Origin of the sequence: Fervidobacterium pennivorans (genome assembly GCF_001644665.1) — a bacterium.
In the GTDB taxonomy this organism is placed as follows: domain Bacteria; phylum Thermotogota; class Thermotogae; order Thermotogales; family Fervidobacteriaceae; genus Fervidobacterium; species Fervidobacterium ngatamarikiense.
The window spans coordinates 1452229-1509899 of record NZ_CP011393.1 but is presented as its reverse complement, the minus strand read 5'-3'; the positions used below and the strand labels follow the sequence as shown (position 1 = coordinate 1509899).

51 protein-coding genes (2 of these 51 only partly in view) are annotated in these 57671 nt (G+C 38.8%); 27 read left to right on the top strand and 24 right to left on the bottom strand.

What is annotated here, in order from left to right; translation table 11 throughout:
• A protein-coding gene (locus tag JM64_RS07010; protein WP_156487921.1) for an alpha-amylase family glycosyl hydrolase crosses the window boundary here: on the bottom strand, nucleotides 1–1377 show its 5' portion. 1173 nt of this gene lie to the left of the window's left edge; the window shows 1377 of its 2550 coding nt (coding positions 1–1377); the start codon lies at nucleotides 1375–1377; its stop codon lies beyond the left edge, outside the window.
• A 128-nt stretch (nucleotides 1378–1505) separates the two neighbouring features.
• Here JM64_RS07010 and JM64_RS07005 point away from each other — a divergent pair, with 128 nt between their 5' ends.
• The 14 genes from JM64_RS07005 (at nucleotide 1506) to JM64_RS06940 (ending at nucleotide 14910) form a co-directional block, all read left to right on the top strand.
• Nucleotides 1506–2138: a response regulator gene (locus JM64_RS07005; RefSeq protein WP_014452431.1), complete on the top strand. Its 633-nt coding sequence runs from the start codon at nucleotides 1506–1508 to the stop codon at nucleotides 2136–2138.
• Nucleotides 2119–2592, top strand: coding sequence for a potassium channel family protein (locus JM64_RS07000; protein ID WP_014452430.1), 474 nt, complete (start codon nucleotides 2119–2121; stop codon nucleotides 2590–2592). Before JM64_RS07005 ends, JM64_RS07000 begins: the two co-directional genes overlap by 20 nt.
• On the top strand, nucleotides 2589–3248 hold the full coding sequence (locus JM64_RS06995) for a potassium channel family protein (RefSeq protein WP_014452429.1): 660 nt from the start codon (nucleotides 2589–2591) through the stop codon (nucleotides 3246–3248). The genes JM64_RS07000 and JM64_RS06995 overlap by 4 nt, the downstream gene beginning before the upstream one ends.
• Nucleotides 3249–3334: 86 nt before the next feature.
• Nucleotides 3335–4846 carry a TrkH family potassium uptake protein gene (locus JM64_RS06990; protein WP_064012032.1) on the top strand — a complete coding sequence of 504 codons (1512 nt, stop codon included), beginning with the start codon at nucleotides 3335–3337 and terminating at the stop codon, nucleotides 4844–4846.
• 25 nt (nucleotides 4847–4871) lie between these two features.
• Nucleotides 4872–5474, top strand: a complete 603-nt coding sequence (locus JM64_RS06985; protein WP_064012031.1) for a DUF4897 domain-containing protein — start codon at nucleotides 4872–4874, stop codon at nucleotides 5472–5474.
• Between the two features lie 2 nt (nucleotides 5475–5476).
• Nucleotides 5477–6148, top strand: a complete 672-nt coding sequence (locus tag JM64_RS06980; RefSeq protein ID WP_064012030.1) for a DUF6115 domain-containing protein — start codon at nucleotides 5477–5479, stop codon at nucleotides 6146–6148.
• A gap of 42 nt (nucleotides 6149–6190) precedes the next feature.
• A complete protein-coding gene (gene amrA / locus JM64_RS06975; RefSeq protein WP_064012029.1) occupies nucleotides 6191–6709 on the top strand; it encodes an AmmeMemoRadiSam system protein A in 519 nt (172 codons plus the stop codon).
• Between the two features lie 61 nt (nucleotides 6710–6770).
• Nucleotides 6771–8075 (top strand): hypothetical protein, encoded by a 1305-nt coding sequence (locus JM64_RS06970; RefSeq protein ID WP_064012028.1) that lies wholly within the window; start codon nucleotides 6771–6773, stop codon nucleotides 8073–8075.
• Between the two features lie 28 nt (nucleotides 8076–8103).
• On the top strand, nucleotides 8104–8964 hold the full coding sequence (locus JM64_RS06965) for a tRNA (adenine-N1)-methyltransferase (protein ID WP_064012570.1): 861 nt from the start codon (nucleotides 8104–8106) through the stop codon (nucleotides 8962–8964).
• A gap of 31 nt (nucleotides 8965–8995) precedes the next feature.
• Nucleotides 8996–10219: a S41 family peptidase gene (locus JM64_RS06960; protein ID WP_064012027.1), complete on the top strand. Its 1224-nt coding sequence runs from the start codon at nucleotides 8996–8998 to the stop codon at nucleotides 10217–10219.
• An 81-nt stretch (nucleotides 10220–10300) separates the two neighbouring features.
• On the top strand, nucleotides 10301–10852 hold the full coding sequence (locus JM64_RS06955) for a hypothetical protein (RefSeq protein WP_064012026.1): 552 nt from the start codon (nucleotides 10301–10303) through the stop codon (nucleotides 10850–10852).
• A gap of 44 nt (nucleotides 10853–10896) precedes the next feature.
• Nucleotides 10897–11307, top strand: coding sequence for a hypothetical protein (locus JM64_RS06950; RefSeq protein ID WP_064012025.1), 411 nt, complete (start codon nucleotides 10897–10899; stop codon nucleotides 11305–11307).
• Between the two features lies 1 nt (nucleotide 11308).
• Nucleotides 11309–13693, top strand: a complete 2385-nt coding sequence (locus JM64_RS06945; RefSeq protein ID WP_064012024.1) for an efflux RND transporter permease subunit — start codon at nucleotides 11309–11311, stop codon at nucleotides 13691–13693.
• The gene (locus JM64_RS06940; RefSeq protein WP_064012023.1) at nucleotides 13693–14910 is read left to right on the top strand and encodes a glycosyltransferase family 4 protein; all 1218 of its coding nucleotides are present in this window, start codon (nucleotides 13693–13695) and stop codon (nucleotides 14908–14910) included. Before JM64_RS06945 ends, JM64_RS06940 begins: the two co-directional genes overlap by 1 nt.
• 68 nt (nucleotides 14911–14978) lie before the next feature.
• Here JM64_RS06940 and rsgA read toward each other — a convergent pair whose 3' ends face one another.
• From rsgA to JM64_RS06915, 5 genes are read right to left on the bottom strand one after another with little or no spacing between them, the layout of a single operon-like run.
• Nucleotides 14979–15872, bottom strand: coding sequence for a ribosome small subunit-dependent GTPase A (gene rsgA, locus JM64_RS06935; protein ID WP_064012022.1), 894 nt, complete (start codon nucleotides 15870–15872; stop codon nucleotides 14979–14981).
• A gap of 3 nt (nucleotides 15873–15875) precedes the next feature.
• Complete coding sequence (locus JM64_RS06930; protein WP_064012021.1) at nucleotides 15876–16667, bottom strand: PASTA domain-containing protein; 792 nt, start codon at nucleotides 16665–16667, stop codon at nucleotides 15876–15878.
• A 13-nt stretch (nucleotides 16668–16680) separates the two neighbouring features.
• Nucleotides 16681–17742 (bottom strand): 23S rRNA (adenine(2503)-C(2))-methyltransferase RlmN, encoded by a 1062-nt coding sequence (gene rlmN, locus JM64_RS06925; protein WP_064012020.1) that lies wholly within the window; start codon nucleotides 17740–17742, stop codon nucleotides 16681–16683.
• A gap of 48 nt (nucleotides 17743–17790) precedes the next feature.
• On the bottom strand, nucleotides 17791–18543 hold the full coding sequence (locus JM64_RS06920; RefSeq protein WP_064012019.1) for a radical SAM protein: 753 nt from the start codon (nucleotides 18541–18543) through the stop codon (nucleotides 17791–17793).
• Between the two features lie 48 nt (nucleotides 18544–18591).
• Nucleotides 18592–19479, bottom strand: coding sequence for a radical SAM protein (locus JM64_RS06915; RefSeq protein ID WP_064012018.1), 888 nt, complete (start codon nucleotides 19477–19479; stop codon nucleotides 18592–18594).
• 206 nt (nucleotides 19480–19685) lie between these two features.
• On the opposite strand from JM64_RS06915, the gene JM64_RS06910 reads away from it, so the two are divergent.
• The 3 genes from JM64_RS06910 to JM64_RS06900 are packed head-to-tail and all read left to right on the top strand — an operon-like array spanning nucleotide 19686 to nucleotide 22545.
• Nucleotides 19686–20690 (top strand): M42 family metallopeptidase, encoded by a 1005-nt coding sequence (locus tag JM64_RS06910; RefSeq protein ID WP_064012569.1) that lies wholly within the window; start codon nucleotides 19686–19688, stop codon nucleotides 20688–20690.
• A gap of 6 nt (nucleotides 20691–20696) precedes the next feature.
• A complete protein-coding gene (locus JM64_RS06905; RefSeq protein WP_064012017.1) occupies nucleotides 20697–21689 on the top strand; it encodes a hypothetical protein in 993 nt (330 codons plus the stop codon).
• Nucleotides 21690–21732: 43 nt separating this feature from the next.
• Nucleotides 21733–22545 (top strand): ComEA family DNA-binding protein, encoded by an 813-nt coding sequence (locus JM64_RS06900; RefSeq protein ID WP_156487919.1) that lies wholly within the window; start codon nucleotides 21733–21735, stop codon nucleotides 22543–22545.
• Nucleotides 22546–22560: 15 nt separating this feature from the next.
• Here JM64_RS06900 and JM64_RS06895 read toward each other — a convergent pair whose 3' ends face one another.
• From JM64_RS06895 to JM64_RS06870, 7 genes are all read right to left on the bottom strand, one after another.
• Nucleotides 22561–23982, bottom strand: a complete 1422-nt coding sequence (locus tag JM64_RS06895) for an HD domain-containing phosphohydrolase (protein WP_064012016.1) — start codon at nucleotides 23980–23982, stop codon at nucleotides 22561–22563.
• A gap of 84 nt (nucleotides 23983–24066) precedes the next feature.
• The gene (locus tag JM64_RS09790) at nucleotides 24067–24546 is read right to left on the bottom strand and encodes a sensor histidine kinase (RefSeq protein WP_082868340.1); all 480 of its coding nucleotides are present in this window, start codon (nucleotides 24544–24546) and stop codon (nucleotides 24067–24069) included.
• Nucleotides 24528–25418 (bottom strand): sensor histidine kinase, encoded by an 891-nt coding sequence (locus tag JM64_RS06890; protein ID WP_082868339.1) that lies wholly within the window; start codon nucleotides 25416–25418, stop codon nucleotides 24528–24530. The genes JM64_RS09790 and JM64_RS06890 overlap by 19 nt, the downstream gene beginning before the upstream one ends.
• A 98-nt stretch (nucleotides 25419–25516) precedes the next feature.
• Nucleotides 25517–26977: a substrate-binding periplasmic protein gene (locus JM64_RS06885; RefSeq protein ID WP_231882313.1), complete on the bottom strand. Its 1461-nt coding sequence runs from the start codon at nucleotides 26975–26977 to the stop codon at nucleotides 25517–25519.
• 63 nt (nucleotides 26978–27040) lie between these two features.
• Nucleotides 27041–27595 carry a VanZ family protein gene (locus JM64_RS06880; protein WP_064012014.1) on the bottom strand — a complete coding sequence of 185 codons (555 nt, stop codon included), beginning with the start codon at nucleotides 27593–27595 and terminating at the stop codon, nucleotides 27041–27043.
• A gap of 32 nt (nucleotides 27596–27627) precedes the next feature.
• On the bottom strand, nucleotides 27628–28575 hold the full coding sequence (locus tag JM64_RS06875; protein ID WP_064012013.1) for an MBL fold metallo-hydrolase: 948 nt from the start codon (nucleotides 28573–28575) through the stop codon (nucleotides 27628–27630).
• 85 nt (nucleotides 28576–28660) lie between these two features.
• Entirely contained in the window at nucleotides 28661–29788 is a 1128-nt protein-coding gene (locus tag JM64_RS06870; protein WP_064012012.1) for a Y-family DNA polymerase, read from the bottom strand.
• Between the two features lie 289 nt (nucleotides 29789–30077).
• On the opposite strand from JM64_RS06870, the gene murD reads away from it, so the two are divergent.
• The 3 genes from murD (at nucleotide 30078) to eno (ending at nucleotide 34161) form a co-directional block, all read left to right on the top strand.
• Nucleotides 30078–31340: a UDP-N-acetylmuramoyl-L-alanine--D-glutamate ligase gene (gene murD / locus JM64_RS06865; protein WP_064012011.1), complete on the top strand. Its 1263-nt coding sequence runs from the start codon at nucleotides 30078–30080 to the stop codon at nucleotides 31338–31340.
• A 41-nt stretch (nucleotides 31341–31381) separates the two neighbouring features.
• Nucleotides 31382–32746 carry an alpha-amylase family glycosyl hydrolase gene (locus JM64_RS06860; RefSeq protein WP_064012010.1) on the top strand — a complete coding sequence of 455 codons (1365 nt, stop codon included), beginning with the start codon at nucleotides 31382–31384 and terminating at the stop codon, nucleotides 32744–32746.
• A gap of 119 nt (nucleotides 32747–32865) precedes the next feature.
• Nucleotides 32866–34161 (top strand): phosphopyruvate hydratase, encoded by a 1296-nt coding sequence (eno, locus tag JM64_RS06855; RefSeq protein WP_064012009.1) that lies wholly within the window; start codon nucleotides 32866–32868, stop codon nucleotides 34159–34161.
• A gap of 152 nt (nucleotides 34162–34313) precedes the next feature.
• Here eno and JM64_RS06850 read toward each other — a convergent pair whose 3' ends face one another.
• From JM64_RS06850 to queA, 7 genes are all read right to left on the bottom strand, one after another.
• Complete coding sequence (locus tag JM64_RS06850) at nucleotides 34314–35651, bottom strand: hypothetical protein (RefSeq protein ID WP_064012008.1); 1338 nt, start codon at nucleotides 35649–35651, stop codon at nucleotides 34314–34316.
• A 158-nt stretch (nucleotides 35652–35809) separates the two neighbouring features.
• Complete coding sequence (locus tag JM64_RS06845; protein ID WP_064012007.1) at nucleotides 35810–37132, bottom strand: S-layer homology domain-containing protein; 1323 nt, start codon at nucleotides 37130–37132, stop codon at nucleotides 35810–35812.
• Between the two features lie 157 nt (nucleotides 37133–37289).
• Nucleotides 37290–38504: a tyrosine--tRNA ligase gene (tyrS, locus tag JM64_RS06840; RefSeq protein WP_064012006.1), complete on the bottom strand. Its 1215-nt coding sequence runs from the start codon at nucleotides 38502–38504 to the stop codon at nucleotides 37290–37292.
• Between the two features lie 57 nt (nucleotides 38505–38561).
• Nucleotides 38562–38795, bottom strand: a complete 234-nt coding sequence (secG, locus tag JM64_RS06835; protein WP_064012005.1) for a preprotein translocase subunit SecG — start codon at nucleotides 38793–38795, stop codon at nucleotides 38562–38564.
• A gap of 195 nt (nucleotides 38796–38990) precedes the next feature.
• Nucleotides 38991–43178: a PolC-type DNA polymerase III gene (locus tag JM64_RS06830; protein WP_082868338.1), complete on the bottom strand. Its 4188-nt coding sequence runs from the start codon at nucleotides 43176–43178 to the stop codon at nucleotides 38991–38993.
• Nucleotides 43179–43229: 51 nt separating this feature from the next.
• Entirely contained in the window at nucleotides 43230–43742 is a 513-nt protein-coding gene (gene ruvC, locus JM64_RS06825) for a crossover junction endodeoxyribonuclease RuvC (RefSeq protein WP_064012004.1), read from the bottom strand.
• Between the two features lie 208 nt (nucleotides 43743–43950).
• Nucleotides 43951–44994 (bottom strand): tRNA preQ1(34) S-adenosylmethionine ribosyltransferase-isomerase QueA, encoded by a 1044-nt coding sequence (gene queA / locus JM64_RS06820; protein ID WP_064012003.1) that lies wholly within the window; start codon nucleotides 44992–44994, stop codon nucleotides 43951–43953.
• A gap of 125 nt (nucleotides 44995–45119) precedes the next feature.
• Between queA and JM64_RS10055 the strand changes: the two genes are divergently transcribed.
• Nucleotides 45120–46070: a DDE-type integrase/transposase/recombinase gene (locus tag JM64_RS10055; RefSeq protein WP_064012002.1), complete on the top strand. Its 951-nt coding sequence runs from the start codon at nucleotides 45120–45122 to the stop codon at nucleotides 46068–46070.
• 69 nt (nucleotides 46071–46139) lie between these two features.
• On the opposite strand, the gene rpsO is transcribed toward JM64_RS10055, so the two are convergent.
• Nucleotides 46140–46394, bottom strand: a complete 255-nt coding sequence (rpsO, locus tag JM64_RS06810) for a 30S ribosomal protein S15 (protein WP_064012001.1) — start codon at nucleotides 46392–46394, stop codon at nucleotides 46140–46142.
• Nucleotides 46395–46789: 395 nt separating this feature from the next.
• Here rpsO and JM64_RS06805 point away from each other — a divergent pair, with 395 nt between their 5' ends.
• Nucleotides 46790–47758 carry a hypothetical protein gene (locus JM64_RS06805; RefSeq protein WP_064012000.1) on the top strand — a complete coding sequence of 323 codons (969 nt, stop codon included), beginning with the start codon at nucleotides 46790–46792 and terminating at the stop codon, nucleotides 47756–47758.
• Between the two features lie 160 nt (nucleotides 47759–47918).
• Here JM64_RS06805 and fliE read toward each other — a convergent pair whose 3' ends face one another.
• The 3 genes from fliE to flgB are packed head-to-tail and all read right to left on the bottom strand — an operon-like array spanning nucleotide 47919 to nucleotide 49053.
• On the bottom strand, nucleotides 47919–48215 hold the full coding sequence (gene fliE, locus JM64_RS06800; protein ID WP_064011999.1) for a flagellar hook-basal body complex protein FliE: 297 nt from the start codon (nucleotides 48213–48215) through the stop codon (nucleotides 47919–47921).
• 5 nt (nucleotides 48216–48220) lie between these two features.
• Entirely contained in the window at nucleotides 48221–48637 is a 417-nt protein-coding gene (gene flgC, locus JM64_RS06795; protein WP_064011998.1) for a flagellar basal body rod protein FlgC, read from the bottom strand.
• Between the two features lie 32 nt (nucleotides 48638–48669).
• Complete coding sequence (gene flgB, locus JM64_RS06790) at nucleotides 48670–49053, bottom strand: flagellar basal body rod protein FlgB (protein ID WP_064012566.1); 384 nt, start codon at nucleotides 49051–49053, stop codon at nucleotides 48670–48672.
• Between the two features lie 202 nt (nucleotides 49054–49255).
• Here flgB and JM64_RS06785 point away from each other — a divergent pair, with 202 nt between their 5' ends.
• The 5 genes from JM64_RS06785 to JM64_RS06765 form a co-directional block, all read left to right on the top strand.
• Nucleotides 49256–51757: a hypothetical protein gene (locus JM64_RS06785; protein ID WP_064011997.1), complete on the top strand. Its 2502-nt coding sequence runs from the start codon at nucleotides 49256–49258 to the stop codon at nucleotides 51755–51757.
• Between the two features lie 15 nt (nucleotides 51758–51772).
• Nucleotides 51773–52996, top strand: a complete 1224-nt coding sequence (locus JM64_RS06780; protein WP_064011996.1) for a hypothetical protein — start codon at nucleotides 51773–51775, stop codon at nucleotides 52994–52996.
• A 152-nt stretch (nucleotides 52997–53148) separates the two neighbouring features.
• Entirely contained in the window at nucleotides 53149–55002 is a 1854-nt protein-coding gene (gene mutL, locus JM64_RS06775; protein WP_064011995.1) for a DNA mismatch repair endonuclease MutL, read from the top strand.
• Between the two features lie 181 nt (nucleotides 55003–55183).
• Nucleotides 55184–56530: a TldD/PmbA family protein gene (locus JM64_RS06770; protein WP_064012565.1), complete on the top strand. Its 1347-nt coding sequence runs from the start codon at nucleotides 55184–55186 to the stop codon at nucleotides 56528–56530.
• Nucleotides 56527–57671, top strand: the 5' portion of a protein-coding gene (locus JM64_RS06765) for a TldD/PmbA family protein (RefSeq protein ID WP_064011994.1). It continues 163 nt past the right edge of the window; only the first 1145 of its 1308 coding nucleotides appear in the window; it begins with the start codon at nucleotides 56527–56529; its stop codon lies beyond the right edge, outside the window. Before JM64_RS06770 ends, JM64_RS06765 begins: the two co-directional genes overlap by 4 nt.

Sequence of the window (57671 nt, the reverse complement as noted above, 5' to 3'; positions counted from 1 at the left end):
TAAAACATTAACTTCTCCGTATCTTGTTGCCGGGTGTGATTTTCTGAATTCGATACCGTTCTTGATAAACTTGTACATATCACTCTCGGTGTTGAAGTGATCTTGACCGAACGACCCCCATCCACCTTTGAACATACTCGCACGCGTTTCTTCAAAGTACTGCTCTGTACCATAATATATAACTGGCATTCCAGGTAGTGTCAACAACAATCCAAGAGCTTGCATGGTGATATTCGGTGTTGCACCTTTTCCAAACCTTTCCATATCGTGGTTATCAATAAATGTCACAAGTAGACCTTTTTTTAGTGTCTCGTTTCGCACCTTGAGTCTGTAAGCAAGAAAATCGGTTGGTTGACCACCTTTTATTACGCGTCTAATTTCTTCCATCAAGGTGAAATCAAGCATAGAATTAAAACCGTGGTCAAAGTAGGAAGCTATCTCAAAGTCAGATACATTCTCGTATGGTTTTGAAGAAAGCCATGTTTCCCCAAAGGCTATAAAGTCTTCTTTCAAGGAGAACATCCCTCCGTTGCCTTTGAAAAACTCGTCGAAAAAGGATTTGGGAACGTACATTGCTGTATCCACACGAAAGCCATCAACCCCAACTTCTTTTATCCAGTATGCATAAGAATCCTTTAATGCTTCAACAACTTCTGGGTTTTCAGTGTTAAGGTCATCTAAACCACTCATTTGGTAGTTGAGTTTTTGCTCAGGGTCTGAGTAGTTGTTGATATCAGGTGTCCAGTGGTATATAGCTCTCTGCCTCTGTTCAGGGTCGTTGTAATTGTTCAAACTGAACGGGTATTGAGTTGGTGCTGACGTTGGTATACTTCCAGTGTTCAGTTCGAATTTCCCGTTTCTGAATCTAAAGTAGTTTCCAACATGGTTAACAACAATGTCCTGGATTAACTTCATTCCATTCTTGTGTAGTGCATCTGCAAGCGCTTTGTAATCTTCAAGTGTTCCAAAGTGCTCGTCAACCTTTTTAAAATCTCTTGCCCAGTAGCCATGGTATCCACCGTAATTTACCCATGGATCCCACCACTGATTAGCCACAGGTGGTGTTATCCAAATTCCATCGACACCAAGACCTTTTATATAGTCGATTTTATCGATGATACCCTTCAAATCTCCTCCGCTGTATTTCGCTCCGTCACGAGGGTTGTATTCACCTTTTCCCTGGTTATTGTTGGAAGGTTCTCCATCGTTAAAACGGTCAATCATTATCATGTACAAAACCTTATCAGCCCATCCACCCTTGTACTGAGTTAACACATCAGAGAAGCCTACAGCATCTAAAACGTAACTGAACATAAATCCAAAAAGTAGCAAACCTACTACAGATTTCAAGAAATTTGCAAAAGCTTTCCCTTTCATACCTTCCACCTCCAATGAATTGCTATCCCAAAGCTTTCCTTATTCTACCACGGGGAGTGCATAAAAAACGAAGGTGTGGTACAATTTCCAAAGAAGTGGTATAATTTCCAAAGAAGGGGGCGAGTAAGATGATAGATGTCCTGGTAGTTGATGATGAAAAGCACGTTAGGAACTTGTTGGTTCGAATGATTTCCACTGCCTACGAGTGCAATCCAGTCGAAGCAGAAAACGTTGAAACCGCTCTGAAACTTTGTGATAGATACAAGTTCGATCTGATTACAACCGACATCAAGTTTGAGAATGACGAGAACCTTGATGGGATTGAATTCATAAAAAGATTAAGATTAAGAGGAATATTTACACCTGTTTTGATTATTTCGGCTTTTGCAACACCCGAAAACATTGCAGAAGTTTGCAAATATGCGCCTGTAGATTATTTAGCTAAGCCTTTCACTCAGGATGAATTGCGGAGAAAAATCAAAGATTTGCTTGACTACAAGAAAGAGTCATTTGAAAGATACTTAAGAGAAGCTGAAGGATTAATACATTCTAATTTTCCAGGTGATTTGGACAAAGCAGAACAAATTGTCAGAACAATGTTTTCTCTCATGCCATCTTCACCGATACCACACTATCTAATGGCAGAAATTCTCGAAAAGCGTGGAAATTCTGAACTGGCTGAGCGTCATAGGAACGCAGCAAAAGCATTAGATATAAACATGAAGGGATACCGAAAGGGTGATGAACTTGAGTCCGATTAACATAAATATACCTGTTGGGCTTAGGTTTTATGTTGTCGTAGTCGGTTGTGGCAAAGTCGGTCTTGAAGTTGCAACCAGGCTCTCAAGAATAGGGTTTAACGTCACTGTGGTCGATAAAAATCCCAACACGTTAGACCTACTGCCCGAAGATTACGGTGGTTTTATAGTTATAGGTGATGCTACCGAACGTGAAACAATGGAAAGGGCAAAAGCTATAAAGGCGGACTTACTAGTGACAACAACAGAGGACGATTCAACTAATTACTTTGTATCGTTGGTTGGAGCAAAGATATTTGGAATTCCAAGGGTTATCTCCCTTGTAAATGACAGAGAAAATGTGCCACTTTTCATAAAGAGTGGTATTGATGTAATCTCACCAATCGATTTAACGGTAGATACCTTTGAACACAATATCCTTGAACACGTTGAACCAAAGGTTGGTGAAAAACAGTGAAGATAATAATTATTGGTGGTGAACGAGTCCCTTACTTTCTTGCTAAAAGATTAATAGCACAAGGTTACGACGTTTATTTTGTTAACAAAGACCAAGATTTATGTGAAGAATACTCAAAGACACTTAATGCTACAATTGTCAACGGGGACGGCACATCAAAAAAAGTCCTCGACCAGCTTGGGATTGAGCCAAACGATATTGTTGTCCTACTTATGGAAAGAGACAGAAAAAATTTCTTTATCGCTCGTTTGGTTCAAGAATATTACGGAGTAAAGAACGTAGTTACTTTATTAAACAACTCTGAAAATCTCGACTTATTTGAACGCTTTGGTATCAGAACGCTTGGTGTAACAGATTTGATTATGAGAAATTTGGAACCATTGCTTTTCGGAAGCCAGATAACACGTGACCTTGAAGAGAAAACATTTTCTAAAGGTGTAGCTATATTGGAAATCACTCTAACATGGGATTCAAATATCGTCCATAAAAAGATTAAGGAACTTAGCGTGCCAGAAGATGTGGTCATAGTAGGGATAAAAAGAGGCGATAATTTCTTGATACCTCGTGGTGAAACTACACTCGAACCTGGTGACGAGATTGTCCTTGTGTGCCGAGAAGAAAAGCGTATGGAGGTTCTATCATTTTTTAGCTCGTAAACAGCTTGTTTCGCTCTTCAATTTTGCAGTAATCGGTAATAGAATACATATGTAGAAGCGACCGAATTTTCTGGAGGTTGTTATAAATGCTGAAAAGCTATCTAAGAATATATAAAGCGTTTACACTTGTTATGCTTCAATACGCGTTCATTGTTTTAGTTCCTACGGTATTTTGCATCTTCTATCCGGAAGAAATCAAAAACGCTTATCCATTTTTAATTACTGCTGTGCTTTCTTTTGCCATATACTTCTCTGGTTTCGCAGTAAAAGTTGAAGACATAGAAACCATAGGGTATAGAGAAGGAGCCGTACTTACCGTCTTCACGTGGGTTATAATATCGTTGCTTTCCGCCATTCCGCATATTTTGTTAGGAAACCTTTCATTTTCTCAAGCTGTCTTTGAATCAGCGAGTGGACTAAGTGGCACAGGATTAACGATGTTCACAGACGTGACCAAATTGTCTAAACTTCTTTTATTTTGGAGGTCATTTACACAATACGTAGGTGGTGCAGGTTTCGCGGTCTTGATGCTGGGCATGGTCTTGGGTCCAAGAGCTCTGGGATTTTATAAATCAGAAGGTAGGTCCGACAACCTTGTGCCAAATATAAGAAGGTCCGCTCAGTTAATATTGGAGATTTACCTTGCTTACACAGTTGCTGGAACAATCGCTTTGAGATTATCCGGGATGAATTGGTTTGAGGCACTTAATCATACGATGACCGCATTAGGAACTGGCGGATTTTCAACTCGCAACGGTAGTATAGGAGAGTTCAATAACCTGGCGATAGAAATTGTCACAATAGTTCTCATGATTATCGGGGCAACGGGGTTTGGAATACACTACGCTCTCTGGAAAGGAAATATTAAGGCGGTTTTGAAGAATGGCGAGCCTTGGTTATTGATAGGTTCTTCATTTGGTTCAGCAATTGTTTTATCTGTTTACGCTACAGGAAAGTACTACAAAAACTTTGGAGAAGCTTTAAGGTATATACTTTTCCAAACGGTCTCGGCTATAAGTGGAACAGGTTTCCAAACGTTGCCGTTAAATGAAGAGAAATGGATATCTTTTTCGCCATTTATGTTTATTCTAATAGTACTTATGCTATCTGGTGGTATGATGGACTCAACATCGAGTGGTATCAAACAGTTCCGTATTTGGGTCATACTGAACACTCTGCACGATAGCGTAAAAGGGTTCCTTATGCCAAGAGGCACGGTGAGGAAGAAAGTAATATTTAAAGGTGAACAACAAATTATCTTTGGTGATGACAACATTCGTGAAGCTTTGCTTGTCGTATCACTTTATCTGATAACATTTGTCATTGGTTCATTTATACTCATGCTACACGGATACGGCGCTTTGAATTCGATGTTTGAATTCGCCTCGGCAATGGATGGTGTTGGGCTTAGCTGTGGTGTTACATCTCCAAATATGCCATTAACAGCAATGTGGACGTTGATAATAGGAATGTTCACAGGAAGGTTCGAATTTTTGATAGTGATATATGCTATAACGAAAGTGATAAACGATTTAAACAAAAAAATTGATGAAACACGTCTATCAAAAAGGATAAACTCAGGTGTTTCGATTAAATGAAACGATTGGTGAAAGGATGTGTGACATGGGAAATAAAACAATGATTTATTTACTTGTGTTCATAGTTCTTTTCTTCCTTATTACCGATGTTATAACTCTGATGTTCAGAGGTTCTAACTTCACCGTTGAATACTACAACTCTGATGTTTTGGTTGGCTACACTGATGTTGCTACGATAACAACCGTAAGTGGTTTAAAGTTCAAGAGTGAGAAAAAGAAAGAAGAGTATCTAACAACATATGAACAAACATCTCTTGAAACGTTCAAAAAATACTTCAGCGAAATCTCAAAAGACATAGGTAAGAAAATCGAAGTACTGGATTTTAAGTCAAACATAAAGAACAATGCGAGTATCTTAGAGATTACCGAAACAGTCGTTCTAAAAGGCATTGTGCAACCAAAAAACGATACCTACATCTTTGACATGGGACAGATTCGCATGAACTCTGTTGCAAACTCCACGTTTAAAGTGCATTTGCCGGAAGATGTTCGAATTGAAAGTGTGGAACCCACGCCAACAAAAAATCTTAGGACCCTAATTCTTTGGAGTGGAGAAGACATTAAGACCTTCCCGAGAATCGTATATAAAAGATTATCCCTCCAGGACCACCAAAAGGAGGGTGAATAAAAATGTCAGCCTTCCACTGGTTTGTAGTTTTAGCATCGATAAGTTCCCTAGTGTTTGCATGGGCTACCTATATATTGGAAAGCTTCAAGAAAAGAACAGAAAAAACTGCAATAGACGAGGAAGAAGAAAAACTTGTAGAACTTATCGGAAAGGTGAGAATCTTCGTTGACTCAAAACTTGAACAACTTGATAGGAAAATGGAAGAAGCTAAAGCTTTGATTAAAGACTTAAACGAGCAGTATGTGTCATTGGCTGCCTTAGCAGTCCAATTGCAAAACCAATTGCAAAAAACAGGAAGTCCAAGTGAAATGGAAGCTAACCAAAAACTCAAAAACGAAAGCTTTAAAGAAAATGGTAAAACGGAGACCATAGGAAAATTCTCCAACATTGATACAGAGCTCTCCGCTGACGAAAAGGCATTAATCCAAGGATATGTTCTCAAAAACAAACCAACCTACTCAACGCGCGTGCCTGAAAAAAGAGAAGAAATAGTCGATGAATATGAGAAGTATGAAAAAAACGAGTATACCGATGATGCAAAGAACAAGAAAGAAGAATTAATATTCGACATGTATCTCAGCGGTTTCGAACCAGTTGAAATCGCCAAGAAAATGAAGATGGGTGTTGGAGAGGTTCAGTTGATAATCGACCTTATGAAAAGACAGAAGCCCTGATTATCATCAAATGAGAGATTAGTGTGGTGAGGGGGGATTAATATGGTGGGTGAGCACCCTTATGTAAAATGGGCTATAGAAGTGATAGAAAATTACGTCAAGTACAGAAGGATTATAGAACCATACGAAGGTTTACCCAAAGAGCTTTTCGAAAGAAAGGCTGGATGTTTTGTAACTTTGCACAACTTGGATGGCTCATTAAGAGGATGTATTGGAACATTTATGCCTGTTCATGAAAACCTCGCGTATGAGATTCGTGATAACGCGATAGCAGCTGCAACTCGTGACCCAAGGTTTCCTCCTGTCGAGCCTTACGAGCTTGATAACATCATCGTTAATGTTGACGTTCTTAGCCCATATGAACCGGTGAGAAGCATCGCTGAACTTGACCCGAAAAAGTATGGAATAATCGTCCAAAAAGGATGGAGAAGAGGATTACTATTGCCAGATATAGAGGGTGTGGATACGATTGAAGAACAAATGCGTATAGCTAAACTCAAAGCAGGAATATTTGACGATGATTTTGAGATATACAAATTCACGGTTGAAAGATACAAATGAAACTTCGAAAAGAATAAAGACAGCTGTGCCGTGAGTTTAACGGCACGGAGGTGAGTGGTTGATGACAACAAAAGATAGTGAAAGGTATAACCTAAGGAAACTGAGGTCCGAAGATGTTAAGGACACTGTTGTACTGTCATTTGGCTTTTTTGGGCTTGGTTTTTTCATACCTACCTACATTTACATAATGCTCAGCTTCTTGTTGAAATCTTCTATTCCCAAATGGATTTTGCTTGGAAGCTTTTATTCGGAACTTATAATAATTGCTTTCCTAAAAGACAAAATACTGTTTCTTTTTGAAATGACAAGAACAGCTATAGGTCGGAGAACACCATATATACTTGTGTTTGGAACAATCTCCTCCTTTTTGCTTTCAACAATCTCAAACTTGTTAACAGTTGACAAGAATTTATTTAGTCTCGTTTTTCTTGTAATAACCTTCAACTTTTCGTTGTTTATCTACGCACTATCCTTACTTGGAATGCTGGAGGATAGGAAAAACTATTTTAACCAAAGGTTACTAAGCATTCAACCCATGCTCTGGAGTGTTCTAGGTGCTCTTTGGTCATACGGTTACTCCGTCAGACTTTTGACAACAGATTCAAATAGCAAAATAGTCTCACACGTCAGTCTTTTGTTCTTCTTTTCCGTCTTTGCTGTAGCATTTTTAATAGTTGAGGATAAGAAATACAAAGTAAAGCTAAGCATTAGTGAAAAAACGGAAATATACGATAAACTCCAGGCAAAGAAGACTCCTTGGAAGGTGCTAAACAAAAGTCCGCAACAAATCTTATCAGACGAACTTGCGAAGGTGCTCCTCTACCAAATAGAATTCCTATTACCTTTCCATGCATGGTATTTGCTAAACATCCGCAAAGGTATATCTGCCGAATTTGAAGCTGCCAAAACTTTATATTTCTTTGTTTTGGGCTACGTTTTAAATACAGTCTTAGTCTCTTTTTTCAAAAGTTATTCTAAAAAGCTTGAGCTATTTGGTCCTGTGAATATTGCGCTTGCGCTCTTAATTTATGCAACGACTTTCACATTTTCAAAAATAGGTTGGATATCTACGTCTGCTTTCTTGCTTGGTTTCCTCGTTTGTCACCAAATCCAAAAGCGCTTTGGTTATACAACGCCAGGAATAGTGAGATTTCTATCAGAATACAATTCGAATAATGAAATAAATAGACCTAAATTCCACCCAGTGAATCTTCTTGGAATATATGTAGCAGTCATCTTAACAGGAATTCTTATAGATGTCATAGGTGTACAATCATCAGGTTACATTCTTGGTCTATTAATCGCTGGACTAGTAGTTATTGAACTTTTGAACTCCCGTGCTAAAATTAAAAATAAACAACAGTGATTGAAAAAAGAAGGCAGGTGTGAATGAGTTGATAAAGGGTGGAGACAGAGTCTTGCTATATGGCGAAGATGGAACGAAGTTCCTTGTTAGAGTTGAAGCGGGAAAAAAGAAAGGAACCCACCTTGGTGTCGTCGAATTTGATAAAATAATTGGAAAAAACTACGGGGACGCAATTACTATAGGAAAAACAAACAAGTCCTACTACCTTTTACAACCCACTTACATTGATGACATATTCTCGATGAAAAGAAAAACACAAATTGTCTATCCAAAGGACTCGAGCTATATTGTAATGAAACTGGACATTAAACCAGGTAGTAGAGTTATCGATACCGGTGTTGGTAGTGGTGCCATGTGTGCAGCAATGGCAAGGCTTGTGGGAAACGAAGGAAAAGTCTATGCCTACGAAAGAAGGGAAGATTTCTACAAACTCGCAACCCAGAATCTCACAGAATGGGGACTTATAGATAGAGTTGAGTTAAAACTACGTGATATAGTTTTCGGATTTGACGAAACAAATGTAGATGCTTTGCTCTTGGACGTGCCTGACCCAGAGAATTACATACAAGTTTGTTGGGAAGCGTTAGCTGGAGGTGGACGGATAGGTGTAATCTGCCCAACAGTTAATCAAGTCTCTATGGTGCTTGAGAAAATGTACGAACTGCCATTCATAGATGTCGAGGTTTGGGAATCTTTAATGAGACAGTTTAAACCCTATCCCAACAGGCTGAGACCTGTTGACAGAATGGTAGCACACACAACTTATATGATTTTCGCAAGAAAGGTGAATGCTTTTGTCAAAATTAAAGAAGAGTCGAGCAAAGAGCAAATGAAAGAAACAGAGCCAATAATTCAAATTGAAAATACAAACGAAAACGCCGAGATTTAAAATTCTGAAATTCGAAAGGAAGGTGTGAGGTATGAGAAGCATTTTTAAGGGAATTCTTTCATACGTCTTTTTGGCTATCGTAGTTATTGCATCAAGTATGATTCTATCTAGTGCCTCTGACAAAGAGTTACTCAATTACATTTCGCCACTCTACGAAACGCTTTATAGAATTAATTACAACTACTACGACATCAAAAACGTTAATTTCAACAAACTCATAGATTCTGCCATAGATGGTATGATTAAAGGGCTTGGGGACGATTTCAGTTACTATTACCCACCGTCACAGATGACTGAACAACAGATAGAAATGGAAGGGCAATATGGTGGACTTGGTATCGAAGTAACCTACGACAGTGAAAATAAAGCTGTTAAAGTAGTAAGTCCAATGTACGGAACACCGGCATGGCGCGCTGGGTTGCAACCTGGAGACCTTATTATCGGTATCGATGACCAACCGGTAAGTGAAATGGAATACATGGAAGCGGTTAACAAGATGAGAGGAAAACCTGGAACTTCCGTAAAATTAACAATAAAGCGAGGAAATGAGATTATTGAGGTTACTATAGTTCGAGAAATTATCCAGATAATTCCTGTTAAGTCAGGGATAACGGAGTATAAAAACAAAAAGATAGGTTATGTTCTTTTGACTAAGTTCAACGAGCCTGTCCCAAATGAACTACAAAAAGCTCTCAGAAAACTGTATGACAACCAAATAGACGCTCTTATTCTTGATTTGCGCAATAACCCTGGTGGATTGCTTGACGTTGCTATTCATGTGGCGAATCAATTCTTAGACCCAGGTAATGTTATCGTCTCTGTGAAGGATAGAGATGGAAAAATTACTGAGCGCTATATTAGTCAGGGCAACAATTATCCAAAAGTTCCTATGGCAGTGCTCATAAACAATGGCTCTGCATCTGCTTCGGAAATCGTTGCTGCTGCGCTGAAAGAAAATAAAAGGGCGGTACTCATAGGTCAGAAGACTTTTGGAAAAGGTTCTGTTCAAAGAGGATTCCCACTTAGCAACGGCGGAACTGTCTTTTTGACAATCGCACATTACTTAACACCATCTGGAAAAGATATACACAAAGTAGGAATTGAGCCAAACATCAAAGTGGAGGAAACACAAGGCTCAACAAACACTTCTAGGAAGCTTGATGCCAAAACATACACGTTAACTGAGATAGAAGTTGACCAAAATGACCCGGTTGTAAAAGTTGCCCTCGACTACCTTGTAAATCAGGCAAAGTAATGAGCTTAATTACTTGTGAAAACATCGCATTACTAAGATGTGCCAAGGACTGTATTACAAAAAGAAAGCGAAGTTTGAGAGATGAGGTTAGAATTTTATGCATTTGTCTTTTTTCTCTTCTCGGTTGTCACCTTAAGTTTTTTGATATCAGAAAGAAAGCCTGTAACGATGGAGGAGGTTTTACCTTCTCCGTCTCTTTTTTTGAAAAATCCTTATAAGTACCTCATTTTAAGAAAAACAAACGAGATAAATCAGCAACTATTTTTCCTCGAATACAAAAGAAGAATAAAAGTATATGATGATTCAAAAACTCTTGAGCAAACGATATTTTCGGTTCAAGACAGACGCGCTGCTATGTTTATAACAAAAAAGGTCTGGCACTATTGGTGGGGATACGGAATAGAATGGATAAAATATAAAATCAAGCATATTGACCTTTTATGGTATCCAAGAATATATTCAAGTGAAGGTCCTTATTTTCCAGATAAAACCTTTGGTGACGCTTTGTGGAAAGCGCTCAACGGTATAAATACATCCTTTCGACTGGGCAAATCAGATAAAGAGATAGCAAGGTTAATCGCGGAAAAATACAATGTAGAGTTTGTGGATGCCACACAAATTCCAGTTCACTAAAACAAAATTTGCAGATGCTTGAAAAAGAAGGGGAGAACCTGTTAATGGCCAAGATAAAATCGAAAGCAACTACCGAAATGATAAAATCGCTTATAGCACTTTTATTATTAATCGTTCTTTACCCGTGGTCTGCTAAATACTTGCACCTGAGAGTATTCCTTTTAGACCCCGAGGTCTTTAATTTTTTCATACTTTATCTTCCAAGTCTTGTCTTTTTCTCTAGTTTGTTTTTAAACGTAGAGGAGGTCTTCCAAGAAGTTCAAAGACTCATTGTTTACTCATTGACTCCGATTTTTGCGTTTAGACTTGGATGGTATGGATTTTCTTTCCATTATGGTTATGTGGTATGTTATACGCTTGGTAACTTCATAAAACCGCATTTCCAAAAGCGCTTCCCTGTAATTATATTCAATGGATTAGCGTTGCTACTACTTTTAGTATGGAGGGCGAGCTGAGTTGGAAAGGTTTGCCAAATGGTATGTCGAAAATATTCTAAATAAGCAGAAACAGATTATTTTAGCACTAATTATAGTCTCTGCCCTTCTGGGCATCTATGCTGTTTTTGGCTTAAGAATCAATGCAGATATAACAGGATTGGCACCAAAGGACGATCCCAGATTCCAGGACCTTGTGAAATACACTTCAGAAAAAGTAACTTCTAATACATTGATAGTTGCCATCGACGGTGTGAAAACGAGTAATCCAGATAACATCGCCAAAATGATTAAAGAACTTTTTGAAAACACACCGTATATAAACCACGCAGAACCTTTTGATAACCCAGAAACGTTGGTTAAATACGGAATGCTTTCTTTTGGTGAGGGAACTATAAACGATACCATTAGGTACTACCAATCGCTTACAAGGGTAGAACCGAAAACTCTTGTTGACTTCAGATTCTGGAGAAATGTAGGCTCTGCACTTTACGATTTGCATAGTTACATCAAAGGTATAGTAGAAAAAAGCGGTATCAAGAAATATTATTTGCTTTCACCCGACAAAGAACTTTTAGTCATGAATTTCTCCATGAAAAAGCCAATGTCAGATGTAAAATTCGTCGCAGAGGCTGTCCAAGAGCTAAAAAAACTATCCAAGAAATTTGAAAACCAACATAACGTAAAAATATATTTTACTGGCGGCGTGATGTCTACATACGAAGCAAACATCCAGGCATCGAAAGATTTTACCCTTACAACTTTTATATCTCTCGTCGCCATTATACTTATAATAATCATCGGTTTTGGTAATATATGGGAGCTCCTTATCCTCTTTGCAGGACTTCTAATGTCAATGGGTATAACTCTTGGGCTTATAGCTTTATTCTTAAAAGAATTGAATATAGTAACCACGTTCGTCAACGCTATGTTATTGGGAATGGGTATAGATTATGCTATGTACATCGTCACAAGAATACAGGAGCGATTTAATATGGAAGGTATCTTACGCCAGAGTATAGTAGATGCCTTCATCGAAAATTTTAGACCATCGTTCATATCAATGGTTACAACTTGTCTTGCATTCCTTGGAATGCTCTTGAGTCCTTCTGATGCAATTAAGCAGATGGGGTTTTCCATAGCTCTGGGTGTTGTTGTTTACTTCTTTGTTTTCAACACGCTTGTTCCAATAGCTCACAATATGCTCCTTCCAAAATTCAAAGGTCGTCAAAGGGAAACTTATGTGAGAGTGGTTGATATAGTAAGAAAGAGCCGTGTGCTAATGACACTGACAATAATAACTACGTTGCTTTTGTCAGCTGTAGGGATTTACTCAATTATAAACTTTTCATACACAACTTCCAGCTTGATTCCAAAGAAATCAGAAACAAATGTCACTAGTGAACTAATATCTAAAAAATTTGGTAGCATTGCTTCCAGCGATATAGTAATAGCTGCGGAAACATCTGAAGAACTGCAGAGTTTTCTTGCAAAACTCAAAGAAAAAGGACTGATAACTTCCGACTTTTCAATACTTACGTTCATCCAAAATCCTGAAAAGATAGCAGAGGAAAAATCCAACATCTATGTCCAAGTTCTTCAGATAACTAATACACCTTTTTTAGAGATTCTCTTCAGAAAGTATGGGCTTTATGAAAGTTTCGTTTCAACAGTTGATGTGATAAGAAATATCTCATCAACAGAGGACCTTTTCAAACTCATGGAGAAAGATATTCCCAGCTTGTTCTACGAGGATATCCACGGGAAAAAATACCTGCTTGCGTTTGTGACACCCGCAATAGAAATTTGGGCAGGCAACAACATAAAAACTTTCTTCGAGTCTATTAAAAAAATAGGAAACATAAGAACTTACGGATACACAACACTCTTCTATGGAATTATAGAAGAGTTGCTCATCTCGACCATTTGGGTTTTTGGTATCGTCTTCCTGATAGAATTTATAATCCTTTACATCGAGTTTAGAAATGTTAGAAAATCTTGGAACATAATATCGCTGACAACACTAAATACCCTTGCAGCTTTTGGTATTTCTTATCTAGTAGGTATCAAAACAACGTTCATTACCTTTATTGTTTTACCAATATTCTTGGGAATAGGTGTTGATAGTTTAGTTGAATTGGACCACAGCATCCGATATGGGAAAGAGAGTGTTATAAAAACAGAAAAAGCAGTCATAATGAGCGTTCTCACAACGGTAGCCTCATTTGGTAGCTTTATATTTGCTCAGGGACAGTTACTCAGAGAGTTTGGTTTTGTCACATCAGCAGGTCTCATAGGTGATTTGCTTATTTCGTTCTGCTGGTATCTTAACACAGCAGAGAAATCGTATCGTGAGGCCAAAAAAGTTGAAGCATCGAATCCTGCCATCAATGAGGAGGACAAGTGATGAGGATATTGATGATATCGGATACATATTTGCCTCAAATAAATGGTGTTGCTACCTCGATTTATCTATCAAAAAAATATTTGGAGATGCGAGGCCATGAGGTTTTTATAGTCGCTCCTGTAAAGCCGGAAGGTGAAGAAAAAATCCTTTTAGTTCCAGGCATACCTTTCCCTTTAGAAAAACAACACAAGGTAGTTTTTGCAAATCACATAAAAATTATAGAATTCGCACTCGAAAACAAAATAGAGATAATCCACAGCCACGACCCTATGGCACTTGGTATGAGGGCATTAAAGGTCCAAAAAGATTTAAAATTACCGCATGTTCATACCTATCACACACTTTTAACGGAATACAGACATTACGTTCCTCCGCCGTTTACTCCAGACAGAAGAACCGTTGAGGAATTTTCAAAATGGTTTTGCAACAAAGTCAATATCGTTATAGCACCAACAGAGGAAATAAAGCAGGAACTCATATCTTACGGTGTTCAGCGACCCATTGAAGTTGTTCCAACAGGCATCGATACGATAGAATTCTCCCAACCACCAAGGAAGGATATTCGGAAAGAATACGGCATACCACACGATTCTATCTTACTAATGTACGCAGGAAGACTAGCAAAGGAAAAGAATTTAGAGTTCCTTTCAAAAGTGGTCTCTCGTTATATGCATGAAAATAGCAATGTTTGGTTCTTGATCGTAGGTGACGGACCGGAAAGAAAAGCTCTTGAAAGCTTCTTTGAAGATGAAGGTCTTATGGGCAGAACAATATTTACAGGATACATTCCCCATAAAGAAATGAGGGATTATTACAAAGCTGCAGATTTGTTTGTCTTCGCATCTTTAACAGAAACTCAAGGGCTGGTTGTTCTCGAATCCTTAGCAAGTGGCACACCTGTTGTTGCAATAGCTTACAAAGGTATAGCAAACGTGCTTGTGAATGGCGAGGGAGCCATAACCACTGGTATTAATGAAGAGGAGTTTTACCATGCGATAAGAATTGCCCTGGAACGAAAAGAAGAACTTTCTAAGAAAGGTATTGAATATGTGGAAAAATACTGGTCAATGAATACAATGGCTGACAAGTTAGAAAAAATCTACCAAACAGCTATACAACAAGGATTCATCGACTTTACAATGCCATCAATAATCAACACGTCGTTACAAATGAAACTAAACGCGGTATTCAAAAAACTGATTGAGCTCTTTGACTAAAAAAACAAAAAAAGCGCTCCAAAAATCATGTGGAGCGCTTTTTTAACCCAAACATCACTTGAGTTCCTCTAAGCTCGTTCGCTTGTCTTGTCGATTTCAAACAATTCATTTAAGAATTTCACATAGCTTTCGTATCTTGTTGGACTTATTTTTCCTTTTTCAACTGCCTTCTTTACATAACATTCTGGTTCGTTCAAATGCAAGCAATCTGGAAAAAAGCACTTATCGTTTTCAAATTCAATAAATAATTCGCGTAGTTCCAAAGGCTTTATGTGTGAAATCTCAAGACTTGCAAATCCAGGAGTATCAACTACCCACCCACCAAAAGAAAGTGAGAGTAGCTCAGCTGCAGTTGTTGTGTGCTTGCCTCGTTCCAGTTTTTCGGAAATCTCGCCTGTTCTTAGTCTAAGTGTACTTTCCAACGCGTTCAACAAACTGCTTTTTCCAACACCAGACATCCCAGCAAAGACAGATACTCTTCCTGTAAGATACCTTTTTAGGTCCTCTAAACCTATCCTTTGAGTCACGCTTGTCTTTATTATTGGATAAAGCTTCCCATATATCGATTCGAATTTTTGTATCTGTTCTTCGGACAACAAATCCACTTTGTTGAGAGCTATAACAATAGGTAGATTCTCATATTCCACCAGAACAATGAATCTATCAAGTATATCGTATGGAACTTCCGGCTTTTCAAGGGTCGTAACTATAACCACTTGGTCCACATTTGCAACACTCGGCTTTTTGAGTTCGTTGCTTCTATTGAGAATATTTTCCACAACACCTTCGTTACCAACCACCCTTACAAACTCAACAACATCTCCAACAATAGGTCTGATACCTTGTTTTTTGAATTTACCACGTAGCTTGCACAGAAGCTTTTCACCGTTTTCAAGGTCTTGTACAACCAAAAGGTTAGAATAAAATTTGATAACTCTTCCCAATCTTCTTCCCTGTTTCATATTTTAAAACTGCCCCCCTTGGAAGTTTGAATTATTTGTACTTTCTTGGTTTTCCTGACGTTTCCCGATATCCTCTGGTGTAGAAACAGGTGTCGGGGCAGTCTGTCCAAAGTTTTGAGATTCAGTAGGGACAGATGGAGGTATAACCTCCAGTGCATTTTCTGATGCAGAATATGGCAACTTTATATCACTCGATTCAGCTGAATTCTGAGCGTTTTCAGGAATGCTCGTGTCTGTTTTACCAGATCCACTACTTACAAACAATGTAACAATATCGCCCGTGACGACTTTGTTACCAGGAGTTGGTGATGTTTGTATAACTGTGCCACCCAATTCCGCCTCTGGGACCTTTTTGATGGTTGAGTGTATTCCCATCAAATCAAATATCTTTTGAACACTCTCATACCATGTCCCTTTAAAATCTGGAAGAATAAGAGATTTTTGAACTGCATTTTCTGTGAAAAGTTTCACCTTCCTACCTTTCTTCACAACAGTATTTCCTGGAGGTTCCATATTGATTACTCTTCCCGCGTCTCCCAATTTCTCAACCTTGAACCCCAAATCTTTCAGCTCTTTTTCTGCAGTTTGAACATCAGTCCCTACGAAATTTGGAAGGAGTACAGTTCCCCTTTTCGTTTCCAGGAACATTACCAAATAAAATGCAAGTAATCCCGAAATAACCGCCAAAATTATGACCATTACAACTAAAACTGGGAAAGAAAGGACAACCACGCCGAGGTGTTTTTTCTTCTTCGAAGAATCCTTGTTTGCTTTTTTGATTCTTCTATCTATCAACAGCATCACTCCCTTATTTAGTCTGTTTCACTTTACTGCTTGTGATGTGTCTTCTTCTCAGTTGACCGCAAGCCGCATCTATATCAGTTCCTTTTTCCCTTCTTATTTCGTTTTCGATGTTGTGCTTGTCTAAGATTTCCTTGAACCTTTCAATAGCCCAATGGTGAGGTCTTTCCATTTTGATTTCACTATCGGTCTGTACAGGGTTAACAGGAATAAGGTTAACGTAAGCGCCTATACCTCTGAGAAGTTCCGCAAGCTTTTCCGCATCGTCCACAAAATCGTTGAATTCCCTAATAAGGATATATTCAAATGTGACACGGTTTTTGGTAATCTTTTGATATTCTTTGACAGCATGGATTATCTCTTCGACAGAATACTTTCTGTTCATAGGAATAATAATGTCTCTTTTATAATTCGTTGGTGCATGCAACGAAATCGCCAACTTGACCTCGGGCAAATCGTTTGCAAGTTGCACTATCTTTTCCGGGATACCTACTGTTGATATCGAAATTCGTCTCATACTTATATTTTTGCCTTTCTTGTGGTTCAATATGCGCACACTTTTTACCACTTCGTTGTAATTCAAAAGTGGTTCTCCCATGCCCATGTAAACAATGTTACCAATATTCACACGCCTTTCCTTTTCCATCGCAATAACCTGAGCAACGATTTCACCAACGGAAAGATTTCTGACATAACCGCTCTGACCAGTTGCACAAAATGCACATTTAACAGGACATCCAACTTGAGATGAGATGCAAGCAGTTACTCTGTCAGTGTGGAACAGCAACACGGATTCTATGGTGTTGCCGTCTTCCAACTGCCAGAGAAATTTGGTAGTTTTATCGATTTTGGAAACTTGCATATCCAATAACTCAGGCACCCCTACGTAGAATCTTTCCGAAAGCAGAGCCCTATGTTCTTTCGATAAATTTGTCATCCCGTTAAAATCAAATGCCTTTTTTTTGAATATCCAATCCCACACCTGGTCAACCCGGAATTTTTCAAGTCCAAACTTTGAAAATTCTTCAACCAGTTCTTCATAACTAAAATCAAGAATGTTCTTTTTCATATATGTCACCTTCACCTCTTCGTATTTTTATCTCCAAAATCATATAAATCAAACATAGAACGAACAACAACCTTGGAAATCGTAACTTTTCGTTATCGGCTTCACAATAAATCCCGTATATTTTTGTATCCTTTCTTGTAGCATTTTTCTGTATTCACCTTTTGGTTGCATACAACCGAGCACAACATTCTTAAATAAATCACTTGCTTTGGAAAACACCCGAGCTACTTCTTCAATTTCCGGTGGTTGACAATTCGCATACTTTGTTAATGGAGTAGGAATAAAGACATTCAAAACAACGCTTTCAAAGTATTTCGAAAGTATTTCTATAGCTTTTTCTTCATGAGATATTTTACCACATAACGCACCTATCGTCACATGTGGCACCTTTTTCACTTTTAATGGTAAAACCGCGTTCAAAATTTGTTCAGGCTCCCTCTCTATACCGTATACTTCTCTAAGAACGTTCCTATCAGCATAAAAATCAAAACTCACCACATCGGCAACTTCTTCAATTTCATAAGGTGGCTGTAAAGGAAACCCAATGTGGAAGTTATACTTCAGTCCATACTTTTCCTTGAGCTCTTTTAGATAGTTTATATATCCACCAAAAGGTATCTCACCATTTGGCAACATTCCGCCACTTATAAGGAAAGACTTGTATCTGTCTACATACTTTTCCAGTTCTTCAACGTGAACCATATGCTTTAAATAATGACCACCACAGTGTGCGCAGTTAAGTGGGCATCCCCGAGTAACAGTGACAGATAACGTCGCGGATGGGTCTATTTTTTTGTTCATATAATTGCTCTCCTTTCGAAACATGCAAGTGTTTATAACGTTATGGCGTTAAAACCTGCATCTCCAATCGAGCGGTGCTGTTGTAACTCTTTCTTTTTCATCGAGTTGCATCCAGCCATCGAGGTCAAGTTCAATTAATTTATCAAGGGCACTTTCGTATTCTTGTTTTGTTATCTTTCTGCCTATCAATGGATCGTTTTTTGCACCAAAGTGTGGTATGTATTGAGACATTAAGGCAACAGGTATTCTTTTGTCAAGTTCAGCAACAAACTCGAGGGCTTTTTCGTGACCACTGACATTGTTTGGCAAAACGAGTATTCGAATTATCAATCCTTTCATCCTTTGTTCATCGAAAGGACCAACTTGTCTGTACATTTCAGCAATTGCTCGCCGTGCGACATCCCAGTAGTCTGGCACCTTTGAATACCTTTTACCATATTCGTTATTCGTGTACCTTATATCGGCAAGATATATATCAACATATCCTTCGGTTTCTCTAAGCACTTCCACACGTTCGTAACTTGATGTATTGTACACAACAGGCAATGAAAAACCTCTTTCCTTAGCCATATCCAGTGCTTTAATAATCCAAGGCAGATGAGGTGTAGGGGTGACCAAATCGAGTGTTGTTGCACCCGCTTGTTGTGCCTTTAAAAATGCGCAAGCTAACTCCTCAACCGTAATCTCAAACCCCACACCTTTCTGTGAAAAGCCCATGTTTTGACAATATATGCACTTCATCTGGCAACCTGTAAAAAATACAGCGGCGGCACCTTTCTCTCCCGACAAAGGTGGTTCTTCACCTTTGTGCAAAACGATGTTAGAAAGCTTTGGGAGATAACCTACCGTGCAAACTCCTTTAGTAGTTCTTCTATCCACTCTACACATTCTTGGACACAAAGTGCACTCGTTGAGAACATCTATTCCAATTCCCATATTTCTCAAACTCCTCTTAGATTAAATCAGAAATTTTCGCAATTTTGATTATACCACACAAAAGTGCTCGAAAAATTTAGATTATGTTTAGATTGTGTTGTTTAAACCTTAATTAATTGTTTGTTCCATGCACAACTTGTGATATAATTGTATTTAGTGAAGAAACAAAACACAAAATCAAAAGCAAAACGGGGGTGTTCATTGTGTTGGAAACATTGGTTGAAAAGTTGACGATGGCAAAAAGCCCAAGTGGCAGAGAATCAGAAATCACAAAGGTAATCCTTAAGGAACTCGAAGGACATATTGATGGCTACAAAATAGACAAGATTGGCAATCTAATCGTATGGAAGAAGGGAAAGAGTGATAAGAAAGTTCTTCTCGATGCTCACATGGATGAAATCGGCGTTGTTGTTACAAATATCGATGATAAAGGTTTTCTCAAAATAGACAGAGTTGGTGGTGTTTCTCCATACACCATATACCAATCGAGGCTTAGATTCGGAGATGTTATCGGTATTGTGGGAATCGAAGGTGAAACTCCTGAAGAACTCCAAAACAACATTCAGAAGATGTCGTTTGAGAAACTCTTTGTCGATATAGGTGCAAAATCAAAAGAAGAAGCTCAGAAAATCTGTCCAATAGGGACATTTGGAACGTTTGATAGCTACTTCCACAAACAAGGAGAATACTTAATAAGCAAATCTATGGATGATAGAATCGGATGCGCAGTTATCATTGAAGTGTTCAAACGTGTCAAAGAGCCTGTTAACACCATCTACGGTGTCTTTGCCGTTCAAGAAGAAGTTGGGCTTATTGGTGCTCACGTGGCAGGATACGACATAGACCCTGATGTTGCTATCGCTATCGATGTTACAGGTGTTGGAGATACACCAAAAGGTTTGAAGAGAGTGCCCATGGAACTTGGAAAAGGCGCTTGCATAAAAGTGAAGGATTCTGCATCGATAAGCAACAGATACATTGTTGACAAACTAAAAGAGCTTGCGGAGAAACACAACATACCATACCAGATGGAGGTATTGATATTCGGAGGCACAGATGCGGCAGGTTATCAGGCAACAAAGGCAGGTATACCAAGTGCTACAATATCGATACCTACAAGATATATCCACACTCCAAATGAAATGGTATATGAACCAGATGTGGAAGCTACGATAGAACTTACCATAAAATATTGTGAAGAGGGGCTATAATTCTGGATGAAGCAGAGAACTCCAATAGGCTCAAGAAAATGGAAAGAAATTACAGATTTTGACTTGAAAGTCCTCTCGGTTGTTATCATAATACTCTCATTAGCCACCATATCGTTGGCTTTGTATGCGTTTTACTTAAAAATGCAAAAATCGAAAGTGGAAGTTGTGATAAAGGATTTAGGTGCTAATACCAATCCGCCCGTTGAAAAAACTCTGACAACGGCGACTCAAACTATAATTATCGTTGAGCCAGCTCCAGAAAGCACACTTTCTCAACTCACGCCCACGGTACCTGTTGCGACTGATACTACAACTAACACAACTAGCACAACTAACGCAACTAAACTCGAACAATCGTTACAGGTTCCGACTCAAAAAGGTGAACAAACAGACAATTTGATACCTCTCATACAAGCAACAAAGACAACTTCTGTTGAAATTGGAAAAACTTCTGAAAGCAAAACATTGCAGGAAGCTACATCGACTATTTCGGAAACTCAACAATCAAAGTCTGAACAAGGTGAAAATAAATTTCTCAAAGATATCACGAAATTCGATTACAACCTGCTAGTTTCGAGAATGGCAGAGAACTTACCGGGAAGTTTTTTGACGAATGCATACGTATACGTTGTTGACGGAGAAATTGCTTTAAAGATTGCCAAATTAACACAGAACTATATATTAGATCGCGTTAGTGGAGGCAAATATATTATCGTAACACCGACCAATATAATGCCCGAACTAAACCCATCCAAAGGATTTTGGACGATAAAAACAGATCCAATATCCAGTTCAAAAGAGGCGTTCAAATCAGTGGTCAATTTAAGAACGCTAGGCATAAGTGCGTTCAGCATATCTACAAACGCAGGATATATCATCTGTCTTGGTATTTTCACCAACGAGAACCAAGCAAAGAGCTTTTATTATTCTCAAGATTGGGCAGAACTATTAAAATATGGTCATATAACAGGGGCAAAGGTAAGTAGAATAGGAGGGTAAAAACAAGCGAAACAAAAGGGGTGTGTCTCAGGGGGATTTAATTATGTTATCTATGGATAATTTGGATAATTTTCCAAAAGAAAATCGTGACTTTTCCAATGGGCATTTCTCAGGTTCGTTTTTAAAATCTATTGTGGAATTCTTTAAAACTGCTTACGAGAAACTTTCAAAAGAACAACGAACGTTCTTTTTGATATTTTCTGCACTGGTAGTTTTCTCTGGTGTATTCTTTCATCCCAGTTACGATAGACTTAAGTCCCAAGTTGCCAGTTTAGGTGACCAACAAGGTACAAACCAAGATGGCTTAGAAGGCTTAAATGCACAAACTCAACGTAAATACGTATCATCGATAATAGAGTTGAACACAGCATCAATCGAAGAGCTCCAAACACTACCGGGAATAGGACCTTCAAAAGCACGGGCAATAGTTGAATACAGAAAACAGCATCCATTCACAAAGCCAGAAGATCTGATGAACGTCCCTGGAATAGGTCAAAAAACTTATGAAAAATTGAAAGAACGAATAAAAGTTGAAAACATGGATGCTCAGGTTCAAAATAACGCTGTTCAGAATGTAACCACTATTGAAAAAGAAAACAAAGACACGGCAATTAAGCAAAAGGATAACGAAATACAACTTACACAGATGAGGTTACAAAATGAAAAAATTAACATTAACACGGCAACTTTGGAAGAACTTCAAAAGCTTCCTGGTATTGGCCCTGCGAAAGCACAAGCAATTATCGATTATCGCACTTTAAATGGTCCATTTAAAAATATTGAGGAAATAAAAAACGTAAAAGGAATAGGCGAAAAAACATTTGAGAAGTTGAGAGATTTAATAACGGTGCACTAAGTCTTCTTTATTTACTCATTTTTTGAAGCCGTATATGATTCTAATCTCTTCGTAATTCTCAAAAAAGACTTCACACACCCTTGGGTCGAATTTCTTACCACAGTTTTCCTTTATGTATCTAATCACATTATCTTCACTCCATGCAGGTCTGTAAACTCTATCAGAAAATAGTGCATCATAGACATCAATTATACTAACGATTCTACCTTCAAGCGGTATCTGTTCTTCCTTTAATCCTTTTGGATAACCTGTACCATCCCAGTTCTCATGATGGTAAAGTGCAATATTTGCAGCCAATTTGAAGAGTGGATGGTCAACAGTGGAAAGGATTTCGTAACCAATTGTCGTGTGCCTTTTCATGATTTTAAATTCCTCATCCGACAACTTCCCAGGCTTATTCAAAATGGCATCCGGTATACCTATCTTTCCAACATCATGGAGCATCGCGGCAATTTCAAAGAACTCAAGGAATTCACCTTCGTATCCAAATTTTGATGCAAGCAATTTAGCAAGCCTTCCAACCCTTCTTACATGCTCGCCTGTTTCAAGTGACCTTGTTTCGGTAACTTCTGAAATGATATAGATTACTTTGTAGAGTGTTTCTATTAAATCTTTAGACAGCACGTAATTATTCACGGTGACTAAGTAACGCTCCAAAAATATGGATATTATTTCCAATTGATGGAGTGTCAATGGTTTGGAAAATTCTACTTTAATTCTCTCGCTTAGGTTTATTTCTTCCCTCAAGCTAAATTCTACACTCTTGTCTTCACGCCAGGAAAGATTTACAGACGGAAGGCTTTCGTTAAATTTATCCTCTTTTATTTCACCAAGTTTCTCAACCTTCACCGTCAGTCCGAGGATGTTGGAAAAGCTGTCCAGTGCTTCTGTTAAAGTCTCTTCAAAATCTTGAATATCGGAATTCAGGACAACGGAAGAATAGAAAGAGCTACGTTCTAAAAGTCTCTTTTGGGTTTCAAGTTCCACAATGTCCCTGTATTCACGCAATCTTGCGATTATCATGGTAAACAAACCATTGCTAGACAGCTCTGCCTTTTCCCTGTAATCATTTATATCGTACTTAAGAACAATCTCTCGTGGAGGAGCAGACCCTGGTTGACCAGTTCTGATTACAAGCCTTATGTAAGGATTTTTCAACTCTTCTCTGATATATCTAACCAATTCAAGTCCTGCCATATCTTTTTCCATGACAACGTCAATTATAGCCAGGGCTATATCTGGCACTTCTTGAAGTATTCTCCTAGCTTCTTCCGAAGAAAACGCGCTGTAAAGTTTTACTTTCTTTCCCTCGAACTCTATATCCCGTGCAACGACCGATGTGATAGCATGCACATCGGGTTCATCATCTACTACCAAGATTTTCCAAAATTCTCCGTTGCCACCCTTTGAGCTTGATTTCTTCAAAAAGCTAGGCACGTTTATTCACCTCACAGATAACAAAAAATTTCCGGTGCTGAAACGCGAGTTGAAAGGGTTGAAAGGTAGGATTACACTTCAACATCACGCGTTCTTTTTCGTTAAGGGTATTTTAATCCGGAGAGTTGTTCCTTTTCCAATCTCACTTTCAAGCTCTATATCACCACCGAGCATATCTACAACAAGATTGTAGACGATACTTAACCCTAAGCCCGTACCATTTTCCTTATCAGTTGTATAAAACGGCTCGAAGGCTCGCTTTTTTGTTTCCTCATCCATACCTTTCCCGTTGTCCGAAAAGGTTAATTGTAGATACTCTTCTCCGTTTCGGCTCTTTACCTTCTCGAACTTTATCACTATCTTGCCAGGATTGTCGTATTCAAAAGCATGGACTATCGCATTGTCTATCAAATTCATTAGAATTTGAGCTATTGCACCAGGCACCGTATAAGCTGCAAGGTTATCATCCACTTCCGTAATAACCTCTATCTTCGTCTTTCTCAACCTTGGGTGCATTGCGTTCAAAACATCATTAACAAGGGACTTTACGTTGACTCTGACCAAGTCTGCGTCATCTCGTTCATAGCTGTACGTTTTAAACTTTGAACAAGCTCTATGATTCTTTTTGCATTTCTGAGCATTATTTGATTTAATTCTGATATTGTATCTAGGCAGTCTTTGAAATCTTCTTCGGTAAGCTGGTCAGATTGGAATTTCTTTACTATACTATCAATCCTATTCTGTTGTTCGGTCAGTGAGGAATATATAATCCCCGCAGGCGTGTTAATATCATGTGCGATATTGACCATCAACTTTCCTAACGCAGCCATTTTTTCTGCGTTTATTATTTTATTCTGTGTCTCTTCGAGCTCGTTAAATGCCATTTCAAGTTCGGCATTAAGCTCATTGAGTTCATTAACCATGACTGCAAGCTTTTTATTCTTTTTTATATTCAAAATCAAAAGCGCGGATACTATGTAAAGCAATGCGGCACCGGTTCCTGAGACGACCAAAAAAGTCCTAGTTGAACGATCAATATAAGTGAAAATAACCTTTCCAACGTAGGTATCTGCATAGATTAAGTTGTATGTTCTATCTAATCGCTTTGTTCCAAATAGCAAATCAGTCGTTGTTAAATTCAACTTTTTCTCTTTGACAACGAGTTTATTGTTCTTGTCATCGTAGACCACTACGGATATTATCTCATCCTTTTCAATCATAACTGCGGTAATTTGCTCAATGACTCTCTTGTCGTAAGTCCAAGCAGGGTAAGAAAGACTAACTGCCATGTTTTTCATAAAACTTTCCAATCCATTGTTCCAATCGCTATAGTAGCGAGTTGCGTGCCATGTAAAAAGAATTGTGATAAGTATTAGTATAACAAAATTAACGACTAAATAAATCCTGCTTGCCGTTCCTTCGTTTTTGTTTGTCATAATACCACCTTCTAATGCTATCAAAAAACAAAGTATCGAATAAAAATAACACACGCAATCCTATTTTAACTCTCTCTATCATTATACCACAAGCTTTTTCATCTCCAAAAATCGTCATAGGTTATTCCGTAGCGTGTCAAAATTTTCAAATACTCATCTGTAAGCTTAAATTCTTTCAATCTTCGAGAAAAAACTTCTGATAGATAACTTCCTTGATAGTTTTTTGAAAAAGCCAAGTAGTAAATCATCTTTTCTCCGAAAACGGGAGAAGGTTGAACTTCAATACCTAAATCTTTTGCCAATTGTTTTCCAACAAACAAGTTACAAACAAAAAGTTGTATCCTTCCACTCTGTAAAAGTTTAAAGCCAGTCACATCATCTGGAACAGCTATCTTTTTAAATTTTGCGTTCCAAAACCAGTCACCGTAGGCATAACCTTCCGTGTATCCACACAGCACGTTAGATGAAATATCTTCCAAGCGTGCAAAGTTCACTTCTGAACTTCTAAGCTTAAACAAAACATCCTTTCCAGTGCTAAGTGGTTCATCTGGATAACTCAAGAACGCCTGACGTTCTTGGGTAATTCTTAAACTCATAATTCCATCGTAGGCTTTGATTTTCATTAATTCTACACACCTGGACCATGGAAATGTGAAAAAAGCTACTTCGTATCCCATCTTACTCAAAACTGCCCTGACAACATCTACATCTACGCCTACCCAATCTTTTTTGATGGTATCATACCATTCATATGGTTTCCAATCAATTGTAAGTATCTCTATAACATTCCCAGGAACGACATAATCATCCAGGCCGTATTTCTTTATAAGCGCCTTCAATACCCCATTTTTGTGCAATTTCTCCAACGCCGTTTCAATCTTAGCCACAACATCTTTGTCCACGCTCTTTGAAAGAACGATGTAATGGTAATACTTTTCCGAAGGACCTTTTAAGGTTTCGAATTTCCCTTTTGAGTTTTTAAGCATATATCCAAGCGTTAGACTGGAATAAAACACCGTGTCTATCTCTTTTCGTTCAAGGGCTTTGATAGCATCATTTACGTTCTTGAACGGAATAACTTCCTGTTTTGGTGCGATAGTAGGTAAACTTTCCGATGTTACAGTACTACCTATAACACCTATCTTTGCATACTGCTTTTCAGCAAATCTCATTACATCACTTGAATTAATAAGAAACATCTCCCTCAATCCGTAAAGTGGAGGCTGGAGATATGTAGTATAACTTTCTCGTTGCTTACTGTAAGCAGCCCCAACGAATATCTGAATTTCATTTTTGGAAAGTGCATCAAAAATCTCGGAGATGCTTTTCAACTCTTTTGATTTGTACTCAATTCTAATTGCTTGACTTCTAAGTTCCTCGTTCAGCTTTTGAATAATGTCGTGACAAAGCCCTGTTATATTGCCACCGCTTAACATGAATTTTGGTTCAGCATTTTGAGCGTATGTGTAGAGAATTTTTTGACCAACCACCAAAGAAGGTGTGAAAAACAAAGCAAACATTATAAAACTTTTAAAAACCACCTTAAGCATGCTTTTCATACACATTTTATCACCCCTCAAACAAAACAGCAGTCGAGATATAATAAGCAATTTCAAACAAGTTCATTTGAGAATTTGAATTAACCTTTTTACTCCCCAAAACAGAGTAAGTAAGAAGAGAAACACAATAACACCAACTAATGCTCCAGAAGCATCGATAACAACATCGTTAAGTGAAGAACCCCGTCGGTAGAAAATTTGGTTATATTCATCAAAAATCGCATACGTTGAAGGGATTGTAAGACCTGTTATCCCCGATACTATTATATCCCTCTTCCACCAAAAAAATGTTAAGGCTACCAAAAACCCAAATACAAAATACAATCCAAAATGTGCTGTCTTTCTAATCACCATTTCTGCAGGCACGTATTCCGTCCCAAACCAAATCAATTTCAATTTCCTCTCAACTTTTTTGAAAATTTCCGTGTTGGAAAAATCCAAAATACTATCGATTTTCTTTATAACCTTATACGCCAAACTCGATTGCTGGTGCGATTCCTCCGGCGGTCGGGTTGAGAAATAAAATATAGTAGCAACCCAGAACAAAACACCAGCAAATAACACTATCAAGGTAGCCTTACGCACATTTTTCGAACCTTTTTTTAAAAGTTCATCCATTGCGCTCAATCCTCCGATTTTTTGTTCTTAGCTCAATGCATTCTAATATACTCCAATTTCCCTCTTTCGAAAGTAAGACCGATCGCGTTTACATTAACCAGATAACTACAATATGCTTTGAGAGTTTGGAGTAGTAACACATAAGACGTGGCATCAATGGGGATTAAGAAATTAGCTGCAACCTCGCTCAAAATCTCATCTATCGTCTTCGGTTCCACCAGAATTCCCAAAATCAAACCCAAAACATCTTCTATAACTTTCTCATTTCCTTTAATCAGGTTCAAAAACTCTCTTTTTTTGTTTTCTCCATCATCTTCTTTGCCGAAGTCAAAAATCTCACCATGGCTCGGCACAACAACATCTACGTTTTCTGCCCATTTATTTAGACCTTGCAGAGTTTTTAGATGTTCGTGCACATCGTATAAGAAATAAACCTTGTATTTTTCTATCGTTTGCATAGAAACAACAGCATCGGCTACGAACAACACCCTCTTTTTACCATCATCAATCAACACTCCAACCATATTAAAAGAGTGCCCTTTAAGTGGTATGATTTCTACATCGAGTTCAGAGGACCAGCCGTATTCTACAATGTCTGTAACTATTGAAGATTTTGCCATTAAAAACTTGTTATCTATCCCTTCAAAAATAGGTCCTCCCCAGAGATACATCGGCTCAAGCTGAGGATGTTCAATGAAGACGCTCTCAAAATACGTCGCATAAATCTTGCACTTGGTTCTTTCCTGCAGAAAGCTATTTCCTCCGATATGGTCTGCATGCGAGTGTGAATTGAGTATCGAAAACCTATTCACACCTTGGCTTTCAAGGTATTTTAATATCTTTTTCCCATATTCATTGCTACTTCCAGAATCGATGACCAAGCACTCGCTTTTTCCCAACGTAGATTTGAAGAAAAACACCACATTAACAGGCGCCCTTAACACTTTTACAGATTCCGTTACATCAATTACCTCATACACTTTCTCAACTCCTCTGCTTTGCTATTTCACAATCTAATTATAACACCTCAACACTTCCAACCCTCCAAATTATTTCAAACAAAACTCAAACTATCTTCTTTGTGCGCAACACAAAATAACCTCCAAAAAAGATGTTCTCAAATTCTGCCAATTTCTCAAACCTTTTCTGCTGTTCATCCCAAAATAGCGAACTTTGAACACCATCGATTAACTTCAAATTATTCAAAGAGATACCTACTTTCGAAACGGGATACCCTCTGAACAACTTTTCAACCAAATTTTCAACAACTTTCGAAATGAGAAGAAAATCGTTTGTGTAGAAAATAAACGAACGGGAAATCGAAAAAGAGCCGAACCTATCTTTTAAATACAAACTTACACTCTTTGCTCCCATTCGTCCTCTCAACAGCTTTGCGTATAAACCGAACGTAAGGTATTTATAAACCTCTAGTAACTCTTCTAAATTGCTCACATGTCTATCTAGCGTAAGCGAATGGCCAATACTCTTTGGAGGAACAAATTTGAAAAATTCAGATTCTGTGTATTCTTTTAAAATCAACGTCTTTAATTTTTGAAATCCACTCAAACCGTCTAACCTTTTATCGTTCAAAAATTGCTCCAACGTTCCTATTCCTAACCTTTCCAAAATCTTCTCACTTTCCTTACCTATTCCAGTTACATTCTTTATTGGCAAATCCTTTGCGAATTCCTCAAAATCTTGAACGACAAAGAAACCATCCGGCTTAGCTAACTCACATGCACTTTTTGCAATTATCGGATTTCGTCCAACCCCTATCGTGCAAGTAAGGTTGAGTTTCTCTTTTATCTCTTCCTTCAGTTCCTTGAGCCTTTCCACCCCATAAGATACATCTCCAATACTATCAACCGCAATATACACTTCGTCTATGCTTGCCTCTTTGTAGACAGGAAAATATTTCTCAACAAGTTGGATAATCTTCAACGTTGTGAACTCGTATTGCGAAAAATCTGCCTTTACAAAAATAATCTTCGGACACAACTTCCGTGCTTTTGTTATAACCATCCCAGTCTTCACTCCAAAACTTTTTGCTACATAATTCGCACTTATAACTATAGGTCTTTCCCCATTCCCAATTACCGCAAAAGGTCTACCTCTAAGCGAAAGATTTTTCGCTTCCTCAACGGAAGCAAAATAAGCGTCCATATCCAGCAAAGCAACACACTTGTAAAGCACAGATATCACCCCCCTGCTTATTATTCATCAATATTCATCAATCCAACAATGACGTTTTATAACACATACTTAACATATGTATAGTTTACTAAAGTATAGTATACCATAAAGCGATTTTCAAAGTCAAACAATATTGGGGGATTTTAAGCCAAGAGTGTAGAGTTTAGAAATATGAACATTCATTGAACATTTCCACAAAAATCGGTTTCACAATCTACTTTGTGATAAAATATATTCAGAATTTGAGAAAATCCAGGAAAATTTAGACTTAAAAAGGAGAGTGATTTGTTTGAAGTTTGCACTCCTGGGGTTTGGGTTAAGTAACAAATATGCGGCAAGATATTTAAAATCACTTGGGGAGGAAGTTTTTGTAAGCGAAGGTGGTAAGCTTTCAGAAGAGGACAAGAAATACTTAGAAGAATCTGGCATACCTTACGAAGAGGGAACCAACAGCGAAAAAATCCTCGAAGCAGACGTTATATTAACCAGCCCAAGTGTTCCATACAACCATCCCATTCTCATGAAAGCAAAAGAATTGGGCAAACATGTTGACACAGAAATCACTTATTTTACGAAAAATCTTGATTGGAACCCAACCATCATCGCGGTTACAGGTTCCGTTGGAAAGAGCACAACCGTATCAATGATTAACCATCTCATTTCAAAATCCGCAACCTCTCAACTCTCTGGAAATATCGGCATACCAATAGCACAAGTACTTCTGGAAGGTAAAAAACCTGAGTATCTTGTCATAGAAATTAGCAGTTTCCAACTCTACTGGGCGGAATACTTCAAACCACACGTGGCAGTTATCACAAACATATATCCGAACCACCTCGACTGGCATCCATCTATGGAGCATTACGTTGAATCGAAATTTAAAATAACAAAGTTCCAAGATAACGAAGACCACTTCATCTACAATCCAAAAGATATGGAAACATTCAAAAGACTCTCGCTCGTCCAAGCCAAACGTGTTCCATTCACAGCGGATTTCAAATTCGAAGAGATACCATTCCACATCCGCACAAAACAGAACGTTGAAAACATCGCCGCCGCAAAGACCGTGTTGAAGGTGTTGAACTTACCATTTGACATGAGTATACTCGAAGATTTCGTGCCATTGCCACATCGAATGGAGTATTGTGGAACAATAAACGGAGCACATTATTACAACGATTCAAAAGCCACAAATGCTGCAGCAGTATTGAAAGCCCTTGAAAATTTCGACGGGAATCTTTTCTTGATAATTGCCGGAAAAGGTAAAAACGAAGACTACACAAAACTGGCAGATGAGATAAAGAAAAAATGCAAACACGTTGCTATAGTCGGACCTATCGCGGACCAAATTGAACCGTATTTGAAGGAAAGAGAGATTAATTACAAAAGATACAAAAATATCGAAGAAGCAGTTATTGAAATATCAAAAATGGCAGGCGAAGGCGATTACGTGCTCTTGGGACCAGCTGGTGCAAGTTACGATGCGTATAAAAATTTCGAAGAACGTGGAGACCATTTCAAAGCGATAGTCAAAAAGCTTTTGGAACAATAATTTGAAAAACGCTTTCAATACCCAAATTGGAGGGAAGATAGATGATAGGCTACGAGATATTTGTTAGGTCTTTTGCAGATTCAAACGATGATGGTATAGGTGATTTCAAAGGTATAGCACAGAAAGCAGACTACTTAAAAGCTATCGGTGTTGACCTTGTTTGGCTCACACCACATTTCAAATCACCGAGCTATCACGGATACGATATCATTGATTATTTCGATACGAACTCTTCTTTCGGCTCACTCTCAGATTTCAAAGCGATGGTCAATACGCTCCATGAAAAAGGTATAAAGGTCGTCATTGACCTTCCACTCAACCATGTTTCGGACAGACACCCTTGGTTTAAAGCAGCAATGAACGGTGAAAAACCTTACGTAGACTATTTCCTCTGGGCTCAACCACACTTCAACCTAAGCGAAAAGAGGCACTGGGATGAAGAATTACTCTGGCACAACAGGAATGGAAAGTGGTATTATGGGGTTTTCGGAGGCTCCTCACCTGATTTGAACTACGAAAATCCAGAAGTTGTCCAAAAATCACTTGAAATCGTTGAATTTTGGCTCAATCAAGGTGTTGATGGTTTCAGATTCGATGCAGCAAAACACATATACGATTACGATATTAAAGAAGGTAGATTTAGATACGACCACGAAAAAAATGTTGCATACTGGAAACTTGTTATGGACAAAGCAAGACAGGTAAAAGGTTCAGACATATTTGCCGTTACGGAGGTCTGGGACGACCCAGAGATAGTTGACAGATACGCAAAGACAATTGGTTGTTCGTTCAACTTCTATTTCACAGAAGCAATTAGAGAATCGATGCAACATGGAGCCGTTTACAAAATCGTCGATTGCTTCCAAAGGACACTAACAAAAAAACCATACCTACCAAGCAACTTCACAGGTAACCACGACATGCACAGACTCGCAAGCCTTATCCAACAGGAAGAACAAAGAAAAGTCTTCTTCGGTTTACTCATGACAACTCCTGGTGTTCCTTTCATCTACTACGGTGATGAACTTGGCATGAAAGGTATTTACGACTCCACATTCACAGAAGACGTTATCGAACCATTCCCATGGTATGCATCACTATCTGGAGAAGGTCAAACGTTCTGGAAGGCAATTAGATTTAACAGAGCATTTACAGGAGTCTCTGTTGAAGAACAACTCAGCAGAGAAGGGAGCTTGCTCAGAGAGGTCATAGCATGGACGAAATTCAGAAAAGAAAACGAGTGGCTCACAAACGCATGGGTCGAAAACGTTACACACAACACATTTGTTATCGCATATACGGTAACCGATGGTAATTATGGTTTTAGAGTATACGCAAATATCGCAGGACATAACGAATCGTTTGAAGGAATCACTTTGAAACCATACGAAGTGAAAATAGTCTAAGTGTGAAAATACGATTTCATCGATTGTTACGTTAGTGAAAATTGTCACTAATGCAACTCTATGGTATAATATACTTAGGCTCTTAACTTTTTTCACCAAAACACTTAGGAGGTGTTAGTATGTACGTAGAGATAGTTGATGTAAGGGCAAGAGAAGTGCTTGATTCCCGCGGAAATCCCACGATTGAAGTTGAAGTTCTTCTTGAAGATGGTAGCTTTGGCAGTGCGATAGTTCCAAGTGGTGCTTCCACTGGTAAATTTGAAGCACTCGAATTGAGAGATGGCGACAAAAAAAGATACATGGGTAAAGGTGTTCTCAAGGCAGTTGAACATGTGAATGAAATCATCGCACCACGAGTCGTTGGATTGAACGCGTTTGATCAAGTTTACCTTGACAAAGTTCTCCTTGAACTTGATGGCACAGAAAATAAGTCCAAACTTGGTGCAAACGCTATCCTTGGTGTGTCAATGGCGGTTGCAAGAGCTGCAGCTGAAAGCGCTGGTTTGCCACTTTACAAATACCTTGGTGGAGCAAATGCAAAGGTTCTTCCAGTTCCATTCATGAACGTTATCAACGGTGGTGCACACGCAGATAACAGCCTTGATATCCAAGAATTTATGCTCGTTCCAGCAGGAGCTCCTTCGTTCAAAGAAGCACTCAGATATGGTGCAGAAGTATTCCACACACTCAAAAAGATACTCAAAGACGCTGGTCACGTGACAGCCGTTGGAGACGAAGGTGGATTTGCACCAAATCTTTCTTCAAACGAAGAGGCTATTCAGGTGCTCATAAAGGCGATTGAACAAGCTGGCTATGAACCTGGAAAAGACATATTCATCGCGCTCGACTGCGCAGCGAGTGAATTCTACAATGAAGAGACAGGAAAATACAACATCGATGGAACGGAAAAGACTGGTGATGAACTTATTGAGTACTACTCCATGCTCGTCGACAAATACTGGCCCGTTATCATCTCCATCGAAGACCCATTCGAACAAGAAGATTGGGACAGCTACGTGAAATTCACACAGAAAGTCGGTGGAAAGGTGCAAATCGTTGGTGATGATTTGTATGTCACAAACGTCAAAAGACTTGCCAAAGGAATTGAACTCTTCGCCACCAATTCAATCCTCATAAAGCTCAACCAGATTGGCTCGGTTACAGAGACGCTCGATGCAATAGAAATGGCAAAGACCGCTGGTATGACAAACGTTATCTCACACAGAAGCGGAGAAACGGAAGATACGTTCATCGCAGACCTTGCAGTTGCAACGAATGTTGGTATGATTAAAACTGGGTCACTTTCAAGAAGCGAAAGGATCGCAAAATACAACAGGTTACTTAGAATCGAAGAAGAACTCGGTGACGCGGCAATTTACAAAGGATTGAACGCATTCTATTCGATGAAAAGATAACTAAACCAAAGTTAGAGTTTAAATGCCAAGCCCCTCCTACAAGCTGGAGGGGCGTTTTTATATTTTATATACGCTCTTTGTGAAAGAAATGAAAAACCCCGCCCTCTCGGACGGGGTTTGTTGATTTTTGTTAATTATTGATTAGCTGGCTTTTAGAAGCTTGCTGTGTATGTGAGTTTAACGTTCCATGTTGGATCTTCGTTGATTACGTAAGCACCGGTGTCAGGATCTGTCGTCAATGTTCCGTAGAATCCTGTCAACTTTACGTTTGGTGTGATCGCATATTCTGCTCTAACGTTGTAACCAAAGTCGTTCGTACTTGCAATTATCTTGTGAACATCCGAGTAAAGTGTAAGTTCTGGTGTTGCCTTGATGGTTACTGCTCCATGGATGTATGTGTATGTTGCAAGCTGTGTCATATCTGCCCAGCTTGCATCAACAGCTGCGGACAACATTGCATCTTCGTAAGATGCTTTTGCATAGAGTGTGAATGGGTTGTTTGTCAAAAGGTTAGTATTTGTTGTCTTTACATAGAATGTTACTGGTGAGAGTGCTATCTTTGCTGAAAGTTCGTTAAGTGGAAGTGTTGTCGTTGGTGTGGCTGATGCGAAGTCTACTTTTGGTGTAACTTTTGCTGTAAGCGTAACTGGTGCAAATGTTGTTGTATATGTTACACCAAGGCTGATGTATTTACCGTTTGCAATCTTTGTTGATCTGTAGTCGAGTTTGTCAAGATTTTCTGCAAATTTGAATGTTGGAGCAAGTGTTAGTCCTGTAACTGGTGAGAGTGAACCAGAAAGAATAACGTCGTATGCTGTTACCATTCCTTCTCCGCCATCAACCATACCACCGAATACTGTGAGGTTTGGTTTGAATATTCCAAAGTCGAGTGCACCTTTTACTTCTGCACCGAATTCGTGTGTTGTTGTGTTACCTGTATTGTATGTTCCACCAACGATTGTGAAACCAGCTACCGGGTATTTTACAAGAACCATATCGCTGAACCATGTTGCGGCACCTTCGTTTACTTTGTCAAGGTAGTAAACTTCAAGACCTGGAACTGCTGGGAGTGTAAGTTTTAATGAGTCTTTGAAATCTGCCATTGCGTCTGCCCATGAGGTTGTACCATCTGAGTTGTAGACAAGACCTGTGAAATAATCACTTACAAACTGTTTATCTGTGCTGTAGAATGCTCCAAAGTATGGTGTGGAGAATGTGATGCTCTTGAGTGTAAGATTAACTCCACCAAATGGTACGTAAGTTATACTAAATGTTGCCCCAGCCTGTGTATCGCTTTTTGGACCAAATGCAAGCGATGCTGTAACATTTGTTAATGAACCGTCAATATCAACTCCGTCTTTTGTTACGACAAGCGAGAAGTTAACTGTTCCTGTGTACGTTACGTTTGGACCGAGTGTGAATGGTTTTTCCGCTGCAAACATGCTAACAACTACCAAAAGTGCTACCAAAACCGTTAAAAGTTTCTTCATAACCTTCTCCCTCCTCCTGTGAGTTTAGGTGTAAAAATGTTTATAAATGAAACTTAAAGAAATCGCGTTTTTGAACTCACGAACTTCTAACCATCCCCCCTTTTTTGGATGTTTATAGCCTTTGTGCCTTCACATAAAAGCCAACAGCTTAACAAAAATTACGGTCTAAACCAACCAACTATTCCTACGATTACACCTATTATACCAAGCCCAATACCCCACTGCGCCAGTTGTTCTAATCGTTTTACATCCTCAGATTTCTCAGCTTTTAGTTCCTCTAGCTTCTTATTTACTTCTTCAACTTCACTTTTGTCAGCTTTGACTTCTTTAACAATCTGTTCAAGGCTTACAGCTTGGTTTTCAAGAAGGTTCACTCTTTCCGCCAAAACATCCAGATTTTCTTCAACAGCTTCAACTCTAACATCTGTGTATGTAGTTACTCTTTCTTCGAGTGCTGCCAAATTGGAAGAGAGCTCATAAACCATGTCTCTGATGGCTGGTAAACCTGTGTCTATTGTACTTTGAATGTTGAGTACCTTAGTTTCAAGTTCTGAAAGTCTATTATCTAATTCTGTCGTTGTTGCTTCAAATTCTTCCGAAGAAACCTTTGTTCCAAGCACATCGTAAATCATGTTTACATATTCTTCAAGTAACTCTACTCTTGAAACTAATGATGCAAATGCTTCTTTATCCGCTTTTGTTTCCAATAGCTCCTTCAATTCACTATTGCTCGTGTTGAGTTCCTCTTGAAGTCCCATAATCGCATCTGAGAGAGTTGTATAAGAATTTGCCACTGCCTCGTCAAGTTCGTTAAGTCTCGCTTCAACAATTTGGTGTGTCTCCTGCAAACCTGCAAGTTGGCTCTTTATATCTTCAACAGTCTTGTTAATTGCATCAATCTTCGATTGCAGGTCTTTTGTTGTGTCAGATATCTGCTTTCTCAAAAGGTAATCAACATCACCGAGCTGAGCTGCCAAACCGTTAAGAATCTCGCTTATCGTTTGAACGTCGTTCTTCAAAGTAACAAGGTCAATTTCTTGTTGATTACCATCTTCATCTGTGTAAATGAATTTGTCTTGGATAGAATTCACAAGGTCGTAAAGTTTGATTATATCTTGGTCATGTAAATCAAGAACAACTTTCGCATCTTCAAGTTCAATCTGGAGTTGTTCAATGTCTTGCTTTACTGCATCTAATTTTTCGCTGGTAGTACTTTCAAGCGTTGCTTTCAAGTTTTGCAAATTTGAATCAACCGTTTGAAAGACATAATCAAGAGTTCTAACTAGGAAAACCGCTATCTGATACCTTGTTATTGCCTCGTCACCACGATAGGTGCCGTCGGGAAAGCCCGTTGCAATTCCAGCTTCTTCCAATCTGGTTACAAATGATTCTGCCCAGTGTCCCTTTGGAATATCTCTGAAAGCTGCCATAGATATACTGAGAACTAAAAAAATAGCAACTAGCGTCAAGACTTTTTTCATACTCTTACCCCCTTTATGATGATCTACATTAAAACCCTAATTCCACATTCCTAAAATATTCGCGTATATATTATACCACAAAGTCCGTTAGTGATGCAAATTTTTCTCTGTATTTCCAAAGGAAAATTTAGTATATTACTGACAACTTACCAAAAGGTTATTTGCTCTGATTACCTAAAATCTTTATAAATACACGCTTCCCAACTCTTAGAATGTGTTCTCCCACAACAGGAACCGTTGCTTTAAAGTTGTCAACACGGTTGTTGTCCCAATAAACTCCACCTTGCGTAATTAATCTTTTTATCTCACTTTTCGTGCCTATTCCCAGGTTAAAGAGCAGTTCTACAACGTTGTATACACCGAGTTCAACAACTTTTTCTGGCATCTCGTCGGGGTTTTCTTTTTTCTGGAAAACCGTAACAAAATATTCTTCCGCTTCTTTCGCTGCCTGCTCCCCATGGAATTGTCTGACTATTTCTCTTGCAAGCCACATTTTGTAATCTCTTGGATTGACTGTCTTTTCGTTTATCTCTTTTTCCATTTTGCTCAGAAAATCTTCATCCGCATCTGTCAACAATCTTGCGTATTTCACGATTAACTCATCTGGTATCGACATTATTTTACCATACATATCTTTTGGTTCGTCGGTGAAACCTACGTAGTTTCCATAGCTTTTGCTCATTTTGAGCTTTCCGTCAGTTCCTTCAATTATTGGCATTGTCATAACTATCTGGGGTGTTTGTCCGTATTCTTCCTGTATTTTTCTTCCAACCATGAGGTTAAATAGCTGGTCAGTTCCCCCGAGTTCTACGTCCGCCTGGATAGCAACAGAATCATAAGCTTGTGCTAGTGGATACAAAAACTCAGAGATACTGATAGGTGTGCCTTCTGCGTACCGTTTTGCGAAATCTTCTCTTTCAAGCATTCTTGCAACTGTGTATTTTGAAGCCAATTTTACAACATCGGCGAATGTCATTTTCCCGAGCCATTCGTTGTTGTAGCGAATTTCTGTTTTGCCTTTGTCAAGAATCATGAAGGCTTGTTCCGCGTATGTTTTTGCATTTTCCATGACCTCTTCTCTTGAGAGCATGGGTCTGGTTGTGTTTCTTCCTGACGGGTCACCTATCATTGCGGTAAAATCACCAATGATTAATACAACCTGGTGCCCTAAGTCTTGAAATTGTTTAAGTTTTTTCAAAACTACTGCATGACCTAGATGTAAATCTGGTCTCGAAGGGTCTACTCCCAACTTTACTCTCAAGGGCCTTCCAGTTTTCAATCTCTCAAACAATTCTTCTTCTGAAACCAAGTCTACGCAATTTCTTTTCAATATCTTTAGCTGTTCTTCGGGAGGAAGTTTTACCGTGGACAACAGATACACCCCTCTTAGTTAATTATTTCGTCTCTTTGGTGAAGTTTTATTTTTCAATTACCTGGACAATACCCAGGATGTTAAAAAGCACATAATAAAGAACGCAACAGCCAACGCAACGGTTATTTTACCTGAAGTATCTAATCCTTTTTTTCTGCCAAACATCGTATAGGCAGCACCACTTCCAAAAGCACCACCAAGTTCTGCAAACTTTGTCATTTCTTGCATAACCATCCAAATCAAACCAACTGCAATAATCGTGTGGATGACTAGTAAAAGAACTGCCAACATCACAACACCTCCAACTCTTTTTTACGATTTAGCTTTCTTGTTGCCTAATTCAGTGCTAATTATAGCATATGTTTTCTAAATTTTGCAATACTAAACAAGAAATTTTTCGACATTTAAACGTAAGTCGCTCAACTAAAAGAAAGAAATCATCAAAAGAAATCATCATTTGATGCAGTATCACAATGAATCAGAGAATCAGAACAAAAATGCTTGGTCAGTTTCTGGTAGCCCGTCTAATACTCCCAATCGTTTGAGAACTTCCACTTGTGCTTTGGTCACTTTTGCCCTTGTCATGAGGTCTTCAACGGATGTAAACATTTTGAGTTCTCTTTGCTGGACTATCGATTTTGCTACGTTATCCCCTATACCGTGAATTTTGTTGAAGGGTATAAGTAAATCTTTTCCATCTATTATAAACCTTGAATGATGACTCCTTCTCAAATCTGGTTTCTTAAACCCAAATCCACGTAAAATCATTTCGAGTGCAGCTTCAAGGACCTTTTCCTCGTTCTTTTCCTTAACATCTTTTTTCGGACTGTTGTTGAGTTCAATAAGCCTTTTCTTTATCGCTTCTTTGCCTTTTAGTATTAGCTCCGCATCAAATTCATCGCCTTTTGTTGAGAAAAATGATGCATAGAATGCAAGTGGATAATGGACTTTGAAGTAGGCTATTCTGAATGCCATGCTCACGTAAGCCACTGCATGAGCTTTCGGGAAGAGATACTTGATTTTCTTACAGGATTCGATGAACCATTCTGGGACATTGTATTCTCTCATCAGTTTTTCTTCTTCCTCTTTCAATCCCTTACCTTTACGCACGTTTTCCATAATCTTAAACGCGCTTGACGGCGGAACACCTTTGTGGATAAGGTAAATCATGATATCATCACGACAAGAGATAACTTCTGAAAGCGTTGCTATTTTCTTTTCAATCAATGTCTGTGCATTACCGAGCCATACATCTGTTCCGTGTGATAATCCCGATATACGTACTAATTCTGCAAAAGTCTTTGGTTTTGTCTCTCTAAGCATGCCCATGACAAAATCTGTTCCAAACTCTGGGATACCGATTGTTCCAACGTCTGTTCCCAGTTCTTCTGGATCCACGCCAAGTGCCTTGACTGATGAGAAGATACTCATCGTAGCTTTATCATCCATTGGAATGGTCATTGGGTCCACGCCACTATATTCATACAGTAGTTTTATCATCGTTGGGTCATCGTGACCAAGTGCGTCGAGTTTGACTAAGTCATCATGGATAGCTTCGTAAGCGAAGTGTGTGGTGTAAACTCCCGACTTTTTATCGTTTGCAGGGTGTTGATAAGGCGTGAAGTCGTGTATATCGTAGTCACTAGGAACAATCATGAGTCCACCTGGGTGTTGACCTGTTGTTCTTTTAACTCCTGTGACGTACATAGCCAGACGCTCTTGCTCGGCTGGATTGAGTGGATTTACAATATTACCATTTTTATCTTCCATATACGCGCGGACATATCCAATTGCGCTTCTATCAGCTATCGTACTTATCGTCCCTGCCCTGAAAACGTGTGACTTACCAAACAATTCTTCTATGAATTTATGCGCACGGTCTTGGTATTCACCTGAGAAATTCAAGTCTATATCCGGAACTTTATCTCCTTCAAATCCCATGAAGACTTCAAACGGTATATCTTGACCTGCCTTTTCCAATTTTGCTCCGCACTTCGGACAGCGTTTGTCTGGAAGGTCATAACCAGAACTCACTTCTTCATGGAGCTCAAAATATTTGCAATCTGGGCATCTGTAATGTGCGGGCAACGGGTTGACTTCGGTTATTCCTACAAGGTGTGCAACCAGCGAAGAACCAACCGAACCTCTTGAACCAACAACATATCCATCCTCGCCCGCTTTTTTGACAATAAGATGAGCAATCATGTAGAGAACTGCATATCCATGACCTATGATACTATTTAGTTCCTTCTCGATTCGCTTTTCAACAATTTCAGGCAACGGATTTCCATACAATTCGTATGCACGTTTGTAGGTCATTTCTTTCAATTTTTCTTCCGCACCTTCGATTTTTGGCGGGTGCAACTGTTTCTCAAGTGGTTTGATTTCCTCTATGAGTCCAGCTACCTTTCTGGGATTTTCAATTACAACCTCTTTTGCTATTTTTTCATCTTCGAAAATCTCTATCGCAGCTTGAAGCATTTCATCTGTCGTGCGCAAATAATAATTTGCATCGGCATCTTCAATGTTACTTTGTGGAGCCAATAACACTTTACGTGCCTTTATGTCTTCTGGATCCAAAAAGTGCGCGTTCGAAACCAGTACAACGGGAATGTTTAATTCCTTAGCAACTTCATACAACAACCTATAAGCTTTCTTTGCTTCCTCTTTTGTGAATTCTTCTGATGTAATCGTATCAAGAGGCATGATTTCGACGTAATCGTAGAACTTCAAAATTTCGTTTAGTGCATCTTTATCTCCCTCAAGAGCGATTTCAAATACCTCGGAATTTGCACATCCGGTCCCTAATAACAAGCCTTCCCTGCGTTTTTCCAAATCTGAACGAAGCACTTGGGGAACCGCAAAGAACGTTTCTGTATGGGACTTGGAGATAAGCTTGTATAGATTTTTAAGACCTGTTCTGTTTTGTACTAAAACTGTTAGATGTTGAGGATGTTTTGAAAGTGGATTTATATGCTCAACGAGTTTGTTAATCCTGTCAAAAGTAGTTATAGATTTTTTCTTCAACAATTCAACAAGTTCTAAGAATACTCTTGCAGTTACTCTTGCGTCATCCAACGCTCTATGATGCTGGAATTTTCCAAGTTTGAAATGTTCGACAAGTTTGTCGAGTGAGAAGGCTTTCATTTGGTTCCTCAAGAGTGCTTGAGATAGCCTGAGTGTGTCTATGTACGGTGGGTTGAACTCTTTTCCAAATCTTGCAAATGTGTGCTTCAAAAAGCTGATGTCGAAATCTGCGTTGTGTGCAACAAGAACCGCATCTTTCAAAAATTCCCATAGCTTGTCAATTACTTCACCAATTTCTGGGGCATCTTTCAACATCTCTTCTGTAATACCAGTGATTTGCAGACTCTTTTCTTTCAACGTTGTTGGTTTTACTAACGTGTGGAATTCATCAGCAATTCGCCCTTCCACAATTTTTACAGCACCAATTTCCATGATTTCATCAAGCCTGGGGTTCAAACCTGTCGTTTCTAAGTCAAGAACCACGTAAGTTGCACTTTCAATCGAACCCTCTATTTCGTTCATCATTATTTTCTTTGGGTCGTTTGCAATGTAAAGCTCACAACCAAAGATGGGTTTCAAACCTTCAGACTTCGCAAGTTCGTAAAACTCTGGAATGCTCTGAACGTTTCCGTGGTCAGTTATTGCGATAGCTTCCCAACCCCATTTTTTAGCGGTTTTGACGTATTCGGCAACGTCGAGCACACTATCCAAATCACTCATCTTTGTGTGTGCATGGAGTTCTATACGTTTCTCAATAGCATTGTCCATTCTATCAAGCGAAGGGATTTCTGTTGCGGAATCTATTTTGAAAAAGAGATTTCCGTTCTTGTCGTAATTCATCGAACCATTGAATATATACCAACCACCTTCTACAAGGTGTTCTTCCAACTCCTTTACCTTTGAATTGAAGACTTTACCAAGGATGGAATCTTTCTTATCTGTGATGTAGACATTAATTATCTCATCAGATACTCTATCAATTTTGAATATCTTTCCGTAAAGTTTTGCTCTCTTTTTAACTTGTGGAGGTTCTGATGGACTGTAAAGTGTTTTGAGAATAGAAGGATTGAAGTTTGTAAGTTCGGTAAGTCCCGAAGGATGAACTGCGCTATTTTCATCAGTTCCTTTAAATTTTTCACTCGTTTTTGCTTGAGGTGAATGAGCAGAATTCTGTGATACTCCATTTACCACTAGGTCCCTTGGAGAAGATTCATAGGTTTGTTCAATAACGTCAATAGTGTATTCTTTGAATGGCAGAGAATGCTTTATTTTTTTCAGTCTGGAAATCACATGTGCCTTTCCGAATTCACCAAGAGCATATATCTTGAGTTGTTCTCCATTTATCTCTATCTTTTCTACGTATTTTCCTGAACCGTTTAATTGTTGCATTACCTTTTCATGTAACGTTTCTAAGCTTTCCATCTGTCCGTTTGTTTCATTCTCAAGAACCAAATCGATGTGAACACCGATGAAACTCTCAAGCACGCTTTTCAAAGAATGCACATCACCTTTGAAATCTTGTATAACGAAAGAGACCGACTCTCTTTTCCGGTCGTAGATGATCTTTTTGATTACACCTTCTGCTTGTATACCTATTTTCTTTGAGATATCTTTAAGGTTTTTGGAAACATCAAATACGTGATACATAGCCCCCACCTCGGAAACGTTATGCAACTTTTTGAAGCATCTGTGCCTTTATCATTTCTGATTAAATTGGTTTAACAAGCCTAATTGTCCGGAACCAGAAGAGGTTACTGCAGCACACCAGGCCACAGCAAGTGCATCAGCTGCGTCGTCTGGTTTAGGGACCTCGTAGAGTTTTAAAAGCATCTTCATAACTTTTTGGATTTGAGACTTTTCAGCACGACCGTATCCCGTTACCGTTTGTTTCACCTGATGGGGGGTAAATTCAACAAAAGGAATTCCAGAATGTTTTATCGCAAGAAGGATAACCCCACGTGCTTCACCAACATAAATGGCAGTTTTCGCATTTTTGTAAAAATACAAACTTTCGATGGCTACAAGTGATGGATTGTAAGTGGAGATAATTTTAGAAATCTCAGAATAAATGTAATCCAATCTATCTTCAAAATGCTCTTCTTTGCCAGTTGTAATAGCACCATGGGCTACATGAACTATCCTATTTCCAGTCTTCTCCACAACCCCGTAACCCACAATACCATATCCTGGATCTATACCAAGTATCCGCATTTCACAACCTCTTTTCTAGGAACTCGATAGGCTGAGCATCGCTTGTCAAAAAAAAAAAAAAGTCATCAGTATGTTCAGTATATTCTGTATGTTCTGTTGTTCAGTGGTTATTCAATTGATATTCAATCGATATTTGATATTCGATTAATAATTATACATCCTTCTTACCGGTTGGTATGTTACATTTTATTGCACACTTTTTGTTAATTTAAAGTATGAGCATTGCATCACCAAAAGAGAAGAATCTATACCTTTCCTCAACAGCAATTTTGTAAGCCTTCATTATCAACTCATAGCCGGCAAATGCACTAACAAGCATTATCAAAGATGATTTTGGAAGATGAAAATTGGTAATTAACGCATCAACAAGTTTGAACTCGAAAGACGGATAGATAAATATATCTGTTTTTCCAGAATAAGATGGCGCTTTGGGGAGACGAGCGATGGTCTCCAACGTTCGCACACTTGTGGTTCCAACAGCGAAAACTTTCCCACCTTCGTTTTTTACTTGCTCAATTATATGAACTGTTTCTTCAGGGACAACGTAATATTCTTCATGCATTTTGTGTTGACGGATGTCTTCAACTTTAACAGGTCTGAACGTCCCAATGCCAACGTGGAGTACAACCTCAGCAGTGAGAATACCCTTCTCTCGAATCCTTTCCAATAGCTGTTCCGTGAAATGTAACCCAGCAGTAGGAGCAGCAACGCTACCTTCATATTTTGCATACACAGTTTGATATCTTTCAAAATCTATATTGTCATTGCTTATATAATGTGGTAAAGGAACTTTTCCTAACGCAAAGATTTCGTTGTCATTTTTTGTTGAAAATTCAACAAGTCGTGTACCTTCTTCGGCTCTTCCTACACATTTGGCTGTCAACGCGATTTCGTTGTTGTGAACATCAAAAATAATTTCTGTTCCTTCCTTTATCGCCTTACCTGGCTTAACAAGGCACTTCCATACGCCTGGTTCAATCTTCTCAAGCAAAAGCAGTTCGACTTTTGCACCTGTAGGTTTTCTGCCTATTATCCTTGCTGGAATCACTTTCGAAGTGTTAAATACCAGAAGGTCCCCAGCATTTAAATACTCCACAATGTCTTTAAAAATCCTGTGCTCAATTTCTTGCGTTTTTCTGTTCACTACCATGAGCCTTGAATGGTCCCGTGGTTCTACAGGTTCCTGAGCAATTAATTCTTCGGGAAGGGTATAATCATATGCTTCTAGTTTATACAAGTCAACTGGCTTCATACTTTTTGTCCCCCTTTGGTGATTCGATAATGTTAACTAAAAGTATTGAAACTTTCCAAAAACCGCATTATCCTTATAAAGAGGGGACACCCCCAACCAACTCTCGACAAAGGAGGTATCCCGATATGAACAACTCAACGCTCTCTTGTCCAAAATGCGGTTCCACCAGCTTATACAAAAACGGTCATGACAAATACGGTAACCAACAATTCCTTTGCAAACTCTGCCATCATTCTTTCAAACTCTCCCATTCTCACAAACGCAAAAACTTCCCTTTCCCTTATCCCAAATGCACTTCTTGTGGTAAATCTATGCAAATTTACAAAGTCCGTCGCTCTTTCGTTGTCTTCCGTTGTAGAGCTTGTCGTACCAAAGATAGAGTACCTTTTAACCTCCCCGAACCAGTCACCCTTATTCCTGAGAAATTTAAATATTTCCGCTTCCCTATCTTTTTCGTCTTAAAGGCTTTTGTTTTGTATATGAAACACAATATGTCTTATCGCTCTCTTGCTCATTCTCTTAATATCAAAGTATCTCATGTCACCATATATAAATGGGTTATTAAACTGTGTACTTTATTCTCTGTACTTTTTCCAACATTTACCATCGAAAATGTTTTCTCAGTTCATGCTGATGAAACTGTTCTTGTGTTCAAAGAACAAAAGTACTATGTTTGGCTATTAGTTGATCACGAAACTAACTTAATTCTTTGTTGGCATGTCTCAAAGTATCGTGATATGGGACAAGTCAAAGTATTGCTCGAGAAGTTCTTTGGTAATTCAAAACCTAGAAACATTGAACTTATTACTGATGGACTTGGTGCATATGAAAGTGCAGTAAAGCTGTTGTTCAGAAATATCAATCACGTAGTGGTACCGCTCGGTAAAAACAATCAATGTGAATCTAAGTTTTCATTGTTGAAAGACTTTTTCCGACTCAAGCGAGGGCTGAAGAATACGAAGAACTTAGCGAAATATATTCAAGGATTTTGTGTAGTGAAGAATCTTTGGAAAACGCACAATGGCAATATCAATCGCATTCTTTCACAATTACACTCTTTCATCACTACAAGTTAACACTATCGGTGATTCCATTACCAATCCAAAAGTAAAGGGCGGTTTCCCGCCCTTTGAAATTTTGATTTTTTACTTTCTCAATGCCAACTTTTCAAGGAGTTGTTTGTAAAGTTCGGGGTCTTTCTTCATCAGGTACTTGAGCATCTTTCTTCTGCGTCCAACCATCTTCATGAGTCCCCGTCTGGAGTGATAGTCTTTTGGATGTTTCTTTAAATGTTCTGTCAAGTGTCTTATGCGAGCTGTTAAAAGTGCTATCTGGACCGCTGTGCTTCCAGTGTCTGCGTCATGAATCTGGAATTCCTTAATGATGTCCTGCTTTTCCATCTGCTACACCTCCGTCTAATGTCCTCTTGCCAAGTAGGGGAATACTCCCACAACCGAGCAAGGGCAATGATATGATACAATAGAACAGAATGTATGTCAAGAACCTTGAGCTGAGTGGAGAGATATTATCCTAATGCTTGGAAAAACAAGATTAAAAACCGCATTAAGCTAATTTCTTCACTTTCCAACAAAAAAGCACAATATTTCGTGGAAATTTTTAAGATATTTATTTACAACTTTTTGTAGAGTAGTGCTATAATATAATTTGGCTGGTAGCGGTGAAATTTTTTGCATTGAAATATATCGCTATAAGTTTGGAATTATTTCTTTTTCTTTCTTAACGGTTGGTTTTTGCATTTTAAACTTATCACATTTCTCAGAAGGAGGGATTGAGTATGAAGAAACTGGGGATTCTTATTGCGGTCGTTCTTTTTGGAATTTTCGCTTTTGCGCAAGAAGTAGATATGGAGACTTTACTCAACAGAATTGAACTTTTGGAAGAGTACACAAACATGATCTACGATGTTTTGGGCACAAAAGTCTCTTCAGATGATTTTGAAACAGCGCTAGCAGAATTAGATGGGAGAATTTCCGAACTTGAGACAAAAGTCTTGAACATTCAAAGCACCATTGATACAGGATTGCCAGCACTTAGAGACATGCTTTACGAACTTTCTGCAAATCTCGCTGCAGTTGAAGAAAGATTGACATCTTATATGGAAGTTTCATTGTCAACATTAAAAGATGAAGCCAAAGCCGAGGTTATGGATGAAATTCTCCCGATGCTCGATGATATTAAAGTCACACTTGATATCCACGACGGCGATATCCTCAAGATATACGACACACTTGGAACTCTTTCCGAACAAATTGCAGCTGTCCAAGAAAAACTCGCAAGCTTTGAAGAAATATCAGCTTCAATAGAATCGCTGACCCTCAAACTCGATATGCACGACCAAGATATTGTCAATATCTACGACAACCTCTCCATGAAAGCAGACAGAGAACAAGTTGATGCTCTTGAAGCAAGTGTTACAGATTTAGAAGCAAGTGTTACAGATTTACAAGAACAGATTGCAGGGATGAATGAGATACTCACAGGACTTGCTGCACAAATCGGTGATACTGACTATCTCCTCAGGAAAGCTATAGAAAATGCTCAGAAAGACTTACAAGCAAAGATTGATACAAAAGCAGACTCCTCTGCTCTTGAAAATGCCGTGAAAGACTTACAAGCAAAGATTGATACAAAAGCAGACGCAAAAGCAGTTGAAGAAAAAGTTAACAACGTCAACATGATTGCTTGGATAGGCGTTGTTCTTGGTGCAGTAGCCCTTGTTCTTCCATTTGTCAGAGGTCAGTAATCAAATGGATGTTTATCGAATGTAACGAATATAACTAATATTATAACGAGTATAATAAAGCGGGGCTTTTAGCCCCGCCTATTATTTGCTAATTCAAAATAAAAACTTAGAACTCCCAGCTCTTTATAACACCATAACACCGCAACGAAACGTCCCAACTTTAGAACTGCATCCTCATAATTTCCCTATAAGCTTCCACTATCTTGTTTCTCACCTCAACAGTTAACCTTAACGATATAGACGCCTTTTCGGCTTCAACAATGAGTTCGTGTATGTTACTCACCTTTCCCATGGCAAAATCATCAGCCATTTTCTCAACATTCTTTTGCTGTTCATTCACATTCTTTAATGCATTTGACAGTACTTTGCTAAATTCACTTTCGTTTTGTTTTTTAACGCTTTGATTAATTGAAACATTCTGTTTTAGATGGTTAATCCCTCCAATTTTATCCACCACTTACTTCACCTCCCTATCTGTAGGGCGGAAGTTATCATTGCTTTTGTTGTGTTTATGGCTGTTGCGTTCGCTTCGTATGCCCTTTGGGCGTTTATCATATCTACCATCTCGCGTATGATATTAACATTTGGAAGTTTCACGTAACCATTTTCATCCGCATCTGGGTGCGTTGGGTCATAAACAATTCTGAAGTCCGAAGGGTCTTCGTAAACACTTTTCACAATTACACCTGAATTTTCTCGCCTTCCTTGAATGTTTCTTACTAATTCTTGAAAAACAGGCACTTTTCTTCTGTATGGTTCACCCTTTTCTGTTCTTGTCGTCTCCGAGTTTGCTATGTTTGTAGAAATAAGCTCTATTCTAAACCTTTGAGCTGATAATCCTGTCGCTGAAATGTTCATTATATTGAATTCGCTCTGCATTGTATCACCTCTCAAATTATTTTACCACAAAACTACCTAGTATTCCTAATCACTGTGTTATATCTATCGATATTTGCACTCATCAATCTTGAGAGAACCTGATATCTAAGTGCATCTTTCACCATTTCTGTGACTTCCATGTCTATGTCAACATTATTCTGGTCGTTGGTTAGCGAGGTATTCTTCATTTTAACTTCCTTCGCAGTCACAATCTTCGGTGATGTGGGAAGATGTCTTTGGTTTGTTGTTGTCAGTTTCAATTTCATCTTTGATTCTTGCAAATACTCTTCAAATGCTACATATTTTCGCTTGTATCCAGGAGTTTCGGCATTAGCAATGTTTTGAGCATGTAGCTCTTGCCTTTTCATTTGAACATCCATTGCTACCTTGAGAGTTTCAAAGTTTGAGTTGAATATGTTCGCCATACTTTTTCCACTCCCTGTATGCCATTCTGTTGGCTGGCCTGTCATGTTTAATATTCTACCATATATACTAGTATTCCTACAACTAGTTAAACAATTAAACACCGGAAAATGGTATAATTGAATTGAACCATATTAAAGTTGTTGAGGTCTAAACTACTAGAGTAGAGATGATATTATTTGGGAGGTGACATTCATGAGGAAGCTCTATTTATTGTTCATCGCTGTACTTGTCAGCCTTTTCTTGTTTTCCTGTGGTTTGAAACTACCTTCGAAAGCGCCTGAGAAGGTAAAGGTCCAGTACACGAAGTATTTGGAATTCCCGATTACAACGCTGGACTTGAAAGTATCGGATTTCGTAGATAGTCTTTTACAAAAAAACATCGCCGGTTTATCTGTTATAAAAGGAAATCCTATAAGTATCAACTATGCAACTTCCGTAGAATATAGTCCAGGGACATTTTTACAAGATATAGAGAACTCCATCAAAACAGAACTCCAAAGCTTTGGACAACGTTTCGAATACAGAGTCGATAGTTCATATTTCCTGTCAAAAGTCTATGGGAAAATTGTGTTGCCAACAGTCCAGCCAATTCACCAATCAATATCGGTCGATGCACCAAACATAGGTGATTTTACAGTTGCAGATAATCTATCAATACCTGTGACAAATGGTACGAACATAATAGAATTACCATCAAGTGTGCTCAACTCATTGATCTTTGATGAAGCAAATCTGAAAAACGTCGATGTACAGTTCACAATCAGTGGTGTTTCCGCATCTAACGCTTTTCTGATAGTAGATGGCAGAACGTATCAGATTACTGTCAATGGTACAAAAAATCTGTCTAACGTAATGATCAAAAAATCATCGAATATTAAGTTAAAGTTTGACTCATCAAGCACCGGTTTTGCCCAAGTCACGTTGAAGTTCTTAAATCAAAAAGTCGACTACTTTAAGAATCTCGACACAACTCAGCTTGCAGATAGAAAAATTTCAATCAACGTGACACAGAATATAACAATTACATCCGGCACCTGGAAATTAGCACTGGGCGGTAACGTTGATGTGAATTTAAACATATTAGGATTCAGCGGAAATATATCGCAAAGCTACACGGCAAAGTCAGGAACAATTACGATAGGCTCAGGTTCATCATCGAATTTAACATGCAACATAGGATTTGATGGCACCACATTATTCACAGTTGGTGATGGTATAGTACTCAACGGGCTTGTGGAATTGTCAGAAAAAGTCAGCGCAGATTTGAGGGTGGCACCTTCAATAACAATCACACCGAACGTCAGCGTAACAAAGATAGAAAACTATCCGTTGAGTGTTACTGTGCCTTTGCCAAACAATGTCCAGTCAGTAAGTTTTGCTAACGACAGCGGTCACATGCTATTGAAACTAAACGGAATAACACTTACAGCTGTATCAGGAACATTTGGAAGTAACAATCTTTCACTTTCCGGTGGAATCGTGTTGCCATTCAGCGGAATATCTTTACCTTCTACGATAAATGCTCAGATAAGTGGTAATGTTAATTCAAATGAAATATCTTACACTCTCGAATTGCCTGAAAACCAGACGATAAAAATTGCAAACGCACAAATTACAGGTCTCAGCATTGATCCAGTAACAATCAACGAGCCAGTACCTTCAACGGTAAAGGATTTTGCTAATCTTGTTAAAGCAACTATTAAAGTTAAGCTCAATTACGACGTAAGAAATATCTCTGGTGTTTCTATAAATATTACCTCAAATATTTTCGACACCGGAAATGGAACACACAACCTGTCGGGAACTGGTACAATTGAACTGAGTTCTGTAGACAAAGTCTTTGATTTCTCAACGTTTACCAGCTTTACAATGACAATAACACCTACTGTTCCGCCAGCTGTAACGGTGAGTAACGTAGATATAAGAGAAGGAGTAAAGCTAGTAATTCAACCAGTAGTAGAACAATTCTTAATCTCAGAGGTTGATTTAAAAGGTCAGTCGTTTGAGCAAGACTTTGGAACACTAATAAACTTTGGAGATATTTTCAAAGACGATTTTGCATTCGTTAAGGACTTAGATTTAAACGTTGACGCTACAGTAACTTTCAACATAACTGAAGCAACTGTCCCAGCAACAGTAACTCTAAACATTTCTAGAAATGAAGTTAAAGTCAGCAAAGGCCAGAAAGTCAACATTGGACATATTATAGAAGAACTAATTAATGAAGGTACACCACTAAGCTTATCTATAATCTTAGAAACTGGTACAGGTACGTTGACAAAAGACAGCTTAATCACTGCATCCCTTGAGTTTGCACTGCCACTTAGCGCATCAACGGGAGAAAATGAGATACTGATAAAATCCGGAACAGTTGATTTAAGCATGCTTAATGATGTCAAAGATATTTTGGACAAAGTAGAACTCAAATTCGGATATTATTCAAATACCACAGGATTACAGGCAAAGTTGAAACTCGGTGCTAATAATGAGATTTCAACATTAATTGGAGTGTCTTCTCCAAGCGTTATAATTACAAAAGACAAGCTTCCAACACTTTCCAATAACAACGTACCATATGAAATACTGCTTCCTGCAAATTCAACAATTTCATTGAATTACAACGGTAAATTTAGCATCGCCCCATACATCGCTGTTGATTTGAAGGCTGCAACAGAAGTCAAACTTGGGAATTAAAGGTAGGTGATTGAGATGAGAAGAATTGGTATCTCAGTCTTTTTGCTCGTTGTTTTCTCAGTGTCAGCATTTTCCTTTGTGATTCAACCGTTTGGACTTTTCGGAAATGTTGCGCTCGTAAGGCACGATTTAACAGCGTTAATCAAGGTTGTTCCATTTGTGGAGTTTGAACTCGGGCAAAATATCCTAACATTGAACAACATAAACGCTCTCTTAAATGAAGAACAAGTAGATATCAATGAAAATGCGTTTGCTGATGCATTAGCGAATGGTTTTAGACTGTCGGCACCTGTCAGTCTTGGAACGTATGTTGATTTAAAATTCGGGGCACTGAGGTTTGTTCCTTACGTGCGTATAGATGGTAATATAGCTTTGAATCTACCAAAGACATTTGCCGAGCTGCTTGTAGGAGATACTCTTATTGATAACGCTTACAACGATACGAAAGAAGGCTTTCTCAACGCAAGTATTATGGCGAACGGTGGTATCGGTTTAATGCTCGGAGATTTCTACGTAGCGGGTAATGCTTTTGTTCCCGTTCTTTTCACCGACAAATCACAAACTACGATGACAGTAAGTTACACATCCTCCTCAACACCAGCATACGCTGAGCTTAACGCATCTGGCAAAGTTCGTGCTTACAGTCGTGTATCACTGAACGATATCAGAACCGGAAACATCGACGGTTTAATAGATGAACTCAGCCATTTTGAAGATTATGGTTTATCCCTTGAGATCGGCTATGGAAACGACAACTTTGGTATTGCGGTTAGAAATATTGTCATAACTCCCGCAAAGGCATGGTATGCATTCGAAGTGACCGGTGATGGAAAAGTTACATACACCGCACAGGAGACAGATATTACGTTTGAAGCAACATATTCCATTTCTGAGCCAACGGTCGCGAGATTGTCAACTCCTGTTACTGTCACCCCACCAATTCAAATAACAGCTTATATCAAAAACGACGGATTCATCATATGGGGAGTTATGGGAAGCTACTGGCTCGACGGTAACTGGTCGGTAAAAGGTTACGCGGGATTGAACATCGGTATTGCAAGGGCTTATTACATGCTTGGATATAACCAGATAAACTATTCACACACTATAGGCGTTGGAATGAACCTCTTCCTGCTCAATGCGGATTTAAAACTCACAGCGACAACGAATTCTTTAATACCATCAAGTAATTCTACCCCCGGAATAGGCTTTGCTTTAACAATGTCAGGTGGACTATAAAGATTAGAATTTACGACCAAGGAATATAGAAGTCCCGTTTCTGTTCAAATATGTGTACAGCCTGCCGAAATGAGCGCCGGCAGGCTTTTTTAATTTACAATATAAGGTGGTATAATTGCTTTGAGATAATGCCAAGAAAGGGGTACTCAAGTATGAACAGAGGGCAAAGAATAATCAAACTACCCGACGAAGTTGTCTCAAAAATCGCTGCTGGTGAAGTGGTTGTGAACCCTGCATCGGTTGTTAAAGAGCTTGTGGAAAACTCTATAGATGCTGATGCTAACAGTATTGAGGTCCAGATAAAAGATGGTGGGAAAAGCTATATTAAAGTCTCCGATAACGGCTTTGGGATGTCCAAAGAAGACCTCTTACTTGCCGTTCAAAGGTACACTACAAGCAAAATTGCATCCATAGAAGATATCTACAACATCACAAGCTATGGCTTTAGAGGGGAAGCACTTGCTTCCATCGGAGAAGTATCACGCTTGGTGATAACTACATCCAACGGTAATGAATCCAACAAACTTGAGATGGTTGGAGGAAAGGTTATAAAGGTCAGTGAAATCTATAGAGAAAGAGGAACAACTGTTGAAGTGTTCGATTTATTCTTCAACATTCCTGCCAGAAGGAAGTTTCTTTCTTCGGAAAAAATCGAAAGAAGAATGGTGACTGAAGTAATTGAAAGGTTTTTGCTCACAAAACCGAAAATAAAATTCCTCTTCAAAATCGATGAAGAAGTTGTCTACAATGCACCTTCTTCTAATCTGTCGGAAAGATTCAAATTAGTTTTTCCTGAAGTGAAATCGTTTGAAGAAATCGATAGTTGCACAGACGAAATAATCAAAATCTCTGGCATAATCTCTTCACCTCAATTTTTTAGAAAAAACCGTTCTGGTCAGTTATTTTTTGTGAACGGGCGGTTCGTTTTAGATAACCTTCTCCACCTTGCTCTTGAACGTGGGTACGGTGAAGCTCTCACCGAGGGTACACACCCATACGCTGTGATTTTCATCGAAGTTCCTCCAAGGGAAGTAGATGTGAATATCCACCCACAAAAGTTACAAGTAAAATTCTCCGAACCTCGCATGATATACGATGCTATAGCCAGATGTGTAAGAGATACACTGAGAAAATTCGAAGGATTCCAAATGTTCGTCGAAAAAATTGAAAGTCATGTGGCAAAACAAATTGCTTCGACAAGCGATAACCAAGATGAATCAAAAACGCTCCATATCAACGGCAATGAAACTGTTTTTAGAGATGTTGAACGAGCTGTTGAGCAGTCAGACACTCCCAAGCTTAGAGAGCCTAGCTATACATTCGAAGGTGTTACCGTATACGACCGGAATTATCGAAATATCCAAAATTATCAGAAACCTTTTGATTTCACAACTTCAAAACAACCATCTGCTCTCTTTCCACACGTTGTGAGCCTCACAAATTTAGAAAAAATAGGCGAGTTTACGATAATAAAGAACAGATACATCCTTTTCGAAGATAGTGATGGAATCATCATTGTTGACTTCCACGCAGCACACGAAAGAGTTATCTACGAACAACTAAAGGAACGCCAATTCCAAGTAGTAAATCTATTGATACCTGTGGAATTCTCTATTGGAAAGAGCTTGGCAGGTGTTTTGGAAAGTTTAGAAAATGAATTAAAAAAACTCGGTTTCAGTTTAGAAACGGAGAAATCTGAGAACAGCGTAAAGGTTGTCCTGAAATCAATCCCTTCGCTTTTAAAAATAACGCAGGCTCAGGAAACGTTAATTGAGATGCTCGAAGAATACCGCATTCCTTTCAACAAACCAAAGAGCATCTTACACGGTCTTGCATCAAAAGCATGCAAAACAGCCGTAAAAACCGGTGATAAACTCAGCGTAGATGAAGCAAAAATGTTGCTGGATGAGATAAAACGAAGAAATCTACTTACCTGCCCTCATGGAAGACCAATAATGTTGAAAATCACGTTTGACCAATTGGATAGCTATTTTGAAAGAAGATAACATTTTCTGACAAATTTTGACAAACTTTGCTTGAATATGGTATAATTATTTAAACCATTAGTTCGAAAAGCGAACTATGTGACTAAGTGGTAGTGATGTTGCTAGTAACTGTGAGAAAAGGGGTGAGACTGTGTTGGACAAATTTGACAAACCGTTTGTTGAAGAGATTTTGGCAACGGTTATGAGATACGGTGGAGACTTTGCAGAGGTCTTTGTCGAAGATAGGTATTCTACGAACATCGAACTAAAAAATGGTAAAGTAGAGCTTGCACAAACGGGTAGAATGTTCGGTATTGGTATAAGGGGTTTCCTTGGGGACAAGGCAATATACGCATACACAAACGACCTATCGAAAGATAACATCCTCGCTGTTGCTAAGAGAGTAGGAGAAGCTCTTGGTGAGGTCAAACTCAAGGATTTCTCTATAGATTTGAGGAAGAAGGAATTAGAAAATAAACATTTTGTTTTGTGGAAACCAGAACAGGTAAGAAAAGAGACAAAAGTTGGTTATATGAAGAGAGCTTACGAAGCAGCTAAAAAATATTCACCGACGATAGCACAGGTTGTTGTAAGATACTGGGATTACGATCAGAATGTGTTAATTGCCAACACAGAAGGCGTATTTGTGACAGACAACAGAGTACGCACAAGGTTGATGATTAATGCAGTTGCCGTAAAAGACGGGCAGATGGAATCCGGATTTTATGGACCAGGCGCTGGTATGGGACCAGAATTTTTGGAAAGAATTGATGTCGAACAAGCCGGTGTGAGAGCAGCAAGAATCGCGGTAAGGATGGTTGACGCTCAACCAGCACCGGCCGGAAAGATGACCGTTGTAATCTCGAACGAATTTGGCGGAGTTATCTTCCATGAAGCTGTTGGACACGCGTTAGAAGCATCTTCCGTTGCTCGTGGAATGTCTGTTTTCGCTGGAAAACTTGGTCAACAAGTGGCAGCGAAATGTGTCAGTGCTGTTGACGATGCAACAATTCCGAACGCATGGGGGAGCGCTAACGTTGACGATGAAGGAACACCCACTCAAAGAATTGTGCTAATTGAAAACGGAGTCCTCAAAGGCTACATGATAGACAAACTCGGCTCAAGGAGAATGGGAATGCCTTCAACGGGAAGTGGAAGACGCCAAGACTACACATTTGCACCAACATCCAGAATGAGCAATACATTCATCCTTCCTGGTGATTATCATCCAGAAGAAATCATCGCCTCCGTGGAATATGGTCTGTATGCAAAGACGATGGGCGGAGGTTCTGTGAATCCGGCAACGGGAGAATTCAATTTCGCTGTAAACGAAGGATACTTAATAGAGAACGGAAAGATAACAAAACCAGTAAAGGGTGCCACATTGATAGGAAAAGGATACGAAATCATCCAGAAAATAGAGATGGTTGGAAACGATGTTGCAAGAGGTCAAGGTATGTGCGGTTCTTACAGTGGTTCAATACCAGCAGACGTTGGGCAACCGACGATAAAGGTTAGGGAAATCATCGTTGGGGGGCGAAATGCATGACATTCGAACAATTCAAAGATAAAATATTTGCGCTTGCAAAAGTACATGGTGTGGAAGCACAGTTAAGTTTCTCTCAAAACAAAAACTTCCAGGTTAGGTATCAAAATGGCACGATGGACCAATACACAGACGCTGGTAAGTTCAAAATTACATTACAGCTTTTGAAAGATGGAAAGCTGGGGATGTCGTATACAGAAACTTTCGATGATCCAGAGAAAGTTTTTGAAGACGCACTGAGCAACATTGCAATAATCGATAGTGAAGATGTAGAGTATTTTTACGATGGTAAAGGTGAATATCCAAAGATTGAGCCATACGATGGTAGTTTTGAAAAACTTTCTGTGAAAGAAAGGTTATCTTACGTTGAAAAAGCTCACGAAGAAATTAGGAAAAGCTTGGATATAATAAACGATATGGCAGTCTACGGACAACAGATGAACGAAATGCGATTAGCTAATACACTTGGACTTGACTTATCCTACACAAACGGCGGAGGCTTCATGTACGCAATGGCGGTTGCAAAAGATGTGTCACCAAGATCCGCAGTAGAATTTGCTATTGGAAGAAAACCAGAAGCACTCAATCCTATCCACGTTGGTTCAAAAGCCCGCGATGAGGCACTTGCACTTGTTGGCTCAAAATCTGTCAAAAGCGGAAAATACCGAGTTATTCTTAGAAACGATGTCTTTTCCGATATCTTAGGAATGCTCATTTCTATGATTAGTGCTGAGAACGCACAGAAGAACTTATCACCTTTGAAAGGAAAGATTGGAGAAAAGATAGGTAGTGACATTCTAACAGTCAAGGATTTGCCGTATCATCCATTGAGCATAAGCTGTGCGCCTTTTGATACACAAGGCGTTCCGACGAAAGAGAAAACAATCATCGAAAATGGTGTCTTCAAAACGTTCCTGCATAATCTAAAAACCGCGAAAAAAGAAGGTGTTGAACCAACCGGAAATGCTATGGGAACAGGTATTCAACCAATCAACCTCTATGTTGAGCCCGGTAAGAGGTCGTTTGACGAATTACTCAAATCCTTGGACGATGGACTTGTAATCATTGAGGTTGAAGGCATGCACTCGGGAGCTAATCCAATATCCGGTAACTTCTCACTTGGTGCTAAGGCATTCAGAGTTGA

Excerpts from the sequence above, each read along its gene's own strand:
- JM64_RS06915 (WP_064012018.1), bottom strand. The coding sequence starts at position 19,479 with ATGGGAATTGGAATAGATGTTCTCAACGAGTGCACTTTGTGTCCAAGA.
- amrA (WP_064012029.1), top strand. The coding sequence starts at position 6,191 with ATGGTGGGTGAGCACCCTTATGTAAAATGGGCTATAGAAGTGATAGAA.
- rsgA (WP_064012022.1), bottom strand. The coding sequence starts at position 15,872 with ATGAAACAGGGAAGAAGATTGGGAAGAGTTATCAAATTTTATTCTAAC.
- JM64_RS06830 (WP_082868338.1), bottom strand. The coding sequence starts at position 43,178 with ATGTATCACGTATTTGATGTTTCCAAAAACCTTAAAGATATCTCAAAG.
- JM64_RS06920 (WP_064012019.1), bottom strand. The coding sequence starts at position 18,543 with ATGAACAAAAAAATAGACCCATCCGCGACGTTATCTGTCACTGTTACT.
- rlmN (WP_064012020.1), bottom strand. The coding sequence starts at position 17,742 with ATGAAAAAGAACATTCTTGATTTTAGTTATGAAGAACTGGTTGAAGAA.
- JM64_RS07005 (WP_014452431.1), top strand. The coding sequence starts at position 1,506 with ATGATAGATGTCCTGGTAGTTGATGATGAAAAGCACGTTAGGAACTTG.
- JM64_RS06940 (WP_064012023.1), top strand. The coding sequence starts at position 13,693 with ATGAGGATATTGATGATATCGGATACATATTTGCCTCAAATAAATGGT.
- JM64_RS06845 (WP_064012007.1), bottom strand. The coding sequence starts at position 37,132 with ATGAAAAAAGTCTTGACGCTAGTTGCTATTTTTTTAGTTCTCAGTATA.
- JM64_RS06960 (WP_064012027.1), top strand. The coding sequence starts at position 8,996 with ATGAGAAGCATTTTTAAGGGAATTCTTTCATACGTCTTTTTGGCTATC.
- JM64_RS06770 (WP_064012565.1), top strand. The coding sequence starts at position 55,184 with ATGAGATACGGTGGAGACTTTGCAGAGGTCTTTGTCGAAGATAGGTAT.
- JM64_RS06980 (WP_064012030.1), top strand. The coding sequence starts at position 5,477 with ATGTCAGCCTTCCACTGGTTTGTAGTTTTAGCATCGATAAGTTCCCTA.
- ruvC (WP_064012004.1), bottom strand. The coding sequence starts at position 43,742 with ATGCGGATACTTGGTATAGATCCAGGATATGGTATTGTGGGTTACGGG.
- secG (WP_064012005.1), bottom strand. The coding sequence starts at position 38,795 with ATGTTGGCAGTTCTTTTACTAGTCATCCACACGATTATTGCAGTTGGT.
- JM64_RS06970 (WP_064012028.1), top strand. The coding sequence starts at position 6,771 with ATGACAACAAAAGATAGTGAAAGGTATAACCTAAGGAAACTGAGGTCC.
- JM64_RS06780 (WP_064011996.1), top strand. The coding sequence starts at position 51,773 with ATGAGAAGAATTGGTATCTCAGTCTTTTTGCTCGTTGTTTTCTCAGTG.
- JM64_RS06860 (WP_064012010.1), top strand. The coding sequence starts at position 31,382 with ATGATAGGCTACGAGATATTTGTTAGGTCTTTTGCAGATTCAAACGAT.
- JM64_RS10055 (WP_064012002.1), top strand. The coding sequence starts at position 45,120 with ATGAACAACTCAACGCTCTCTTGTCCAAAATGCGGTTCCACCAGCTTA.
- queA (WP_064012003.1), bottom strand. The coding sequence starts at position 44,994 with ATGAAGCCAGTTGACTTGTATAAACTAGAAGCATATGATTATACCCTT.
- JM64_RS06985 (WP_064012031.1), top strand. The coding sequence starts at position 4,872 with ATGGGAAATAAAACAATGATTTATTTACTTGTGTTCATAGTTCTTTTC.
- JM64_RS06785 (WP_064011997.1), top strand. The coding sequence starts at position 49,256 with ATGAGGAAGCTCTATTTATTGTTCATCGCTGTACTTGTCAGCCTTTTC.
- JM64_RS06890 (WP_082868339.1), bottom strand. The coding sequence starts at position 25,418 with ATGACAAACAAAAACGAAGGAACGGCAAGCAGGATTTATTTAGTCGTT.
- eno (WP_064012009.1), top strand. The coding sequence starts at position 32,866 with ATGTACGTAGAGATAGTTGATGTAAGGGCAAGAGAAGTGCTTGATTCC.
- JM64_RS06900 (WP_156487919.1), top strand. The coding sequence starts at position 21,733 with ATGTTATCTATGGATAATTTGGATAATTTTCCAAAAGAAAATCGTGAC.
- JM64_RS06805 (WP_064012000.1), top strand. The coding sequence starts at position 46,790 with ATGAAGAAACTGGGGATTCTTATTGCGGTCGTTCTTTTTGGAATTTTC.
- flgC (WP_064011998.1), bottom strand. The coding sequence starts at position 48,637 with ATGCAGAGCGAATTCAATATAATGAACATTTCAGCGACAGGATTATCA.
- rpsO (WP_064012001.1), bottom strand. The coding sequence starts at position 46,394 with ATGGAAAAGCAGGACATCATTAAGGAATTCCAGATTCATGACGCAGAC.
- JM64_RS06990 (WP_064012032.1), top strand. The coding sequence starts at position 3,335 with ATGCTGAAAAGCTATCTAAGAATATATAAAGCGTTTACACTTGTTATG.
- JM64_RS06850 (WP_064012008.1), bottom strand. The coding sequence starts at position 35,651 with ATGAAGAAACTTTTAACGGTTTTGGTAGCACTTTTGGTAGTTGTTAGC.
- JM64_RS06955 (WP_064012026.1), top strand. The coding sequence starts at position 10,301 with ATGAGGTTAGAATTTTATGCATTTGTCTTTTTTCTCTTCTCGGTTGTC.
- JM64_RS06905 (WP_064012017.1), top strand. The coding sequence starts at position 20,697 with ATGAAGCAGAGAACTCCAATAGGCTCAAGAAAATGGAAAGAAATTACA.
- JM64_RS06885 (WP_231882313.1), bottom strand. The coding sequence starts at position 26,977 with ATGAAAAGCATGCTTAAGGTGGTTTTTAAAAGTTTTATAATGTTTGCT.
- JM64_RS07000 (WP_014452430.1), top strand. The coding sequence starts at position 2,119 with ATGAACTTGAGTCCGATTAACATAAATATACCTGTTGGGCTTAGGTTT.
- JM64_RS06950 (WP_064012025.1), top strand. The coding sequence starts at position 10,897 with ATGGCCAAGATAAAATCGAAAGCAACTACCGAAATGATAAAATCGCTT.
- mutL (WP_064011995.1), top strand. The coding sequence starts at position 53,149 with ATGAACAGAGGGCAAAGAATAATCAAACTACCCGACGAAGTTGTCTCA.
- JM64_RS06880 (WP_064012014.1), bottom strand. The coding sequence starts at position 27,595 with ATGGATGAACTTTTAAAAAAAGGTTCGAAAAATGTGCGTAAGGCTACC.